This window comes from Aquibacillus kalidii, from assembly GCF_014280935.1.
Lineage (GTDB): Bacteria > Bacillota > Bacilli > Bacillales > Amphibacillaceae > Aquibacillus_D > Aquibacillus_D kalidii.
On record NZ_JACLZI010000036.1, the window covers coordinates 403,700 to 461,370 of the forward strand.

Genomic DNA, 57,671 nt, shown 5'->3' on the forward strand with positions numbered 1-57,671 from the left:
TCAATTTGTTTTTAGATTTAGTATAAGAGGTGTACGTATTATTATGTTATCACAAAATGAAACACCATTATTTTCGGGCTTAGTGAAACACGCCCAACAAAAACCTGTTCAGTTTCATATTCCAGGCCATAAAAAAGGAGTAGGAATGGATCCTACTTTTAGAGAGTTTATCGGAGAAAATGCCTTGTCCATAGACTTAATTAATATCCAACCCTTGGACGATCTTCATCACCCTCAGGGTATGATTAAACAGGCCCAAGAACTTGCTGCAAAAGCATTTGGATCAGATTATACCTTTTTCTCTGTACAAGGTACTAGTGGAGCTATTATGACAATGGTATTAAGTGTTTGTGGACCTGGAGACAAGATTATTGTTCCTAGGAATATTCATAAATCTGTTACTACAGCAATTATTTTTTCTGGAGCCACACCAATATTTATACACCCAGAAGTAGATGAAACACTAGGGATATCTCATGGTATTACACCGGGAGCAGTTGAGAAAGCCTTACAAGCACATCCTGATGCGAAAGGTGTGTTAGTGATTAATCCTACCTACTTCGGTATTGCTGCAGATTTGAAAAAAATTGTTGATATTTCCCATAATTATCATGTACCTGTATTAGTAGATGAAGCTCACGGTGTTCACATACATTTTCATGATAATTTACCCATATCCGCAATGGATGCAGGTGCAGATTTAGCAGCTACAAGTGTTCACAAACTTGGAGGCTCTATGACCCAAAGTTCGATTTTAAACCTAAGAGAAGGCCTTGTATCACATGAAAGAGTTCAAAGTGTTCTATCGATGCTCACAACTACTTCTACATCATACATTCTGTTGGCATCTTTAGATGTTGCCCGAAAACAGTTAGTACTGAAGGGTAAAGAACTCATTGATAAAACAATTTCCTTGGCCCAGGATACAAGAGCAGCAATTAATGAAATACCAAACCTTTACTGCCCAGGTGAGGAGTTATTAGGTAGTGAAGCAACTTTTCATTATGACCCTACAAAACTTATTATTTCGGTTAAGAACCTTGGTCTTACGGGATATGATGTGGAAGGTTGGTTGCGTGAACACTACAAAATAGAAGTTGAATTATCCGATATGTACAACATTCTCTGTATTGTTACACCCGGAGATACCAAAACTGAGACAGCTTTGCTTGTTAAAGCGTTAGAGGAATTGGCAAGTGATAAGCAGTTTACAGCTATAGAAAATAAAGTTCAGGTTAACATTCCAGAAATTCCTGTGTTAGCGATAAGTCCTAGAGACGCCTTTTATGCAGAGATTGAAGTTGTCCCTTTAAAAGATGCTGCTGGAAGAATTAGTGCAGAATCGATAATGATCTATCCTCCGGGAATACCCATCTTTATTCCCGGTGAAATTATTGCGGAAGATAATCTTGCGTACATTCAAGAAAATTTGGAAGCTGGATTACCTGTTCAAGGGTTGGAAGATGAAACGCTAAAAACGATTCATGTCATTAAAGAACATAAACCTTTCCAGTAAATGACATGTAATACAAAAACGGAGGTTATCCAACAATTGGACAACCTCCGTTTTTGTTATTCAGGTAACTTTATTAAGGCTGGGTCCACCATTTCATAACCTTTTTCTCGTAATCCCTTTACAATATCGTCCAGTGCTTCAGCAGTCCATGGTCGGTCATGCATTAGTAGATTTGCACCAGGCTTAAGCAACGAATATGGAACATCAACTTCGGGTCCTTCACCTGTTATCATTGCTTCTGCTAGCTTATCTGCATCCATATATGGTTCAAAATAATCATATCCGTATGTCCAATTCATTTGCAGCATACCTTGTTCTTTTACAAACTGCTCAGAAAACTCCGTATTATCGCCATTTGGAGCTCTAAAGAATTTAGGTCGCTCCCCAATAATCTCTTCTGCCAAATTACTTAGAGAAACAATTTCTTCTTTTTGCTTTTCCTCTGAAACCTGTGACAGCCGTTGATGGTTATATGTGTGATTACCGATTGCAAAACCCATATCATGAATTTGCTGTAGTATCTTCTTTTCTTCATCCGTGTCAAGAAAGTGACCATTTACGAAGAAGATTGCTGGTGCATCTAATTCCTTTAATGTTTGAGCCATCTGTAAGGCTTGCTTATCCGGAGCATCATCAATGGTAAGTAAGACGACTTTTTCATTTGCTTCTTCAGTAATGGGAACAATATTTGAATTTTTATCAAGCTCATACTGTGGTATTACTTCCTCTGGATTAGTCGTTGATTGCGTCTCCTCTTGATCTTGTTGAACTGTGGAATCATCCGGATCGAGCTCAGTATTTTCTTGTTCCCCTTCCTTTCCCTCTACTTCATTATCAGTCCCTTCCATATTTTTTTGCTCAGTCTCTTGTTTCTCTTGCGTTTCCTGATCCCCTGAATCACTACAGCCGACTACTATAAACCCTATTAAGGATAGTAGCAGTATACATATGTACTTTTTCATATTTCCCCTCCTGTTGTAATGAAGCTATCACCATTATATAACTTTTAGTTATGGTCTAATGATAAAATTATTAATTTGGTACTATTTTACTTCTGCTAACTGCTCTAACAGTTTAAAAGTAGTTGCTATTCCCCATGATTTAATCTTAGCAAAAGAGCTGTAGTTGCCTTAAATGGCAACTACAGCTCTTTTAGAATCCTATATTATTTAACGATATGAATTGGTGTACCCATTGCTACTTCAGCAGCTTCCATTGTGATCTCACCTAATGTTGGGTGTGCGTGAATAGTTAGAGCTAAATCCTCAGCTGTCATTCCAGCTTCAATAGCTAAACCTAGTTCAGCAACCATATCACTAGCATTTGGACCAGCAATTTGAGCACCAATTAGTAAACCGTCTTCTTTACGTGTAATTAATTTAACAAACCCTTCACTTTCATTAAGAGAAAGTGCACGTCCGTTAGCAGCAAACGGGAATTTAGATGCAACAACATCATACCCCTCATCTTTTGCTTCTTGCTCATTATAACCAACAGATGCCAATTCAGGATCAGAGAATACAACAGCAGGAATCGCATTGTAATCAATCTCTGCATTTTCTCCAGCAATAGCTTCTGCAGCAATTTTACCTTCATAAGATGCTTTGTGTGCAAGTGGTGGTCCTGCAACAATATCCCCAATTGCATAGATATTATCAACATTAGTACGACATTGCTTGTCAATTTTGATAAGTCCTCTATCGTCTAACTCAACACCTACTTGCTCAAGGCCGATTTCAGATGTGTTTGGACGACGACCAACGGTAACAAGTACATAGTCAGCTTCTACAGTTTCTTCTTTACCTTTTGCTTCGTATGTTACTTTAACACCGTCTTTCGTTTCTTCAACACCCTTAGCCATTGCTTCTGTTACAATTGTAGCATTTTTCTTCTTCAGTTTACGTGCAACAAGAGAAGACATTTGCTTTTCAAAACCGCCAAGAATATCTTTAGCACCTTCAAGTATCGTTACCTCTGTTCCAAAATTAGCATATGCAGTTCCTAGTTCTGTACCTACATATCCACCACCGATTACTACAAGTTTTTTAGGAATCTCTTTAAGATTTAAAGCACCAGTAGAATCTAGAACACGGTCAGAGTATTTAAATGTTGGAATCTCAATTGGTGTAGACCCTGTAGCAATAATCACATTTTTGAATGTATAAGTTTGTGAACTCTTATCATCCATTACTTTTACAGTGTTTTTATCTACAAAGTAAACTTCACCTTTAACGATCTCAACTTTATTACCTTTTAATAGTCCTTCAACACCGCTAGTAAGTTTGTTAACTACACTAGCTTTCCACTCTTGTACTTTGCTGAAATCAACAGAAACTTTTTCTGCTTTTATCCCCATAGCTTCCATTCCGTGTGCATATTCGACACGGTGTCCAGCTTGGATTAGTGCTTTAGAAGGAATACAACCAACGTTTAAACATACACCACCTAGTGTACCTTTATCGACGATCGTTACTTTTTGGCCTGTTTGGGCAGCACGAATGGCAGCAACATAGCCACCAGGTCCTGCTCCAACTACTAGCGTATCTAACTCAATTGGAAAATCTCCTACTACCATATTTTACGCCTCCATCATAATTAATTGTGGATCGTTCAACAATCTCTTAATTTGATTTAAAGCCATTTGCGCTGTAGCACCATCAACAATACGGTGGTCAAAGCTTAATGACAATGACAATACAGGTGCAACGACAATCTCTCCGTCACGAACAACAGGCTTTTCACCAATACGTCCAATTCCTAAGATTGCTGCTTCTGGGTAGTTTAACACTGGAGTAAACCATTGGCCACCTGCTGAACCGATATTTGAAATTGTGCTTGAAGCACCTTTCATCTCGTCAGGAGCAAGCTTACCGTCTCTTGCTTTCACTGCTAATTCGTTAATTTCTTGAGAAATTGCGAATACAGACTTAGCATCAGCATTCTTCACAACAGGTACTAATAGACCTTTATCTGTATCTGCTGCAATACCAATATTAAAGTAGTGTTTTTGAACAATTTCGTCAGTTGCATCATCAATAGATGCATTAAGAATTGGATACTTCCTAAGAGCTGACACTAGTGCTTTCACTACATATGGTAGATAAGTTAATTTAATATCTTGCTCTGCAGCAATTGGCTTAAATTTCTTTCTGTGTGCAACTAGTTCTGTAACGTCTATTTCATCATGTAAAGTTACATGAGGAGCTTTTGTTTTAGAATTAACCATTGCTTTAGCGATAGCTTTTCTGATGCCACTCATTTTCTCACGAGTCTCTGGATATTGACCAGCTGGTACAGTTTGAGCAGCTTCCTGCTTAGCTGCAGGTCCGTCTTGTTGAACTGCTTCTGTTTCTTCTGCAGCTACCGGTTGACCTCCGTTTAGGAAGCTATCAACGTCATCTTTAAGCACACGTCCGTTTTTACCAGAGCCTTGAACACTAGCAATATTAACGCCATTGTCACGTGCGTATTTACGTACAGATGGCATTGCAATCACGCGACTGTTTGAACTTCCTTCTGCAGTTGGTGCAGCAGGAGTGTCATTTGCTGGTTTTTCTTCTTGTTTTGGCTCTTCTGATGCTGGAGCCTCTTCGCTTGCACCTGCATCTTCATACCCTTCTGCATCAATAGTAATGATTGTTTGACCAACCGTAGCTACTGATCCTTCATCGAAATGAACTTCTTTTACTGTTCCTTCTACAGGAGAGGGAATTTCTACTACTGCTTTATCATTTTGTACTTCGCAAAGTACATCATCTTCTTTAATTTCATCGCCAGCTTTTACAAACCACTTAACGATTTCACCTTCATGAATACCTTCACCAATATCTGGTAGCTTAAATTCGAAAGCCATTCCTATTACCTCCAATCGTAGGCTCTATTGTTAAAAATTAATTACTTGTTTCGCTTTTTCTATAATGTCGTTATAGCCTGGTAACCATACTTCTTCTGCTTGAGTAAATGCATAAACAGTATCAGGTGCCGCAACACGAAGTACTGGTGCTTCTAAATGAAGAATCGCACGTTCTTGAATTTCTGTAACGATATAAGAAGCCATACCAGCTTGTTTCTGTGCTTCTTGGATTACCACAACACGTCCAGTTTTCTTAACTGATTCGACAATTGTATCAATATCAATTGGCATAACGGTACGTAAGTCAATTACTTCCGCTGAAATGCCTTCTTTTTCTAATTCTTCTGCTGCTTTTAGAGAAGAATGAACCATCGCTCCATAAGCAATTAATGTTACATCTGTACCCTCACGTCTTACCTCAGCTTTACCAATCTCTACTGTGTACTCTTCTTCTGGTACTTCTTCACGGAATGAACGATATAGTTTCATATGCTCAAGAAAAACGACTGGGTCGTTATCGCGAAGAGAAGAGATTAATAATCCTTTTGCATCATATGGTGTAGAAGGAATAACAACTTTTAGTCCAGGTTGTTGAGCTACAAGCCCTTCTAATGAATCCGCATGAAGCTCAGGTGTATGTACACCACCACCAAAAGGTGAACGAATTGTAATTGGAGCACTTTGCGTACCACCAGAACGGTAGCGGATACGAGCAATTTGGCCACTTATTGCATCCATTGCTTCATAAACGAAACCAAAGAATTGAATTTCAGGTACTGGACGGTAACCTTCCAATGCTAGACCTAGTGCCATTGCAGCAATTCCAGACTCTGCTAATGGTGTGTCAAATACTCGGTCTTCACCAAACTCTGCTTGAAGACCTTCAGTTGCACGGAATACCCCTCCGTTTTGACCAACATCTTCGCCGAAGACTAGCACGTTTTCATCATTTTTTAACTCTGTTCGTAGAGCATCAGTAATGGCTTGAATCATTGTCATTTGTGCCATGATTTACTTCGACTCCTTTTCTTTATATTCAGCGTATTGTTCTTCTAAATGAGCAGGCATTTTTTCATACATGTTCTCCATTAAATCTGTAACTTTTTGTTTAGGAGTATTGTCTGCTTCTTTTATAGCTGCTTTAACTTGTTCTTTAGCATCTTCAATAACTTTATTCTCTTCTTCCTCTGACCATAATCCTTTTGCTTCAAGGAATTTACGGAATCTAACAAGAGGATCTTTCTTTTCCCATTCGTTATCAAGGTCATCTGTACGGTAACGAGTTGGGTCGTCACCTGCAGTTGTATGCGGACCATAACGATAAGTAAGTGTTTCAATTAGAGTAGGACCTTCTCCATTAACAGCACGCTCACGAGCTTGTTTTGTTGCTGCATAAACAGCAAGAACGTCCATACCATCAACCTGAATACCTTCAATCCCTGCAGCAACTGCTTTTTGTGCTAATGTTCTAGCAGCAGTTTGTTTTTCAACTGGAACTGAAATAGCAAAACGGTTGTTTTGAACAACGAAGATCGCTGGAGCATTGTATGCACCCGCAAAGTTTATACCTTCATAGAAGTCACCTTGTGAAGTACCACCGTCTCCAGTGTATGTGATTGCAACGCTTTTCTTACCGCGTTTTTTCAAACCGATTGCAACACCCGCAGCTTGAGTATATTGAGCCCCAATAATAATTTGTGGGCTCAAAGCGTTCATACCCTCTGGCATTTGGTTACCCTCATAGTGACCACGTGAAAATAAGAAAGCTTTGTATAAAGGAAGTCCTTGCCAAATTAATTGAGGTACATCACGATATCCTGGTAAGATCCAATCTTCTTTTTCAAGTGCGTATTGTGTACCTAATTGAGAAGCCTCTTGACCAGCAGTTGGTGCATAGAAACCTAATCTTCCTTGTCTAGTTAATGCCATGTAACGTTGGTCTAAAATACGAGTAAATACCATGCGATGCATTAACTCTTTTAATTCATCATCTGAAAGTTCTGGCATAGCAGCTTCATTTACTACTTCGCCTTCTTCATTCAGAATTTGAAACGTTTCAAACTGATTTTCGATATTTTCAAGTGTACGTTTCAAAAAGACTCACCTCTTCCTTTCTTCTCCCAAAAAATTTATCAATATATAGCGTTCCCAAAAGATGAAAAAATCTGTACCAATTTAATTATTTATACAATACCCCGTAATTAAAAATATCAATCACTTTATCAATAGCATGAAACTGTTACATAAACTATTATAATAATCACTGGTACAATTTTAATTCATTTTATAGTTTAGCCTATTCGCTAGCGATGGTCAAACACTTTGATACATATAATTATTATTTTTTATACAAAACAGTATAATAATCTTGTTTTTTAGCGAATCTACGCTTATTATTCGCAATCTGTTTCACTCCAATTTTAAACCTGTACTACTACGATTACCATCCAGTACGTTCTATGCTAACTTCTTATAAATTTCAAGTAAACATTCACAAAAAAAGAACAAAAGCTTAAAATTAGCTTTTGTCCTAAAAACACTTCCCTACTCATCATATTCTACATTTATTTCAGCCAACTTATAAAACTCACCTTTTAAATCGTTATATAGATCTGTTTTATCATTAAATATTTCGTTAGTCTTAATGACTTTGTCGTACTGTTCATTTATAACTTTAATTTGATCCTTTAACTCTTGTTCTTCTAAATCCTCTTTTTGAAATAATTCATATAATTTTTTATCTTCTTTTAAAGAATTAGAGTAAGCTTTATTTAATTCTAAGTATGCAGCGTACCTATCGTCCATTGCTTGCTTTAACTCATTCGCTTTACTTGTAACTTTTTCATTCTCTAAATCCTCAATTAAAGGTTTAATCTTGTCAAATTCAGTCTTTGCCTCTTCGATACTTGCTTTCTCTTTATCTAAAATTTCTTTTCTCTTTTCAATTGTTGTTAATGCCTTTTGCGATAGTTCTTTAACTTTCTCAAATTCTTCCATACTAAGATCAATGATTTGATCGTATAGTTGCTTTTCTTCCTTTTCTAATTCTACTAACGGTTTCTGCTGTTCCGCAAATTTCTTTTCTAAAGAAACTGCTTCTTCCATATGCTCGTACATTTGTTCAGGGGCTGACGGGCCACTACACGCTCCTAAAAGGAGAACAACGAAAATCATAACGATTGCTAATTTATTAATGTGCTGCACGGCTATCCTTCCTCCTATATTTCTAGTTGCCTTTGTTATGTATCATCATATTCTATTATAACATAAGCATGGCGATATCTTATTATATACTGTATGATAACAAACTGTCCTTCATGCTACCTTATCATACCTATATATGATAAACTATAGAACAGCAATTTCGATGATACTATAGGAGTGAGTACATGATTACAATGGAAGATATAGTTCGCGAAGGTGATCCAATTCTTAACAAAGCTGCTGAAGAGGTTCCTTTACCCCCTAGCGACGAAGACTTGAATACATTAAGAGAAATGTTAATGTACCTTCAGAACAGTCAAGATGAAGAAATTTCAAAAAAATATAACCTTAGACCAGGCGTTGGACTTGCCGCACCACAAATCGGCCTTGCGAAACGTATGATCGCCGTTCATTTTACAGATTTTGATGATAACAAATATAGTTATGGACTATTCAATCCAAAAATAATTAGTCATTCTGTGGAAAAAGCATACTTGTCCACTGGTGAAGGATGTTTATCAGTGGATCGCGAAGTACCTGGATATGTTCCTAGATATGCACGTATTACTGTTAAGGCAATTGACATAGAAGGAAACCCGCTGAAGATTAGACTAAAAGGATACGCTGCTATTGTATTTCAACATGAAATAGATCATTTAAACGGCGTCATGTTTTATGATCACATTAATAAAGAAAATCCTTTTGCAGAACCAGAAAATGCAAAGGCCATTGAATAAGAGAATAATAAAAGCCTCAATGATAAAGATTGAGGCTTTTATTTGTTTTGTACACCTAACAAGTTAAATATAGATGTATTACTTACTAAACTCGTTTACAAACTGAATAAGAACCGAAATTCAGTAAAAAATACAGATAATGAAAGTCGCCTACAGCAAAAATTATAACAAGTATTCACACGTTTCTATTTCAAAATTTGGCAAATCATACTATACTAGTAATTAAGAGGGATTGGATCGGTTAAACGTTTTTTGCTTTTCTTTGGTATAAAGGAAGGAGCTGGCAGAAATAATGTTAAAACGTTTAAAAGAAAAATTGAAAAAACGATGGAAAGATATTGTCGGACGTAAAGGTGTTCCAAGCACTTGTAAAGATTAGATTTAGTTCTACATTTCTACTTAAACTATTTGATAATAAATAATGCTATAAACTAAACCGTAAAAAAAATAGAAGAAAGTTAGGAGAGATTAAATGATTTTTAAAGTATTATATCAGGATATTCCAAATGAAGTTCCTGTTCGAGAAAGAACTAAGAGTCTATATTATGAAGCAAAAACAGAAAGACAGGTACGTACAGCACTCTCCGATCGCAAACTAAATATTGAATTTGTCCAGCCACTAGATGAAGCACACTTAGCCTATGAAAAAGAATCAGAAAAATTTGTCGTGGAGAATGCCTAAAATATGAAATTTGTTAAAAATGACCAGACTGCGGTATTTGCATTAGGTGGTCTCGGTGAAATCGGTAAAAATACTTACGCTGTCCAGTTCCAAGATGAAATCATCCTCATTGATGCCGGGATAAAATTCCCTGAAGATGAATTACTCGGAATTGATTACGTTATACCTGATTACACTTATCTAGTGCAAAACCAAGATAAAATTAGAGGTTTATTCATCACTCACGGACATGAAGACCACATCGGAGGTATTCCTTACCTTCTACGTGAGATCAACATTCCAATCTACGCTGGAAAACTTGCGATCGGACTTATTAAAAATAAATTAGATGAACATGGTCTTTTACGAAACGCAGAACTTCATACTTATCAAGAGGACGACGTTATAAAGTTTCGCAAAACATCAGTTACATTTTTTAGAACGACACATAGCATCCCTGATTCATACGGTATTGTAGTAAAAACACCACCCGGGAATATTGTTCATACTGGAGATTTCAAGTTTGATTTTACTCCTGTTGGTGAACCTGCCAACTTAGCCAAAATGGCAGAGATAGGTAAAGAAGGCGTTCTTTGTTTATTATCAGATAGTACAAATAGTGAAGTTCCTGGCTTTACCATGTCAGAACGTGTTGTTGGTGAAAGTATTAACGACATCTTTAAAAAAGTAGACGGTAGAATTATATTCGCAACTTTTGCCTCTAATATCCATAGACTTCAACAGATGGTTGAAGGTGCTGTTAGAAACAATCGTAAAGTTGCAGTGTTTGGTAGAAGTATGGAAGCTGCAATCAATATTGGTTTAGAGCTAGGCTATATTCAAGCTCCAAAAGATACCTTTATCGATGCACAGCAAATAAATCGCCTCCCTGCTAACGAGGTAACTATTCTTTGTACAGGTTCTCAAGGTGAACCAATGGCCGCGTTATCTAGAGTGGCTAATGGAACTCATCGACAAATACAAATAATTCCTGGAGACACTGTTGTATTTTCATCTTCACCAATCCCTGGAAATACAGTAAGTGTTAGTAAAACAATCAATATGTTATATAGAGCTGGAGCAGATGTAATTCACGGGCCTCTTAATGATATTCATACATCAGGACACGGTGGTCAACAAGAACAAAAATTAATGTTACGCCTAATAAGACCAAAATTCTTCCTACCTATCCACGGGGAATACAGAATGCTGAAAGAACATACAAAATTAGCACAAGCTTGTGATATTGATCCCGGTAATTGCTTTATCATGGATAATGGTGATGTATTGGCCCTAGGAAAAGATAGTGCAGCTATAGCTGGTAAAATTCCTTCAGGTTCCGTTTATGTGGATGGAAGTGGAATTGGTGATATCGGTAACATCGTTTTAAGGGATAGAAGAATCCTTTCAGAAGAAGGTCTTGTTATAGTAGTTGTTAGTATTAACATGAAAGAATTCAAGATTGCTTCTGGTCCTGATATTATTTCTAGAGGTTTTGTTTATATGAGAGAGTCTGAAGACCTGATTAATGAAGCTCAGAAAATTGTCTCCTCTCATTTAGATAAAGTTATGGAAAGAAAAACAACACAATGGTCAGAAATCAAAAATGAAATTACTGATACCATTGCACCATTCTTATATGAGAAAACAAAAAGAAAGCCAATGATTTTGCCAATCATAATGGAAGTATAAATAACTTGCTCCTTCTTAAAAACTGAACCAACTAAGATTATCTATCGTTTATTTCAATAACTCTCATTTAACCCCCCCTTTCCTTAATCGGATAGGGGGGTTTTTCAAATAAAAAAGACAAGCCCTTTAGCCTGTCTTTTCCTAATCATCATCTACAACAAGATTTTTTTCAAAACGAGAAATATCTTTATCTGCTCCAATTACAATAAGAATATCCCCTTTATTTATCACTTCTGTTGCCATAGGAGATACGTTTATTTCCTTTATATTCTCTTGTTTAATTGCTACCACGTTACAACCAAACTGTGCACGTATATCAAGTTCTACTAAGGTTCTACCACTCATCTTAGAACCAGCTTTAACCTCAACAATACTGTGGTCATCTGATAACTCAAGATGGTCCAAAATATTATTAGATATGATACTGTGGGCAATTCGTTTACCCATATCGCGCTCAGGGTGAACAACTTGGTCTGCACCAATTTTATTTAATACTTTTTCATGGTAGTCATTTTGTGCTTTAACCGTAATCTTCTTTATTCCCAATTCTTTTAACATTAATGTAGTTAATATACTCGCTTGAATATTATCACCAATCGCCACAATGACATGGTCAATATTGCGAATCCCTAATTCCTTTAATACTTTTTCATCTGTTGCATCAGCAATAACAGCATGTGACGCAATATTTTTAAATTCATTTACTTTGTCCTCTTCTGTATCTATGGCTAGAACTTCCATCCCCTCTTGGCTTAGCTCTCTACAAATACTACCGCCAAAACGTCCTAGTCCAATAACAGCGAATTCTCTTTTCATCGCTATTCCTCCATATCAGTTGATGCTCCTATAGTCTATCATATTTTCATACATGAGTATAGCTACATAATAAAGTACATTTGTTATAATAATCCCTTTCTGGAATTAATATAGGACCGACAATTTCGAGAGAAAATCTCTAGCAACTATATTCTTTAATTAACTGAGTGTAAATGCGACGCTGTGGATTGTGAAGTGAAGGGAATTCTTACGTCGCGAAGTTAGATAAACCATAAGAATTCCCTTCGTTATATTGCCTATCCAATTACTAATTGGTGATTCTATGGATATTACGTTACAGTACCGATCTTCCAAATGAGCCATAGATAACAAACACCCATCAAGAAAATGATGGGTGTTTGTTTTTTACAATGCGTCTAACATTTGGAATTGTGACTTTACTAAATCAAAATACTCACCTTTTTGTTTCATCAACTCATCATGATTACCTTGCTCTAATATCTTTCCGTGCTCTAGGACAATTATGTTGTCAGCTTCTCGAATAGTAGATAGTCGGTGAGCGATCATAATTGCTGTTCTTCCCTTTAATAATTGCTTTAGTGCCTTTTGGATTTTCATTTCTGTTTCTGTATCAATACTTGCTGTTGCTTCATCTAAAATAATTATCCTTGGATCTGCTAGTAAAGCCCTAGCAAATGATAGTAATTGTCTTTCACCAGCAGAAAGTATGTTTCCGCGTTCCTCAACTTCTGTTTCATAACCGTTGGAAAGTCGAGAAATAAAATCATCAGCACCCACTACTTTTGCAGCGTCTTTTACCTCTTCATCTGTTGCATTCGGACGACCAAATCTTATATTTTCCATAATAGTTCCAGAGAAAATAAATGTATCTTGTAAAACGACACTGATATTATTCCGTAAACTAGCTAACTTCATATCACGGATATCATGCCCATCAATTTTTACTGCTCCTTTAGTTGGATCGTAAAACCTACTGATAAGATTGGCAATAGTTGATTTTCCAGATCCAGTATGCCCTACCAGCGCTACAGTTTGACCTTGTTTCATCTCAAGAGAGATTTCATGAAGTGCTATTCGATCTTCATTATAAGAAAACTGAACGTGATCAAATTCGATGTGACCTTTCATATCCTTAAATTCTTTTGCATCCTTCTTTTCTTCAACGTTTGGCTGTTCATCCAGAAATTCGAAAATACGTTCAGATGAGGCCATTGCTACTAATAATTGATTATAAATCTGACCTAAACGAGAGATCGGTTCCCAAAACATCCCAAGGAAGAATGCAAATGTTACGAAATCCCCCGCTGTAATTGTCCCATTTATAATCAAATGAGCTCCAAATGAAATCAGGATTACCGTACCGATAGCATTTGCCATCTCAACAAACGGCCCAAAATAAGCACTTTTTTTCATAGCCAATCGTTCAGTTTCAAAGTTATCCGTATTTACTCCAGAAAAGTATTCTGTGTTTTCTTTTTCTTGTGAGAATGATTGTGTAATTCGAATCCCTTGCATACTTTCATTCAAGTGAGAATTTAATCTAGATTTTTGAATTCGCACATCTTGCCATGATCTTCTAATATTTCTTCTCAGTTTTGTAGAAATATAAAACATAATTGGCAATATAACTAAAACAGCTAATGCGAGCTGTGGACTTAAAGCAATCAAAATTGCTACAATACCCACTAACATGACTACGTCCATTAGCAAATTGATAATTCCATTTGTAAATAGCTCTTGCAACGAGTTAACATCATTTAAAATTCGAACTAAAATAGAGCCTGCAGATCTCTTATCAAAAAAATTATGGGATAGTCTTTGAACATGAGAAAATAAATTTTCTCTTAAATCATAAATGACTCTTTGTCCTAATATATTTATCCACTTAATTCGAAACATATTTCCTAAATAGTTCAATAAATAAAGAATGGATATACCGATAACTAAATAGGTCAACATATCGACATCTTTGTTTTTTATAGCCACATCAATGGCTACTTGACCAATTAATATCGGTACAAGTAATCGAACTATTGTTGATATTAGCATCGCGATCAAGGAACCCGGAAGAAGTGTTTTCGAGTATGGTTTAATATAAGTAAGTAGCCTTAACATTTGTTTCCAGTTAAAAGGTTTCTCAACAGCCTGATCAAGCGGATAAAAAAACCTTTTCAAATGTGGACTTTCTTGTTTTGACTGATTCCCTTGTAATTTACTAGCCAATTAAAGTCCCCCCTCAATTTACAGCATCTAAAATTGCTTGTTTGTCTTGGTATTGAATGTCATAGATACGTTGATACGGTCCACCATTATCCAACAATGTATCATGTGTTCCTCTTTCAACAATCTCACCGTCTTCGAGTACTAAAATTTCATCAGCATGCTTTAATGAAGAAATTCGATGAGCAATAATAAAGGTGGTTCTATTTTTCATTACTTCCTTTAAAGCCTTTTGTATTTTAAACTCTGTTTCCATATCTACTGCAGATGTAGCATCATCCAACACTAAGATACTCGGATCAATTAGAATAGCGCGCGCAATGGCAATACGTTGTTTTTGACCACCCGATAACCCCATTCCTCTTTCACCCAACATGGTGTCATAGCCCTTAGGCATCTCCAAAATAAACTCATGGGCTTGCGCACGTTTAGCTGCAGCGATGATGTCATCCATACTGGCATTCGGGTTTCCATATGCAATATTTTCTTTTATTGTTGTAGAAAATAAAAATGATTCTTGTAAAACAAAACCGATATTTTTACGTAATGTTTTAAGATCGTACTCACTTGTTGGTTTTCCATCAACTAACACTTCACCTTTTTCCGGTTCATAAAAACGTGTGATAAGTTGTGTAATACTCGTTTTCCCTGCCCCTGTTGGACCAATCAGACCGATCACTTTACCAGGAGGTGCATCAAACGAAATATCTTTTAATGCAGAATCGTCATCCTCAATATATGTTAATGTGACATCATTAAATGTAATGTGCCCTTTGATTCGCTCTGGTACAATCGCATCTTCACTTTCAACGATATCTTCGTCTGCTTCTAATATTTCTAATAGTCTTTCTCCAGATGCTTTTGCTTGTGAGAACATGTTAACGATAAAGCCTAAGTGCATAAGTGGTCCTAAAATATACGTAACCAAACTGAAAAAGGCTACCAATTCCCCTAAGCTAAGCGATCCTTCTATTACTAAATGTCCACCATAAACTAACAGCGCAACCATACAAATATTCCCGATAAACTCCATAAACGGAAAATACTTAGCCCATATATTTGAAGTATTAATGTTTACTTCACGATAATTATCATTATTAGATGTAAAACGATCAATTTCAAAATCTTCCTTAGAAAGTGATTTAACCGTGTTCATTCCACTTACATTTTCTTGAATTCTAGTATTTAACCGACCAAGCGATTTACGAATGGTACGAAATGCCGGGTGTACTTTACGATCAAATCGATAAACCACAACGGCTAAAAATGGCATGGCAGCCATCGTAACAAGCGCTAAAGGAATGGAATAATAAAACATAACACTTAAACTAATTAAAATCAGCATTGATATTTTTAATAATTCCTTAAACCCAGCTGCAAGAAAAAACTTAAACCCTTCCACATCCATGGTAAGTCGGGACATTAAATCTCCTGTTCTTGCATTATCATAATAAGTGAACGATAGTTTTTGGAGTTTCTTGTATAGTCCGTCTCTTAAGTCGTATACAGATTTCACACCAAATAAGTCCCCTAAGTATTGTTGAGAAAAGTTTGCTACCCCTTTAACAATCATAATAAGAATAAACCCGACTGATAAATATGGAATTAAAGAGTAATCCTCCGCTAACACCACATCATCAATGGTTATTTTCAAAATTACTGGGTATAAGACAGTTATACCTGTTACTAATAAGACAAAAAACAATGATGCAAAGAAATATTTGCGAAAAGGCCAATAATATTGTGCTAACTTTTTAAAGGTTTCCAAACTGTCACCCTCCTCCTGTTGTTTTTTTCGTAATTATAAATATATCGGGTTACGAAATAAATATCTACCCTTTTGCATTAATTTTTAGAAAAAACTTTTAATTTCTTTCATTCATATTAATTTATAATTTCGCCTCGGATTATATGGTAATGATTCTCGCAAAACTTTTATTTTCCCAACTGTCAGTCTCTAAACTCAAAAAAAATATGCCATTTATGACCCTCTTAATAATTTATGAAACTAATTTGAATTAAATTAATAAAATGTCGTTTTATGTCCAATAAAAAAGGGAATGATTTGATTTAATGGACTAGTTTCTATTATTATTACTCAAGAGCAAGGAAAGGAGACAAACAACTAATGGATCTATTTAAAAACGGCTTAAACTTTGATATGTCAGAAATACTAGAAATTGTTATAAGTAAGGGGTTAAAAATCGCTTTATTAGTTATTGCTTTTCTTATCGTATCGCCGATAGGAAAGAAATTGATTACAGCGACGTTATCTAAAGCAAGCAGTAAAGAGAAAATAACGGAGGGAAGAGTTAAAACACTTGAAAAACTGTTATTGAATTTATACTCCTACACTCTAATCTTTATATTCGTCGTTATGTTATTCGGAATTTTCGGGTTACCATTAGGACCTTTACTAGCTGGTGCAGGTGTTCTTGGTTTAGCCATCGGGTTTGGTGCACAGGGATTAGTAAGTGATATTGTAACTGGATTCTTTATCCTATTAGAAAGACAAATTGAAGTGGAAGAGTACGTGACAATAGGCCAGTATAACGGCATTGTCGAAGAAGTGGGACTAAGAACAACCAAAATTCGAAGCTTTGACGGAACATTAAATTTCATTCCTAATCGCGATATTGCTGGCTTAAGTAACCATTCACGAGGAACGATGAGAGCTTTAGTTGATATAGGTATTAGTTATGATGATAATATTGATAAAGCATTAGCTGTTCTCCAAAAGGTATGTGACGAGTTCAAAAACGATGAGCGCTTTGTGGAAGGACCTGATGTACTAGGTGTGCAAGGGTTTGGGGCTTCCGAAGTAGTTTTAAGAGTACTAGGCCGAACTGAAAATATGCAACAATGGGCTGCTGAACGCGATATGCGTAAGCGAATTAAAGAGTCATTTGATGCTGAAGGAATAGAAATACCATTTCCACACCAAGTTAATATTACAAAGAATAGTTAAACCGATACCTTCTGGATAAATCCAGAAGGTATTTTTATATTATTCATGAGACTAAAAAAAGAAGAAAAGCAATAGCTTTCCTTCCTCTATCTAGTCTTATTTAAGTCGGCTCTCTACAGCGTTACATACTTCGTCAGCTGACAATCCATCTGCGTTTATGACAGATCCATCAAAGCTAGCTGTTTGAATTCCCATTACATTTTTATCTTGACCAGAAATGACACAGCAATCACAGCCATTAACATCACTTTCTTGTCTTAGATCAACTGTTTCATACCCTTTTGCTTCAAGTGCGCCTTTAACATCAGATAAAGTTCCTTCTACACCGATACGTGTCATCGTAAAACCTCCTCATATCAATTGGAATCTTCTTTAGAATTTGCAGAATGAAGAGGAGTTATTCATTTGAATTAATATATTTGTCTAATTGTTTTTTCAACGACCTTTACACCAATAGATAAAGCCTCTTCCTTAGGCATTAATTTGGAATGATGTAACCCATTCGGAGAATCAACACCAAGCCAGAACATGAATCCCGGTATATCTTTTAAAAAGTAGCCGAAATCTTCACCTGTCATGGCAGCTTTAGCAGTATGATAGGTAATTTCCTTCTCCTGCTTAACTATTTCTTCAAATTGCTTTACATATTTTTCTGAATTATAAACTTGGTAGTAGTTAGAACCATAGTCAACAGTTATTGAGCAGTCAAAACTAATCTCAAAGCCACGAATCATCTTTTCAAGCTGCTGCTTCAAATCGTCCATAACCAATGGATCTAATGTACGCATTGTACCCTCTAATCTTGCTGTTTCTGCAATTACATTTTGGACAAACCCACTTTCTAATTTACCTATTGTAATAACAGCACTTTCTAAAGGATCTATTCTCCTAGAGATAATTTGTTGTATTTGAGTTATAAAAGTACTTCCAGCCACTACCATATCCTTTGTAAGATGCGGGTATGCTGCGTGGCCTCCTTTACCCAGGAAGTCAATAAACAATTCACTAGTGTTAGCAAATAGTAATCCGGGCTTTGTTGAAACAGTACCCACAGGTAATTCAGGGGCAATATGTAGGGCTAAAATAACGTCCGGTTTCCATTCTAAAAATTCCTGAGATTGCATTAAGGGAAGTGCTCCCCCCGGTCCTTCTTCAGCAGGTTGGAAGATAAACAGAACATGATCATTAATAGGTGATTTAGCAAGTTGTTCTAATACACCAAGTGCGATTGTCATGTGAAAATCATGTCCACATGCATGCATTTGTCCTACATGGTTCGATTGAAATGGATATCCTGTATCTTCCTTGATTGGAAGGCCATCAATATCGGTACGATAACCAATTATTTTTGTTGGGCTTTTACCATGTACTTTTACTAGTATGCCTGTTCGCCATTGCTTAATAGTGATATTTTGTTGCTCAAATGAAGCAATCACATTCAATAAGTACTTTTGTGTTTCATATTCCTGAAAACCTAACTCTGGTATTTGATGAAGATCTCTTCTAATTTTAACAAGTTTATTTGAAGTCAATTTGTTCCCTCCTCCTGAATCTTAGTTTAGTTTAAAAAAAGCAGGAGAAAACTCCCCTGCTTTAACGATTACTCTTCATCTAATTTTCTGAGTGCTTGCATAATTTCTGTTTTTGATTTTGTTTTATCATCAATTTCCTTGATAACCTTTGCTGGTGTTCCTGCTACTACAGTATTAGGTGGAACATCTTTTGTTACAATGGCTCCAGCAGCTACAACAGCTCCTTCACCAACTCTTACTCCTTCAAGTACGACAGCGTTCGCTCCAATAACTACACCGTCCTCAATAACAACCGGGCTTGCAGATGGTGGCTCAATAACTCCAGCTAGAACTGCCCCAGCACCAACGTGACAGTTTTTACCTACAGTTGCTCGTCCACCTAAGGTAGCATTCATATCAATCATTGTTCCTTCTCCTATAACAGAACCAATGTTAATGGATGCCCCCATCATAATTACAGAACCTTCACCTATTTCGACCTGATCACGAATAATTGCACCAGGCTCAATACGAGCATTAATCCCTTTCAAATCTAATAATGGAATAGCAGAATTACGACGATCATTCTCGATCACATAATCACTTATTTGACTTTCGTATGTATTTAGGACTTCTTTAATTTCTTTCCATTCACCAAAGATAACTCCTGTCTCTGTATCTACAAAATCTTTAACGGTTTCAGGAAACTTTATTTCATTTAACTGGCTTCCTTTAATGTAAACCTTAACTGGTGTTGATTTTTTACTGTTTGAGATAAAAGAAATAATCTCGTTTGCATCCATCATTTTCACGTATATTTCCTCCAATAACATGTTTTCTCTACTTTACCAAAAATAAATACAAGGTGACAAGCATTATCAATTAGGTTTAAGCTCCTGGATGTAGATCAAGCACAGGAGCCCACTCGGTCTTATTCAGAAATACTTGTTTTATGCTTATTGATGTGAAGATTCTTATTTAATTGTTTTAAGATTGCTCTTCTTGTCAGTATTCCATCAAAAAAACCTTCATTATCCACAACACATACGAAAGGATAATTTATGACAGCTTTTAAACAAGTAAGAAAATCATCTTTTTTATTCAAACAAGGGATATCCTGGTTCATTACTTCTTCTACTTTTTTAGTGGATAATTTTTCCATTTCGAATCGCTCTAGCCCTAAAACACTTTGCAGTATTTTAGTCTTCCCTATTGTACCTTTGAATTTATAAGAAGAATCTAATACAGGAACAGCAGAATAACCTGATTGAACTAACACTAACAAGGCGTGCTCAAGCGGATTACCAATTTGAACATGAGCCACTTTTTCTGACGAAATCATTAATTCTTCAGCAAGAATATCGGTCATTACTTTCTCTTCTACATTATTCAATTAAAACACTCCTTTTTTAGAGACGTAGAAGGAGCTTATCACGCTTTAAAAGTCCCACACATATTTTATCATAAATAACCTAGTTTAACCATCTGATAGTGTGGTCAACATTCACTTTTATAGTAATTCTATCCATCTAAAAAAATTAAAAATGAATTCTAAAGTACAGGTCATAATAAACTTATCACTAAGAAAAGGGGATAAAAACATGACAACACACACCTATACAAAAAAAGAAGAATTCGTCCATGCGATTACACATGGCATAGGTGCTCTGTTTAGTCTAGTAGCTCTTGTATTGCTTATTTTTCATTCAAGCATAAACGGGAGTAAATGGGATGTACTATCAGTAACTGTATTTGGAGTAACTATGTTTCTTATGTATCTTTCCTCAACGGTTTCCCACGGTCTACCTGAAGGAAAGTGGAAGGATCTATTTCAAATTTTCGATCATTCTTGTATATACATTTTTATTGCAGGATCCTATACACCCTTACTTTTAGGCCCTTTAAGAACAGAATCCGGCTGGACTTTCTTTTGGATTGTGTGGGGAATCGCAATTGTTGGAGTAGCTTTTAAATTTTTTTACGTAAAAAAGTTCTTAGTTCTTTCAACTGTTTTCTATATATTAATGGGCTGGCTAATTGTCCTCGTATGGGAACCTTTATCAAGAGCATTTCCGCCAGATAGTTTAAACTATTTGATGATCGGTGGTATCTTTTATACAGTGGGATCGGTATTTTATGTTTGGCGAAAGTTTATCTATCATCATGCTGTTTGGCATTTATTCGTTATAGCTGGTTCTGTTTTTCACTTTTTTAGTTTTTTCTTCTACATTGGATAACTATATAAAGCTCATAATTTTTTCCCTACCTTATTAAAAGGTAGGATTTTTTTAGTTGTTTCATGTTTATTCTCTAACAAAAAATGTTATAATACAACCCATGAACAACGCTGAAAGGTATGTGCCTATGAACCGACGAACATTTTTAAAAAAGCTAATAACAAGTTCACTAGCATTATTCGGATTAGGTGGCGGTACATATTATTATGCTCGGGAAATAGAGCCAGGTATGCTTACAATTAAAGAAGCAGATATAACATCACATAGGATCCCGATTTCTTTTGATAATTTCAAAATTGTCCAATTCTCTGACACGCATATTGGATTCCATTATACGTTGGATCAGTTTGAAGAATTGGTAAACACCATTAATAAGCATAATCCAGATTGTGTAGTCTTTACAGGTGACCTTGTAGATCGGCCAGATCAGTTTAAATGGGACAACCGGATAATCAAATCTCTAAGCAATATAAATGCACCTTACGGGAAGTATTGGATTTATGGAAACCATGATCACGGTGGATATGGAACAGATATTATTAAAGAAGTAATGGACAAAAGTGATTTTGTCATGCTGAAAAACGCTAATACCAAAATTGATAATGGTCTAGACCGCTTCGTAATAGCTGGGTTAGATGACGTTATGCTAGGTGCTCCCAACCTTGATCATGCTTTAGAAGGTAGTAACCCGGAACTATTCACTTTGTTGCTCTGCCATGAACCAGACTATGCAGAGGTTGTGCAGCAATTTCCAGTTGATGTCCAATTATCGGGGCACAGTCATGGAGGACAAGTACAAATTCCTTTTTTCGGTTATATCTATACCCCTACTTTAGCAGAAAGTTATGTGGAAGGTAAATATTCGGTTGGACTACATCCCCTTCAATTGTACGTAAGTAGAGGGATAGGAACAACGCGACTACCTTATCGATTTCTATGCAAACCGGAACTAAATATTTATCGTCTAGCTCACGATGATTAATAATAAAAAGTAAACAAGGAGATATTCCCATGAATAAACGGCTAAATCTAATGTTATTTGCACTTATACTATTTCTAGTAGCTTGTGGAAATGAATACGAAGGAGACTTTTCTTTCGAAGTACAGGAATTTAACTATACAAACCAGGAGGGAGAAACGTTTAGTAGCTCTGAATTAGAAGGGAAGTTCTGGGTTGCAGATATGGTATTTACAAACTGTGATTCAGTTTGTCCACCTATGACTGCAAATATGGCTCGCCTACAAAAGAAACTGGCAGATGAAAATCTAGACGTAGAACTAGTATCTTTTTCTGTTGACCCCGACAATGACACACCAGAAAAATTAAAACAGTATAGCAAAGACCGTGGAGCAAGTTTTGATAATTGGAATTTGTTAACTGGTTATAAGCTAGAAGATATTAAAGAGTTTGCTATTAAATCCTTTAAAGCTCCAGTCGATAAAATAGCTGATTCAGATCAAATGGTGCACACTGTATACTTTTACCTAGTATCACCAGACGGGAATGCTATTAAGAGATATGATGGTACAAAGGCTGCAGAAATGGACGAAATTGTTAAAGATATAAAAGAAATGATGTAACATAAAGAAGGAATCCTTTCCTTCTTTTTTTGTTATCTTATTGCGATTTATGCTAAGATTGTGTAAGATGTACATCATAATCTAAGAAAGGAGGTTACTGACAAGTTGAGTAGCAAACCCATTGATAATTTGGAAGAGCTGGCAAAAGCTATTTTTGTTGTTAATAAGCATGCCAAGACTGCTCCAAATCCACGTTATCTATATAACATGAAAAAGACAGCCATTAACAAATTACTTAAGGAAAAACAGGCTTCAAAAGTTGGGCTTCACTTTTCAGACCACCCCAAGTTAAGCCATCAGCATTCTACACTTCTAGTGCAGGTAAGTAATTACTTTTTTCATATCCCACCTTCAAAAGAAGATTTTAAAATGATGAAACATTTAGGAAGTTTGGATAGTAGTTATCGAAATCCTAAAACGCATATGTCACTTTCACAGGCAAAAAAAACTCTTTGCCTTTATTTAGACTGGGAATATCCTGAACCAATCAATAAGCGTGAAAATAGAAAACCTTACTCCTCTTCTTATTTCACTCCTTCGTCTTTAGGACATTTAAATGGATCACCATTTAAAAAGAGAAACTGGTAAAAAAGTCGTATATACATACGACTTTTTTACTTAGTCATTTCGAATAATCAAATAGACAATTAAACCTAGAATCGGAAAAAATAGTGTACCAATTAATACAATAATGGCATATTCTTTACTATTCCCCTTCTCTATAGAATCTCTATAGGCCCATATACTTGTAATTATATTTAAAAAGAATAGTAAAAAAACGAATAACAAAATAGAAGATATTACAATCATATTGTCACACTCCTTTTCTGCTATGTATACGTTTATCCCCCCGTTTAGTTTCGAAAATTTCGGAATGAAAAATGCACAGGGTCTTATGAAAAATTTTCTATAACTCTGCAGTAAGTAATTCTCTATGAACCTATAATGGGTGCGATCACTCGCTTCGGCAGAATACTCCGCTTTTCGTGGGCACGGCCTCAGCCTCCTCATCAGCAAAGAACGCTTCTTCCGGGGTCTTCGGACGCGTGCTGTTCCCACAGAAGTCTCCATATTCTGCCTACGCTAGATCTAATTTCCAATCCAATTGCGAGTAATACATGAATTAAATTAATAAAGCAACTTCCTTTTATTCAATAGTTGTGCTAGTGGAGGAAATATACGGAGACTCCTCGAAAATACAACCCGATTTTCTTCGTGCGATGCATCGCTTCCGTAGCATCCTTTGTCCTGCGGGAACAGCGAAGACGATGAGACCCCACAGGGAGCGAGGGGTCTACTTGAGTAACCATCTTTGCTCCCTTGCACCGAGGAAGCCTGCTTCGAAGCGTTACTAGAAGACGCAGGTGTACGCACTTTTGCGACCGAGGAGGCTCAAGCTCCGCCCGCGGAAAGCGTAGTATATTTCCGGAACGGTTGTCCAGCATATACTTAATAAAATTGTAAGAAGTTAGTTACTGCAGATTTTCTCTCTAATATGTAAATGCAAAGTTTTAAAGATAACGAAAACGAGGAGCTAGGTTTAATTTCCTGCTCCTCGTTTTCTACATTGATTTAGTTCTTTGCTGTTTTAAAAAAGAAATAATATTGTGCGTTATTTGTAATACTATTAAGACCCCACCAAAAAACATAATTCCAAGTGCCGCATTTGCAAGATTGGATAGATCAAAAGAATCTAAGTAGCTAATTCTTTGACTAATTTGGTAAAGACCTAGTACTAGTATAAAGATTAGACTGCTTATTAAGTACGATAACGCTGCTTTCCATTGTAGTGCAACTAGTAGTCTAACTACTGGTGCAAAAACATAATAACTAACAATCATCCCTATTACTCCGACTAAAAAAAATAACTGTTCGTCAGTAATACCTAGTGATGTAAATTGAGAAAGTTTAATCCACGAACTAGCTCCCACACTGAAACTAGTAATCATTTGTTCATACATTCCCTTCCATTCCTAACTATTTTAATCTAGTAAAAGTATGTCCTTTCATCATCCACAATATACTCTCGTTTTTACATCTAATGAGAATTATCACACCATTAATGTGATGCAGATCACAAAAAACGTAGCTTGTTTAGGATAAAGTTAACCTATAAGTCAAGGAGGGAAAATAATGGGTACATTTACACAATTACATGCACCAGCAGATATTGTTAAGCTATTTCCAAAAGCAAGTGATATTTTTAAAAGGTATCGGATTGATTTTTGCTGTGGTGGTGAAAAACCTTTATCACAAATCTTCGAAATAAAGACAAAGCTTAATGGGGATGAAATTTTAGGTGAATTAAACACTGCTTACACTTCTTGGAAGGAAAATGGGAATGTTGAAATGGACTGGGATTCTATTACTCAATCAGATCTAATCGATCACATTCTTGAAAAGCATCACCGCTTTTTAGATGAAGAGTTAACAGCTTTAGGACAATTTGTAACTAAAATATATCGAGTACATGGTCAACATCATCCACATTTAATTGATTTGTACAAAGTATATAATCAGTTTAAATCAGATATGGAAGTTCATTTAGTTGAGGAAGAAAAAGAACTATTCCCATTAATTCGTCAATACGAGATAACAAACGATGAAGCACTGTTATCTAAAATAATCGACCTAAACAAAGATATGGTGTCAGAGCATCTAGCAACTGGAGAGTTGCTACAACAAATAAACGATCTTACTGACGGTTTCGTTCCACCTGCAGATGCATGTAATTCTTATAGAATTACCTATGCTAGGTTAGCTGAGTTAGAATCAAATACATTTCAACATATTCATTTAGAAAATAACATTCTATTTAAAAAATATGCATCATAAAAACTAAAAAAGTACGGCAGATTAGCTCTTGAGATCTGCCGTACTTTTTTCCGATATAAAATTATTGATTTGTGTCTTCATTTGCTTTGCTTCCTGATAGCCTTGTTCATATAATCCATGAAGTTTATCCTTATTCCTTTCAATCCTACCAACAGAAAGAGGTTCAAGCGGTCGTATGATGAGTATTTCGCCTCTTTTTTCCATATCTGATAGCATATGAAGTGTTTGATTATACCTCTCATGTCTAGTTTCTAATGCCTGAATTAGCCCTGGATATCGCTTATACATTTTCTTGACAATCCAACTAAATTTCATCGGCTTTTTTTCATATCCCCCGTGCCTAGTCAGAACAACTACATGCTTTTGGTTACCTATATCTATCGATGGTTTTATCGGAATAGGGTCAGCTATTCCGCCATCCATTAAATTCCTCCCCTTATATCGCACACTCGGAGCTATAAATGGAAGTGAGCTAGAAGCACGAACTACTTTTAGTAAATCTTCCTGTTCTGTAAACGTATCAAAATAAACAGCTTCACCAGTATCTATGTCTGTAGTACTAGCAACAAATTTTTTATTTGATTGCAGGAATGAGTTAAATTGAAATGGAACTAACTGATTAGGAAGTGTATCAAATATAAAGTCCATCCCAAACAACTCCCTTGTTTTCAGTGCTCGTTTATAGGAAATATACTCTGGGTGGCTACCATATTCAACAAGCACTTTATAGTTTCTGCCTCTTTGACCCGAAACATAAGATGTACCATTACAAGCACCCGCAGAAGCTCCCACAATAAATGGAAATTCAATAGATTCATCATGAAAAAAATCTAATACTCCTGCTGTGTATGCGCCTCTCATGCCTCCTCCTTCTAATACAAGCCCTATTTGATTCAAAAAGAACGCCTTCTTTCTAATAATTTCAGAACGAATGGATTTAAGACCATCCTACTATGTAGAATTATAAAGAAGATGATAGACAATATCGATCGATTTGCTTACAATAAAAAAATCCTATCTTCATAGATAAGGATTTTTTAAATTCTGTTATGATTGTTTTTCATATGGTATGATCAATTTGCATACTTGACTTTTGACTGATTTGCTTGCCTTTTTTCCATCTGTTCTTCGATTTGTTTCATGGCTTGTTTATCATTTAATAACTCTTGTTTATTTTTAGCAACTAATTCTTCAAAAGATAATTTTCGTTGTCTCAAAAGTGATTCACTCCCTGCGATTGATTAATCGCTTTCATTATAACTCATATTTTTGTAAAATAAATCAAAATTGTGTGAAATTTTCATTAAATTTATTTGGAGGGCTTACTTTGTACTTAAACATTAACGAACAAGTGAAAAGTTTAGAAATATCTGGAATACGAAAATTTTTCAATCTTGTATCAGATCAGAAAGATGTATTATCTTTAACTATTGGTCAACCTGACTTTTACACTCCAGACCACATTAAAACTGCAGCCATAGGAGCAATTAATAATAATTTTACTACATACACACATAATGCCGGTTTACTCGAACTAAGGTCAGCAATCTCTGACTATGTATATAAAAGATACAACTTATCTTATCAACCAGAGTCTGAAATCATTGTTACGGTTGGTGCCTCACAAGCAATTGATATCACGTTAAGAACAATATTAAACATAGGTGATGAAGTTATTTTACCTGGCCCTGTATATCCTGGTTATGAACCTCTTATTAAACTAGCAGGTGCAAAACCAGTGTATGCAGACACGACAGAAAGTGAATTTAAACTTACTAGTGAATTGCTAAGACAATATATTACAGAAAAAACAAAGTGTGTAATATTGCCGTATCCATCAAATCCTACAGGTGTAACGTTAACTGCAGAGGAATTGGACGCAATAGCAACAGAACTTGAAGATAAAAATATTTTCATATTAGCAGATGAGATATATAGTGAATTGGTTTTTGATCAGCAACATATTTCAATAGGAACATTTGATAAAGTTCGTGACAAAACTATCATCATAAATGGCTTATCAAAGTCTCATTCCATGACCGGTTGGCGTATAGGGTATCTTCTTGCACCGGAATGGTTAACAAACCATATCCTTAAAGTTCATCAGTACAACGTATCCTGTGCCTCCTCTATTAGCCAACATGCTGCACTAGAAGCTCTATCACATGGAGAAGAAGACCCTATAAATATGAAAAAGGAATATAAAAAAAGAAGAGACTATGTATTTAAACGTTTAACGAATATGGGGGTTGAAGTAGTAAAGCCTGACGGTGCCTTTTATTTTTTCCTAAAAGTTGAAACTAACCTAACTTCTCTAGAGTTAGCGTTAAAGATGGTGAGAGACGTAAAATTGGCTATGGTTCCTGGTGATGCTTTCTCAGTATTTGGAGAGGGATTCCTAAGACTCTCTTATGCCTATAGCATGGAAACACTTGAACTGGGGATGGATAGATTAGAATCCTTTTTAGATGAATTAAATAATTAATACCAACAGAGAGAAATAACTTGTTATTTCTCTCTGTTGGTATTTGGGGAAAACTTATCTTCTTTTTTCTTCTTAAACTCATGATACTGATTTAATAATCTATCTAGCTCTTGACTTATAAGTATCGATTCAGTACTAGTAAAACCTTTATTAAGGGCAACATCGGTCATTTTTTTTCTTAGGTATTCAATTCTTTCTAGAAGATTATTTGGATTATACATACTCACCGAGTCCCCCCCAATCCTTTTAAGTCTGCTTTATAAATTAATCTGTAAGAATTTCTAACAAGGATTTAACTTATTTTTAAATTTCCTGTAATAGAAACATTCTATTAAACGTAACTGATTATCCCAGAGGAATAGAACTTAGTAAAGAGATTCGCAATAATAGACAAACTAATTAATACGTTGAGCATAATTACCTATAATATCGAACTTTTATCAACGAAAACCAACAATATTCGAGTTGTTCTTTTCGCCTTTTTCTGAGCCTTTTCTACAGTTCCCTTGGAGCAATTAATAAAAAAAAGACAGTATCAACTGTCTTTTTAATTGTACCCTTTGTGTTAACCTCTATCAAATATACTAAATCCCATTAAAGCTACTAGCAAACAGATTGATACTATTGAGAAAACTGTTTCAAACATAATACAACCCCCCTATTGAGAAAATTATGTAACAAACCTTAATCAAATTAAGTTTGATCATTATTATTTCACTGAAGTGATTACCCACATTCATTATAACTCACTCTGCTTGTAAAATCACTTCTCATTATTTTAACAAAACACTTCATAATTATATAAAAATTCATTTGTTATGAAAAGGATATGTTAAAATAACAATATTACTCGTTTAGAGTTTTATATGTAATTTGAAAGTTGGTGTTTCCATGCTCCATTGTCCTTATTGTGGTGGGAAAATTCACGAAAAAGAAGTCTTCTGTACACAATGTGGTGAGAAAATTCCCGGTGATATATATGATCGAATGCCTCAAAAGAACCTTCATTCTAAATGGTGGATTTTACCTATTGCTTGCTTCTTTATTCTATTAGTTGCTGTAGGCAGCTTCTATATTTATCTTGAGAAAAAAGAAAATCAAGCAGAGATATACTTTAACCAGGGTGAAGAATTAGCACTAAACGGAGACTTTTATAAGGCACAGAACAAATTTGAACAAGCGATAAAGTTAAAAGATAATTTTCCTGTAGCAAAAGACGTATTCCAATTTATGCAAGTAGCAATAGACATTGACAATAACCTTACTCAAGCTGAAAAGCATGTGGAAAATAATGACTTTACCAAAGCAATTAAGTTAATCAACCAATCGGAAGACCATTTGAAAAATTATAATGGTGAAGTGGTAAATTTAATTGTAACTAACGTTGCTACAGCCAGGGAAAAAACGCTAATTTCACAACTAGATGAACAATTAGCTAAAGAACCATCTATAAGTGAACTTAAGAATTTACTTTGGGATGCAGAATCTATTCAAAATGAGAAAGCGAAAAAAATCGCAACGGATATAAGAGAACAAATTATTGCCTTTACTTTTTCAGAAGCAAATCAGTCCTTGAAGGAAAATCAGTTTACTAACGCCCGTGATACCGTTGAAGAAGGGCTTAAATATGCTCCGAATTCCGAAAAGCTGTTAAGTATGAAGACAACAATTGAAAAAGAAAAAACAGCTTTTGAAACAGCACTAGAACAACGAATTGAACAAGCGATGAATGCTGCCGAAGAAGAGAGAAATATGAACGAAAACGATGCTGTAGAAATAGTAGATATTAAAGTTTCACAAAACGATCAAAAAAAATTAGTCGTTTCTGGAAAACTTAAAAGCGTTGCTACAGTGCCAATTAATTCAATATCTGTAGAGTACCAATTATTAAATGAAAAAGATGAAAAACTGGCTTCCAATGAAGTATATATATACCCAGATACTTTGTATCCAGATGAAGAAGGAAGATTCGAATACACCCATTTCGATATAAAACCCGATAATGTGAATGTAAAAGTAAAAATAGTAAAAGTGAAATGGTTTCTTGATTAATATAGCTATGGAGTGAGATGATGACTAAAAAGCATAAATACCTATCAATCCTAATCACCTTTATAATTGTAGTGATTGGAATTGTCTCCCTACTTTTCATCCACAACCACTGGGCGCAAAAATCGATCTCTAAAAAAAATACATTAGTACAAAAAGTAACAGAACCAGAAGGCAAGGATTTGAAGTCGATTATTTTTGAAGCTCAAAAAAATGTTGTACAGATCGAAGCCGGGGATAATACGAGCCAAAAAATTGGATCTGGCTTTTTGTATAATAACAAAGGAGATATTATCACCAATGCTCACGTTGTAAAAGGGGCAGAATTTATATCTGTGAAGCTTTCAAATGCCCAGACTTTTCCCGCTGCAATTGTAGGGATCGGAGACAAACAAGACATTGCTGTAATTAGAGTGCCGCAGTTATCCAATCAGCAACCTGTTCAAGTAAGTAAAAAGTTTCAGGCTGAAATAGGTAATGAAGTAGTTGCGGTTGGAAGTCCTCTAGGATTTCAAAATTCCGTAACATTAGGCATAATATCTGGTATTAACCGAACCTTTTCTATTGGTGATTTTAATTACGAAAATGTATATCAAATCTCAGCAAATATTACCCATGGGAATAGTGGAGGGCCCTTAATTGACCGAACATCTGGTAAAGTAATTGCTATAAATTCGGCAGGCACCGAGGATGGTGCAATTGGCTTTAGTATTCCTATTTCGAATGCCATCGACTTAGTTACTTCTTGGTCGGATGAAATAGATGAAACTAAACTAGAATATAAAACTCCAAGTTCAGATACAATTAACCCAAGTCAGTTTAAAAAGGATGCTAACTACATCGTTAATTATTTTTTTGAAAGTTTAACGATACGTGACTATATTAATGCGTACGCATTATTAGGAAGTGAGCTACAAGCAAAGCTAACTTATCAAAATTTCCGTAAAGATTATATCCATGTAGTAGAACATAAGATAAGTGAACAAACGGTTAAATACAAAGAGGACTCTGAACAGGTCGAAGTATCCTTAGCTATAGATACTAGTATTAGAAAAAACAGTACCGAAACTACCAAAGAGCGTTGGAATTATACATTTATAATTGGCTATGAAAACGACCAACTTAAAGTCCTAGAAGTAAACAAAACTGCTAGTTAAGAAGGCACTCATGAAGTGTCTTCTTTTTTGGATTCAATTCCTAACTATTGTTGCCTTGTACACAGCAATCTATAGACTCTGCAGTAATTGTATAAAAGGTGATCGACCCCGACGAATTCCTACTTCTTCTCCAATTCCATAACGTAAGAATTACTCTTACTTCACATATTTAAGCGTAGCATTGTTTACACTCTTAATAAAAATTAAAAATGAAGATATCGTTACTACAGAGTTTATCTTAGCTGCGTCATTCTGTAAGGAACAAAGCTTAGAAAAGATTCCTTTTATTTACATAATAATATTTGACAAACAATTCCTTATGAACGAGCCTAAATTTAAATTTATCTAAAAAACTGGGTAATCGTCTATACACATATATCCCTATTTCCATATAGTAATTGTGTAATACTTCAGGAGGTGAGTTTGTTTATGGCACACTTTGGTTATGGATATGGTTACCCATACGGAGGCTATGGCAACGGAGCATATGGTGCATATTGCGGAGGATACACTGGCGGTTATAACAACGGAAATTCTTTCGCATTGATTGTAGTTTTATTCATCTTACTCATCATTGTAGGAACAGCATTCTACTGCTAATTAATCCTAGTCTTAAAAAGAAACAAACCCTTTTACATCAAAGGGTTTGTTTCTTTTCAGTTTTCTGCCTCTTTAAATTTAGCTAACAATCTTTCACCTTGGTATCCCTCTTCAATTAACCGCTTTAACGTTTCTTCAATATGGTCCTTCTTACGATCAATTAATTTTCCTGCAAACAGAACGTTAATAGTTCCTTCATTTATATCATTAATTTCAATAATTGAAGACATGAATGTTGCGGGCTGATTTGTTTCCTTAGTAATCTTAGCTTGCAACATAAGTTCTTCTTTACTTTCTTTTAAATCAGAAAAAAATAGCCAATATCTTCTATCGATTAAACACTCCAAAATCCATTGGCTTGTCTCTTCTTCCCTATTTAGAATTAATCCATCAAGTAAAGGAATATTATGTGAAATCAGTTGATCTTTATCATCTTCTAATATTTCAAGCGATATAAGTCTAAAAGTTTTCATAGACGGTCTCTCCTATACAAATTATTCCTTTTTATAGTTTACCATAGTTTGTTCTTCGAAAATCACCAGATAGATATATTATAACTAAATCGTGGTATTGACTATATGAATAACCTATTGAGAGTTGCTCTTAACGTGTTTCCAACTATCATCTACAAATCCAGTTTTGAAAAATACCATATTTTTTTAAAAATTTACTAAATCCTGTATAATATTAATGATTCCAAATTTTCACTTTGGTTTTGAATTGGTAGTATCCTATTTTCTTTCCTTACTTGGAAAACACAGCTAAAACGTTTTTTGTTATTGGTAAAATTCATTTTATTCAGGTGAAATAATCGCAAAATATTTATGATGAGATAAGATAAATATTAATTTGCTGTCTAGGAGAGGTTGACGTGAAAAAAAGTAAGTTTCTAATTGCGACCTGCTTTACCATACTTGTAGCTTGTTCAAATGATACACCAACGATTACTAAGAAAGACGTTCCAAATCAACCTACAGAAGAAAAAACTGTTTTAATTGAAAGTGATGGTGATGAAGAAAAAAAAGACAAAGAACAAGCAGAAATGTTATTAGAATTTAACTTACAAAATGAACAGGTAATTCTAAATTTAAATCATATTAGCATCTTAAAATCATACTTAGAAAGTTCTCAAAACAAAAGTGCAGAGATCGCAAAAATGAAATTAGATAAAATTGATGTATCATATAACAACACGATGTATCTACTACAATTTTCCTGTGTTAACAACGAATGCTCCTATATACTTTTAGATCAGACGGAGGATGGGAGATCAAAATTAATCGCAGATTTGTCTCATTTAGAACAAGTAATTTCTTCCCCTGATGGAAACAAATTACTATTCTTATTCAGTCGCGAGGATCAAACGATAAATGCTAAAGTGAACAGAATTACTGTTATTGATTTAAAGGATTGGGATACCTTATCTTTAGTTGAGGATGTGCCTATTACTAATTATGAGTGGCCGATCCAAAGTGTTGAATGGTTGAACAACAATGATATTTCCGTTTCCATACCAGATTTAAATGTTAATGATAACTTAAAAGAATGGGTTACAACTGACAAACAAACAAAGGAAAAAGTCGTTCACTTCGAATAATCACTAAAATTGAAAATAGATTATGTTAAAGAGGAGTTCTTTTTATGAATACTACAATAGAAACCATTTTAAACCATCGTTCCATCCGGAAATTTACAAATGATAAAGTTTCAGATGATCAATTAAATCTTATTGTGGAAGCAGCAAGCAAAGCATCCACTTCTAGCTATTTAATGGCTTATTCAATTATAAGCGTCACTGATGAGGAAAAGAAAAAAGAATTAGCTCAGATTACCAATCAACCTTACGTGCAGGACAATGGACATTTATTACTATTTTGTGCAGACCTGTATAGAAACTCTGTTAATGGATCGGAAAATGAATATGAGGAAATGACTCTTAACCTAGAAAATACGGAACACCTTCTTGTTTCAACCATTGATGCTGCACTAGCAGCTCAGAATGCAACAATAGCAGCAGAGTCTCTTGGTCTCGGGATTTGTTATATAGGGAGTATTCGAAATAATATGGAAAAGGTTGATCAACTTTTCCACTTACCAAAGCATGTTATCCCATTGTTCGGTCTTGCAATAGGAACACCGGATCACAATCCAGATCAAAAGCCACGTTTACCAAAAAAGGCCTATTTCTTTGAAAATGAGTATCCAAATCATGATCAGCTCACACAAGAAATTGAACAATTTGATTCGAAGATAGCTGCCTATTACAAAGAACGATCCTTTAACCAAAGGCAGGATTCGTGGTCAGCGCAAATGACACGAAAGCTAACAATACCTACAAGAATGGATGTAACGACATACGTACAGTCAAAGCAATTTAATAAGAGATAAACATCCTATAACAATTTCATCAAAAGAAAAGGCTACCTGTTGGTAGCCTTTTCTTATTCAAATACAATTGGTTTATTTGTTTTAATATCCACTGTTTCTCCATCTGTAACAAACTGCGTATGGATATATAACATGTGTTCTCCCCTATCAAGCGGCTCATCATTTTTAGGCTCTTGAGGATGGTAAATGTCACCTGGATTGAGTGTTTTCGTAACAGGGCTACCAGTAAAGTGGGCATTACTACGATTAACTGACACTGCAATTAAGGGTGTTCGGTGTTCAATCGTAATCGGTTCTTTCCCTTGATATTCTATAGAGCGCAATATCTGATATCCTTTATTTTCAACCTTTTCTACTCTCAAATGAACAATAAAGTCCCCTTGTTCTTCCCTTATTTTCACTGTATCTTTTAATTCCGCTGTTGTTGTTTCATTTAAAAAATAGACTGTCGCCATTCCAAAAACGATTAGAATTAATGTCAAAACCGATATACGTTTTATCAACCGGACAACCCTCCTTCTCCGTTTATTTCTTCTATAATTTAAGACGTTTGTATCATCTAAAATGTTTCACTTTTTTTATAATTTCTGGAAATTTTTTTAACCCTAATTTAAGCTGTACTTCATATTATGACATATTCAACGCACTTTTTGTTATAAAATGTAAGATTTTCTCAAGAATATTTACCATGGTTTTTTCTCACTCTACTAGTAAGCTTGTTTGATTTGACCACCTAAGTAAAAAGATTTTTGGAAATTAAATATTCTTTTTTAGGATGATGAAAATGATACTTACTAAACCTAAACATATCCTAAGTATTCTTCTACTTACGATACTAATCAGTGGTTGTAATACGGACGAAAACGATAACCGTATAACGATGAAAGATTCTGACGGTGACGTTACTAAAATAAGCAACACGTCTCCTATTGATCAATCGCTTACTAATAAAGCTAAAGAATATGTTCGAATTAATAATGAGATTGAATCCTTAAGAGGGATTAATACAGAGGAAGATTTACTCTTAGCAATTAATGTTGAACAAATACAGCAGTTTAAAGAGCAAAACCATGAATCGAGGATACAAAAAAAATTAGAAAAAATATTTCCTGAAACGAATATAGAAGTGTCCTCAGATCAGAAAATATATATTGAAGTTGAAAAACTCGAACAAGAAATACAAAATAATGCATTAGACAAAGAAGAACTAAAAAAAAGGTTTGATAAAATAAAAAAACTTATTAATGACGAAGCATAAGAAAGGGAGATTAAAATGTCAAAAAAACAGAATAAATTAACTCCCGAGCAACAAAAATATCAGCAATTTGCAAAAAAGCGGGAAGTGAAACGACCGGTAATTAAAAATTGTATAAAAGCCTTTTTAGTCGGTGGAACAATATGCACAATCGGACAAGCGATTTCTACTTTTTACATGTACTACTTCAATTTTACAGAACAAACAGTAGGAAACCCTACTGTAGCCACATTAATCTTTATTACAATGCTTCTAACAGGTTTCGGTGTTTATGACCACATCGCACAGTTTGCTGGTGCAGGAACAGCGGTTCCAGTAACAGGATTTGGCAACGCGGTTATTTCCGCATCTATTGAACACAGAACCGAAGGATTTGTACTAGGTGTAGGCGGAAATATGTTTAAGCTTGCCGGTTCAGTTATTTTGTTCGGTGTTTTTTCTGCTTTTATTATCGCTTTAGTTAAAACAATCCTAATACAATGGGGTGGATTATAATGTTATCTGGAAATAGAACATGGAATTTCGAAAATAAACCAGTAATTATCTCGACAGGAGCTGTAGGTGGCCCTTTTGAAGCTGATGGAAACATACCAAATGACTTTGACTTACTCCATTCTGATCTGTGGATGAACCAGGATTCCTTCGAAAAGGCTCATAAATTATTAATGGATGAAGCCTGTCAAAAGGCTTTAGAAAAAGCAGAAATACAAAAGGAACAAGTACAATTCTTTTTAGGCGGTGACTTAATTAACCAGATAACCCCTACTAGTTTCTCTGCAAAAACACTTGGAGCACCTTACCTAGGATTGTTCGGTGCTTGTTCTACTTCTATGGAAGGTTTAGCATTGAGCGCCTTTATCGTTAATGGAAAAGGTGCTAATTACATTCTTACTGGCGCCTCCAGTCATAATGCTGCTGTAGAAAAACAATTCCGGTATCCTACAGAATATGGAGGTCAAAAACCTCCAACTTCACAGTGGACTGTTACAGGTGCAGGCGCAGCATTAGTTAGTGATAAAGGTGAGGGACCTAGAGTTACTTCCGCAACAATTGGAAAAGTAGTTGACATGGGCATATCTGATCCTTTCAATATGGGAGGAGCAATGGCGCCAGCGGCCGTGGATACGATTGAAACTCATTTGAAGGAACGAGGAGTCGATGCCTCTTATTACGATTTAATTATTACGGGTGACCTTGCACATATTGGGAGAGAAGTTTCATTAGACTTATTCAAAAAAAACGGTACAAAAATTGATGAATCAAAATATGTTGATTGTGGATTAACTGTTTACCGCGAAGAACAACCCGTGTTCGCTGGTGCTAGTGGTGCTGGATGCTCAGCAGCAGTAGCTTATGGCCACTTTTTAAATCGGATGAAAAAAGGTGAGATAAACAAAATATTAGTAGTTGCTACCGGTGCTTTACTATCACCATTAACTACCAAACAAAAACAAAGTATCCCTTGTATTGCCCATGCTGTCTCAATCGAAAATGGAGGTGTTTAAGCAATGGTTTTTCTATGGGCTTTCCTAGTTGGTGGGTTAATTTGCGTTGTTGGCCAAATAATGTTTGATGTATTTAAATTAACTCCTGGCCATACATTGAGTACTTTAGTTGTAGTCGGTGCATTGTTAGATGGTTTCGGCTTGTACGAACCATTAATTGACTTTGCGGGGGCAGGCGCTACAGTTCCGATTACAAGCTTTGGTAACTCTCTCGTTCACGGCGCCATGGAAGAGGCTGAAAAACATGGTTTAATCGGAGTTATCACTGGAATGTTTAAAGTAACAAGTTCTGGTATTTCTGCAGCGATTATATTTGGTATGATAGGGGCTATTTTATTTAAACCGAAAGGATAACAGGAAAATGTCGGAATCTACTCAAGTTAAGCACTGTATAGCAAATATTAAATATATTCAAAGCACGTTATCAAGTTTATCGAATGGTTCCCAAACTGAGGATGCTTCACAAGTATTCAATGACACAATGTTATTATTAGATGAAGTAAAAAGCGACCTATCTTTTCGTATTATAGAACAGACGAAAGGCAATAAGGAAACAGGCAAAACTGAAGAGGAGAAGTAACTATGTCTGAATGGCTGAATGTTGTTTTAAGATCAGTAAGCTTGTTAATCATCTTATTTGTTATTACAACTATATTAGGAAAAAAACAGCTCTCTCAATTAAGTGTTTTTGAATATATTACAGGAATAACGATAGGAAGTATTGTGGCCGAAATAGCCATTAGTACAGAAAGAAAGTTTTCGCACGGCATTATTGGGGTTGCTGTTTGGTTCTTTATCCCTTTATTTGTCAGCTTTTTAGCAATAAGAAATAAAAAGTTTCGTGACATTGTAGAAGGTAAAGGTACTGTTTTCGTCAAAGATGGAAAGATACTTGAAAATAATTTAAAGAAAGAAAAATTTACGACAGATGAATTATTAGAAAAGTTACGTAATAAAAACATCTTTCAGATCACAGATGTAGAATTCGCAGTTCTTGAAACTGATGGTAGCCTAAGTGTTTTACAAAAAAAAGAAAACCAACCGTTAACACCAAAAGATTTAGGTGTAACGGTTGCTTCTATCAAAGAACCCCAAACAGTAATTATGGACGGTGAAATTTTACTAGAACCTTTAGCTTCCACAGGGATGAGTGTAAATTGGTTAAAGACAGAGCTGACCTTACTAGACGTTTCTTTAGATAATGTCTTTCTAGGACAGATAGATCAATCAGGAGAACTGACGGTTGATTTATATGACGATCAACTGAAGGCACCTACTTCCAAAGAAAAACCATTATTATTAGCTAGGTTAAAGAAATGCCAAGCAGAAATGGAATTATTGGCTTTAACGTCTGAAGACAAAAAAGGTAAACAAATGTACTATAATAATAGTAACAAGCTTAAAGAGGCAGTTGAAAAAATAACGCCCTATTTAAATTAAGAGACCTATTTTTCCAAATTGATTGCCATCTCTGAGATAATCAAACGCATCTCCCGTTGCACTTAGTGGGTATATTTTATCCACTATAGGCTTAATATTATGCTTTTCAATAAACTGAAGCATACTCTGTAATTCCTCCTTACTTCCCATTGTGGAACCTAATAATTGATATTGTCCATAGAAGAACTGTCTTATATTTATAGATAGCTCATCTTCAGTTGTTGCACCAAATGTCACCATTCTGCCACCTCGCTTCAAAATAGCAAGAGCACGATTAAATGTTGCTTTACCAACGCTATCAATAACTAAGTCAATCTGCTCATTTTTCAGGATCTCTTTCCAGTCACTATTCGTATCAATCGCAAGATCAGCACCAATATCGATTGCTTTCTCTCTTTTTTGAGGGTCTCTCGATGAGACAATTACTCTCGCGCCCACAGCTTTCGCAAATTGGATTATAAAAGTAGCTACACCACTTCCAGCCCCAGGTATAAAAATTGTTTCACCTGGCTTAATGACACCTTTAGTAAAAAGGGCTCGATAACCAGTCAAAGCAGCTAGTGCCAGTACCCCTGCTTCTTCCCAATTTAAGTGCGCAGGTTTATGTTCAATGTAATCTTCTGATATGATAAATTTCTCGGCAAATGTCCCATGATCAGGCAGCCCTACAATTTCAAATCCTTCCGGAGGTGCATCGCTGTTTTCTTTCCAACCTAACCCAGGATTAATTATTACCTCGTCTCCAACCTTAAATGCCTTTACCCCCTCACCCACTTGTTCAATAACACCAGCACCGTCAGAACCAAGAATTAAAGGTTCAGAATTGTTTCCTCTTCTATTTGGAATATTCAAATCACGATGATTTAGACCAGCAACCTTTAAAGCTACAATAACCTGCCCTTCTTTCACAACTGGTTCATTTATGTCCGTGTACACAACCTCATTCCCTCTATGTACAAAAGCCTTCATTTTAATAATTCCTCCTTCTACCTTACCTTTTGATAATATGGTATCACATCCCCATTTCCATTTACGAAGCATAAGTATCCGATTCACTTCAACTTTATCTTAGCAATGCCCCTAGATGAATGTACTCTCATGTGTGTACAGCTCTCCCATGAGCTAGCAAGGTAACAATTATCCATGGACATATCAATTAGTTCTTTTTCCCCTTCTATAATCTTCAAGTTAAACCTACCAGTACATTTAAAAAGAACATTAAAAGCCAGGTTAAAAATCACCTGGCTTTTTAATAGTTATTTATTAAAACAACAGCAGTGCACATGTTGTCGATACAATTAAACCTAAAATAACAGGAACGAAATTTTTACGTACTAAGTCCATTACAGGTACGCCACAAAAACCCGCTACTGCAACTAAAGAGGACCAAGCAATAATGGTACCCCCACCAGTCCAAATTGAGCCCATTTGACCTATTGCTGCTAAAGTAGATGGGTCAATTCCACTATTAGCAAGCGCTCCTGATAACGCGCCGGTAAGTGGTAGTCCTGAGAATCCAGATCCATCAAGGCCAGTAATAATTCCGATAATTAAGATACTAAAAGCTGCTAAGAATGCATTTTGTGGTAAATACTCCTGAGTAGACTTTACTAAATCAAAAAGTAAAGCTGGCTTGGCTTCATCTCCCAATGATAAGATACTACCTGCAAAATCTGAACTTCCTAAAAAGAAAAAGCCTGCAATTGGAATAACCGGACCCATTGCTTTAAAAGCAAACACAAACCCATTTATAATATGTTCACTCACATAATCTAAAGAACGATGTTTACCAAATGCAAAGGAAGAGAACAATAATAAGATTATGGCTACACCACCAATAAATGCCGCACCATCTCCCCCTTCAAATCCGCCCATTCTCCCTGAGGTCAGTTTTGTTGAAACCATAATAATCATGACAGCTAACATTGAAACAGGCACTACTACCGCAAACACCTTGCTCCAGAGTGATAAGTTTTTACTTTCCATAATTCTGGATGATTCCTCTTCTGAACCTTGCATGGATGCCAGTTCATTTGCAACCATCGGGTCATCTTTAGACCTTATTAATTTACGATTTAAGAGGTACGCTAAACCAATGGCAACTAAACCTGTAATCAGGGATAAAACCAACACTTGATTTAGTATTGTTCCCGCCTCTACACCAGCAGCCTTTGCAGACAATCCTGGTGCTACTTGTATAATATAATCAGAAGATAAAGCCATCCCCTGACCAGCTAAAGCTACAGCCATCGCCCCCATCATAGCAGGAAGCCCTGCACGAATAGCAGCTGGAACTAATAAAGCACAAATTAATGGAATAGCCGGAGTTGGCCAAAAGAATAATGATATTATATACGTTACCCCTACTAATACAAAGAAAGCAACATGACCGTTAATCATCACCTTTTGAATCGGCTTAATCATTCGTTTATCTGCACCTAAATCTCTTAAAGAGTGCAATAAAGCTACCATGAAGGTAATGATTAAAAATATATTAAAAAGCTCTTTGGCAGCGACCAAATTAGCATTAAATACTGCTGTAAACCCATCTATAATGCTCCCTTGATAAACCCAAGCCACAAGAAATGTACCCAATAATGTCGGGAGTACAACTCCTCTCCTAAACATCATTGTTACGATAATGGCTAATGTAAAGAGACCATATAATAAATGAGACACTGTCAATTCTGCCATACCTGTATCGCCTCCTATTCTCAGTTAAAAAAATAACTGTGCTATAACCTATGCTCATAGCTAAATCTAGGTGACGATATTCATTTCATACAGAATCTTCGGATAGTTGTATGAAATTAAAAAGAGTTGTCCCAAAAAAGGACAACTCCATTTAACGCATGTTATTTATTCTTTATAAAATCTAACACTTCTTTATCTAATTTGCCTTTTTCTAACTCACGTTCTTCAAAGTTTTCTGTATGTATGAATCTGGTAAATTGATCATACAGCTTGTTATCATCAACCTTTTGATCATGTAGATAACCAAATTTAATCAAACCGTTGATAAGTTCCTCTCTAACTTCACCACTAATCTCTAGAATATTTTCGGTTTTTGTTTCTCCGAAGTACAATTGCTGTAAATGATAAAGGCGAATTAATTCTTTGATTGGTTCAGGGTGATCATCAACTCGTAGATCAATTAATACATCATTTAATCCACCGTATCCTCCTTTTTCTTTCACAACATAAATTGCAGCTGATTGTTTACCACGGCTATCTCCGCCAGCCTCTTGCGCAGCATCTAGTGCAGCCAATAATTTTTCAGCTAAAGATCCTGTAGTTTTTTTAAATCCTTCTCCTAAAGCTGTAACTGTTTCCTCATTTACTAGTATATTCCCTTGCGCAGCAAAATTTTCTCCCGTTATTCCTCCAGCCCAATCGTAACAATTATTCCCAGTAAATGTTCCTACATTACCTTTGGCATCGACTATGCCAAATTGTCTATCTTCCTTATCTGGATCTTTTTCAGTTAATAATTGGATGACTTCTTCCACTGACTTACCACTTTCTAGCAAGGCTAATCCATCCGGTCCGTAAGCCGGGTTTGCAAAAGCTTGTGTAGCAATTGCACCAACTCCTGCCTTGGCCCATGGTACCACAGAACCTACTGCAATGAATTTCGATTGAACCGCTATCCCTAGTTCCTCTGTTTCCGGATCAAAACCTACAATTGAAAAGGTTGCAACAATATCTTTCTTTTTCATGATTACCTCCATCATTATAATATTTGTTATCGTATCGCAAGTGGGATATAAAGTATCACCGTATCATAGACCCATTTTTTATAATGGAAAGGCTTTTACCTCCTCTAACAGGAGTATCTATTAAACCTTTTTTTGAAAACAACACCCGCAAATACTTGTTAGATACTTTTATTATAGATAAAAAGAGCCCCCTAAGTATAGGAAAGGCTCTTAATAATCAAATTTTAATCAAACGCGGTTGTCTAGAAAATAACAACCAAACAGCCACGGTACAAATAATAAAGGATGGTAGCATATAGGTTCCGTTATATGTAATCGAATACCACCAGACGGGAATCCCCTCAGGCGCATATTCCTTAAAAAATACAACACCAGCTAGTATATGGGCAAGATAGCGAACACTACACCCCAATAAAACACCCATGATTACATTTCGTATAAATGCTCTACTATTTTCGGCACTAATTGCTTTTCTAGCTTGTTTTGCAAATAGACCCGCAAGCCCTAACCCAGCAAATGCTACACCATATTCCAATATTGCTTGGAGCCAATGTCTAATATGCGGTTCTATAATTAATTGTAAAAGGCCATATAATAAACCTGCTAATAAACCACCCTTTGTCCCCCAACGAAATGCAACTAAGAAAATCGGAATCATCGCAAGTGAAACAGAACCACCCTGTGGCCAGATTTTAAATGATAAAAATGGGATAAGGTCTAAAACAATCGCAAACGAGGCAAAGATAGCCACCTCAACTAAAAATAACGTTCTTTTTACATCCATCTAATTATACTCCCCTTCTATTTTTGGCAATAAAAAAACAATGCCATAGGGAAGCTTCCTGATGGAGAAACCCAAATACATTGATACTATACCATCAACAGCCACCATCCCTACGCTAGAATTAACTAACAGGTTCAAAGGGTCTGACAACAAGTCACTCTCAGCCAATAAAAAGGCTCCCCCTGAAGGCTTTGTTTATTTATGCTATTTTAACAGTCGTAATTATACACAAGTATGGTAAACCTAGCAACATTATTAATTTCATAAAAAATGCCTAGTAGTATAATTACTAGACATTTTCTATAGTAAAATTATTGCTTTGTTTCCGTTAACTCAAGAAATTCTTCTACATCCTTTATACAAAGTTGGATGCCTTTTTGCCAAAAATCTAGTTGATTGAGTTCTACATTCAGATGTTTCCTAGCTAACTCTTCCACTGTCATACGACCTGTGTCCTTAAGAAGTTCATTATAGGATTCTTCAAAAGTTTCGGGTGCTTCCACTGCATTAGCATATATGCCTAAACTAAATAAATAGCCAAATGTATAAGGGAAGTTGTAAAACGGTACATCTGTTATATGAAAATGCAGTTTTGATGCCCAGAACGTTGGATCATACTTCTCTAATTCCTGACAATACGCTTCTTTTTGAGCCTCTTCCATAATTTCATTCAATCTATCTGCAGACACTAGTCCTGTTTTTCGTTCCTCATAAAACCTTGTTTCAAATAGAAATCTAGCATGAATATTCATAAAAAAGGCAACACTTCTTTGAATTTTGTCTTCAAGTAAAGAAATTTTTTCTTCCATAGAATTAGCGTTCTTTACAGCTGCATCCGCCACGATCATTTCCGCAAAGGTAGAAGCTGTTTCAGCAACATTCATGGCATATCCTTGATTCAATGTTTCTAACTCATCCATAATATGTTGGTGGTATCCATGACCTAATTCATGTGCCAAAGTGGCTACGTTTGCTGCACTGCCTGAATAGGTCATAAATATTCTCGTTTGCTTACTATCTGGAAAACTAGTACAAAATCCACCTGGGCGTTTTCCAGGTCTGTCCTCTGCTTCAATCCAATTTTCGTCGAATGCTCTTTGTGCAAATGTCGCCATTTTTTTACTAAACTTCCCAAATTGCTCTACAATCATCTTAGCCGCTTCATCATATTCTACTTTCTCTGTGGATGAAACAATAGGAGCTTCCAAGTCATACCAACTAAGTTTTTCAAGACCAAGTAATTGTGCTTTTCTCTGTAAATAAGACACAAAAATTTGTTTATTTTCAGTAATGGCTTGCCACATCACCTCTAATGTTTTAGAGTCCATCCGGTTATATGTGAGTGGCTCCTTTAATACATCTTTCCAGTTTCTGTGTTTATATGTCTGTAATCTAAAACCAGCTAAGTGATTAAGTGTTTCGCTAAAGAGATCTGATTGTTCAGACCAAGCACCTTCTAATGCTGTAAATGCAGCTTTACGCTTCTGACGATCAGCATCGTTTAAAAAATTTGCTGCTTGACCAACTGAATAATTTTCTTCTTTCCCATCTTGATTAATATGCACCGTCATTTTACTCACAATAGCATCATACATTTCTCCCCATGCATGGTACCCATCAACAGATAGGTCATTAAGAAGCATCTCTTGAGCTGGTGGGAGTTTATCCTTAGCCAATCTTCTTCTTTCATCAAGAATAAAAGAAAAAGGTTTAAGTTCAACACTATTAACTAGTTTAGACCAGGAAGATTCTTCTATTTTAACTAAAAGATTATCTAGTTTAGTTAAACTACTTTGATAGATCGCGAACAACTCATTTCTTCTTCCTACTAGTAACCTAGCCTTTTTGTCATTTACATTTTGCGCTGATAAACATCCGATAAACGCCGAAGCTTCATTCAATTGTTTGGTAGTCAAATCTAACGTGTTAATCATTTTTTCTAAGCTACTAGAATCTTCACCTAAAATAGATAAATCTATATCTGCTAAATTAGACTCCAATCTATCCATGTTATCACTTAGATCTTTCAAATATGTATCAAACTTTACTGATTCACTTCCACCTGGAAACAGGACATCTAGATCCCAAACTTGACTGTATTGACTTCCCATCATCATTTCTCCTTTATATTAACTTTATCCATTTTATATTACTAAATAATATGCAAGAAAGGTATCATTTCACTGCGAGAACTTAGAAATAGTTACCACAGATTTCTTCTCAAATGAGTAAAACGGACAACAAATATGTTGTCCGTTTTCTATAGTCTGATTAGTACTTATCTGGATCCGGGTGAATATTAGATGTCCTTAAAACATTTAGTGGTGTGTCATGTAGCCATTTTGGTGCAGGACTTAACTTTGGCTTTTTCCCAAAAGGAACAGGATTTTCTACATAATTGAAGACACCTAGGCCATCCATGCTAGTTCCATACGCCCAGCGCCCAGTGGCACTCTCGTTTCCAGCAGAATAATTAAATAATGTATATGACACTTCTTGTTTTTCTAGTTCCCGAGGGAAAGTACTTGGTACTACGACGTTTTCTTTTGCTTCTAATTCAGCGATTGCTGCTAACCATTGGTTTTGATGCATCGTGTCACGAGCAATTAACCAAGAAAGCATATCCTTAACCCCACGGTCATCAGCTTCTTCGTATAATCTTACAGCTTGTAAGCGCCCCATGGACTCAGCTGTCAAGTTAGCTCTCATATCGGCTAACAGATTACCACTAGCTCCAATGTATTTTGCAGACCATCTATTCCCTACACTATCAGCCGGTAAAGCTCCTGCTCCGGATACGATTGCATGCTGAGGATTCGTTCCACCTAAAATAGCAGCCACAGTTGGATCCGTAACAGCTTGGTCAAGATCTACCTCCGGTGTACCGTCTAGTAATCTAGCGATCATAGTTGCAAGCATTTCTATATGAGCAAGCTCTTCCGCACCTGTATCCATCAGTAAGTCTTTATATTTACTATCGCCACCTCTCGTATTCCATCCTTGGAACAAATACTGCAGTGCGACAGACATTTCACCGTATTGCCCACCTAAAATTTCCTGTAATTTTTTTGCAAAAATAGGATCGGGTCTTTCCGGTTTAGCTCTATACTGAAGCTCTTTAACATGATAAAACATTCCTAAACACTCTCCCTTTAGATGCTTTCTGTATTGGTACCTTTTATCATTAATTCCCATTTAACCTGAAGATCTTCTCTTTTAAGTAAAAGAATTAATGTATCTCATGGCCCCTATACTTATCTATTCAGGAGAAGGCAATATGTGCATGGTCTAAATTGAAGCTTATTAATAAACTAAAACATTTGATGTATTGGTTTCTTATTTAACACACTTTCCTTTAATGTTCTTTGCATGTGTCCAATCCCTTTAGAACCTAAGAGCGGGAATTGAATGGTAACATCTTTATGAAAACTAGCTTCTACTATTGGACGGTATTTCTTTCCAGTTAGTACAACGATATTTTCATATTTATTTAAATTTTTATAAATAACTTGATTTTTCAACGTATTAATCGAAATAATTTCGTCACTTTTCATATTAAACGTTACATCATAGTTTCCTGACACTGTATCTACAGGTAACAAAAAACCATGTTTTGCCGATAAAATAATCCAGTTATCAAAATAAGTTGTGGCGTATTGCTCGCACAAGCGATGAAAAGTCCCAATATAGGCTTCTTTTGCAGAAACAGCACCCAAATGAGCATACTTATCCCAAATCTTTTTCCTGCCACAGGGAATAATACATAATTCTTTCTTCATGGTTTCCTCCTTAGAACGTATTATTACTATTTTAACATGAACGAGATCATTAACCGTCAGTCATACCTCTCACCCAAACCGTTATATTTTCTAACATAATAAGTAATGTTTTTTCACTTATATACCTTTAAATTCCAATAACCACCCTTTTAAAGAAAGCGTTTCAAAAACGTTCACAATTACATTGTTTTCTTACAGTATTAGTTATGGAATCGCTTACCGATATTGCTACTTTTCTTAAATGTCAGAAAATTTTCACTAAACCTGTTGACCTTCTATTAAAATGGTTGTATTATTGTCGTCAATCAAAAGATTTCGTAACTTAATAGAAACGTATTCCTTATAAAAATTTTAATCCTTAAAAATTTATAAGTTTAATAGTAGCCAAAGATATCCCAAATAAAATGACAGTGAATGAGGCGATACAACATGCGAAGCGATATGATTAAAAAAGGTATTGATCGTGCCCCCCACCGAAGCTTATTACATGCAACCGGGGTGAAGACGAGCGACATCGGAAAACCATTTATTGGGGTATGTAACTCTTATGTAGATATTATTCCAGGTCATAGACATTTAAACAAATTTGCTGAAGTTGTAAAGGATGCCATTCGTGAAGCCGGTGGTATTCCATTTGAATTCAATACCATTGGTGTCGATGACGGTATTGCAATGGGGCACATCGGAATGCGTTACTCGCTACCGAGCCGAGAAATTATTGCCGATAGTGCAGAAACTGTGATAAATGCGCACTGGTTTGACGGAGTTTTCTTCATACCTAACTGTGATAAAATTACACCCGGTATGTTAATGGCTGCAGCAAGAACCAATGTCCCATCTGTATTTGTTTCAGGTGGACCAATGGAGGCTGGTATGTCTCCTTCAGGAAAACCACTTTCTTTAGTTTCCATGTTCGAAGGTGTCGGCGCATATCATTCGGGTAACATGACCGAGGAAGAATTAACTGAATTAGAAACGCTAGCTTGCCCTACTTGTGGGTCTTGTTCCGGAATGTTTACTGCCAACTCCATGAATTCCCTTATGGAAATGCTCGGTCTTACTGTTCCAGGAAATGGTACTATTTTAGCAACTTCTGAGGAAAGACATGAGTTAATTTATCAAGCTGCCAAACATTTAATGAACTTAATTGAGAAAGACATTAAGCCTAGAGATATTTTAACTAAAGAAACAATAGACGATGCATTTGCTCTAGATATGGCAATGGGCGGTTCAACTAATACAGTACTACATACATTAGCTATCGCACATGAAGCTGGTATAGCGTATGATCTGAAAACCGTTAATGAAATTGCAGAGAAAGTACCTTATTTATCCAAAATAAGTCCGGCATCTGATTATTCCATGCACGATGTCCATCTTGCTGGAGGCGTAAGCGCCATAATAAACGAGCTTTGCAAGATAGATGGTTTAATTCATAAAGATCGGATCACCATAACAGGTAAATCCATTTATGAAAATGTGAAAGATGCAAAAATCCTTAATAAAAATGTTATCCGTACAAAAGATAACCCATATAGTCCAGTGGGCGGATTATCTATATTACATGGTAACCTTGCCCCAGATGGAGGAGTTATTAAAGTAGGTGCAGTTGATCCATCCATTAAGCAGTTCAAAGGTGAAGCAATCGTATTCGAATCTCAAGATGAAGCACAGGCTGGCATCGATGACGGAACTGTTCGCTCTGGACATGTTGTCGTAATTCGATATGAGGGACCTAAAGGTGGACCTGGTATGCCTGAAATGCTCGCCCCTACCTCTTCCATCGCAGGCCGAGGGCTCGGTAAAGAAGTAGCCTTAATTACAGACGGCCGGTTTTCTGGAGCTACTAGAGGGATTTCAATCGGTCATATCTCGCCCGAAGCTGCAGAAGGCGGACCAATTGCATATGTAAAAAACGGTGATGAAATTGTCATCGACTTAGAAAACAGGTCAATTGAACTATTGGTTGCTGATGAAGAATTAGCTAATAGGAAAGCAACTTGGAAGAAACCTGAACCAAAAATCACAACAGGTTACTTAGGCAAATACGCAAAATTAGTTACATCAGCCAATACCGGTGGAGTCATGAAATTTTAATTAAATAAAAATTTCCTATAGGCATGACCATTAATTTGTAGTAAGTTAGTATTAAGTATTAACTTTATTAGCATCCTAGTATAGAATAAGATAAACAAAAAATATAAATTAAATCGACGACGGGAATAAAGGAATAAGATTATGTATTTACAGAGAGCCGGGGTTGCTGGAAGCCCGGAAATACACCTTATTCTGACATCGTCCCTGAGTGTTAAGTTGAAAGGTTTTTACCTATTAGGCTTAACCAGGTGTATATAAAGCACCTGTTATCAAAAGAAGCTTTTGTATTTTTACTAGCTTCATGAGACAACATTTGTAAAAATGTTTGTGAATCAGGGTGGTACCGTGAAAAGAAAAGACCTTTTCTCCCTTGTTATTCTGCTTTTTTTGTTATTTGCAGTTAATTGGGTTAGAAATAGGTCTTTTTTCTGTATATAGAGAAAGAAATTATAGTTGGAATTTTCAAAATTATTATTCTTTTTAGGAGGGATTACAATGGTAAGAGTAGAAGCGAAGCCAGAGGCAAAAGTTAAAACAGAGCCAAAAACAGGTGCAGATCTATTTGTCGAATCTTTAATCAATGAAGGTGTTGATACCTTATTTGGTTATCCAGGAGGTGCTGTTTTACCTATCTTTGACGCGCTATATAAAGCTAAAGAATCATTTAATCAAGTTCTAGCTCGTCATGAACAAGGTTCCATTCACGCAGCTGAAGGCTATGCCCGTGTTTCCGGAAAACCTGGTGTTGTCATTGCAACATCTGGACCTGGGGCTACGAACCTAGTAACCGGTATAGCAGATGCCATGATGGATTCTCTTCCACTTGTTGTATTTACAGGGCAGGTAAACCGTAGCGTTATTGGAACAGACGCCTTTCAAGAGGCAGATGTAATAGGAATTACAACTCCTATTACGAAGCATAACTACCAAGTTCAAGACATCAAGGATTTGCCAAGAATCGTGAAGGAAGCATTTCATATCGCGACAACAGGCAGGCCAGGACCTGTCGTAGTAGATATCCCTAAAGATATTTCAGCAGCACCGTGTGAAGGAACTTTTGAAACAGATTTTCACTTACCAGGTTATCAACCTACATTGAAACCTAACCCATTACAAATTAAAAAATTAGCCGAAGCAATTAGTAAGGCAGAAAAACCATTAATTTTGGCTGGAGCTGGAGTTATTATAGGAAAAGCTTCCGATGAGTTAAAAAGCTTTGCTGAAGAACACCAAATACCCGTTACCTCTACCCTACTTGGGTTAGGAGCATTCCCGGGGGATAATAACCTTTTTCTAGGGATGGCAGGAATGCATGGGACATATTCAGCTAATACCGCTTTATATGAATGTGATTTGCTTATAAATATCGGGGCACGATTTGATGATAGATTAACAGGTAATTTAAAACATTTCGCCCCTTCAGCTACAGTTGCACACATTGATATTGATCCAGCTGAGATCGGCAAAAATGTACTGACCCACATTCCAATTGTTTCTGATTCTAAAGCAGCTTTAACCAAGCTTATAAAGTCAACTAAACAATCTCCAAATCACCAAAGTTGGCTAGCAAAATTGGAATCAAATAAACAGAACTACCCACTCTGGTTTAATAAACCTGAGTCAGACATGATAGCTCAATGGCTTGTAAAAGAGATTCATGAAGCTACTAATGGAGATGCGATTGTTACTACTGACGTAGGTCAACACCAAATGTGGGCAGCTCAATATTATTCATTTAATAAACCTAACCGCTGGGTGACTTCTGGTGGACTAGGAACAATGGGGTTTGGTTTCCCAGCAGCTATTGGTGCACAACTTGCAGCACCTGAAGAAACAGTTGTTGCGATAGTTGGAGATGGCGGCTTCCAGATGACACTACAAGAGCTATCCATTCTTCAGGAACGCAAATTACCAGTAAAAGTTATTATTGCTAACAATGGTGCACTCGGTATGGTTCGTCAATGGCAAGAAAAGTTTTATGACGAACGTTACTCTGAATCAATCTTTAGTATTCAACCAGACTTTGTAAAACTTGCTGAAGCTTATGATATTAAAGGTATGAAAATCACTACACAAGAAGACTTGAAAAAATCATTGCCTGAACTGCTAAGCTATGATGGTCCTGTAGTTGTTGATTGCCGCGTTCTTCAACAAGAAAATGTCTATCCGATGATTGCACCAGGTGCAGGAATTAATGAAATGATTGGGGTGAAACCATGAAACGTATTATAACAGCAACTGTTCAAAATCGAAGCGGTGTTCTAAATCGTGTTACAGGTTTACTACAAAAAAGACAATTCAACATTGATAGCATATCTGTTGGCCGTACAGAAGTTGACGGTATTTCCAAAATGACGTTTGTTGTTGACGTTGAAGATAATCAAAAGCTAGAACAAGTCACCAAACAATTAAATAAACAAATTGATGTGTTAAAAGTCTCTGATATAACAGATAAAGCAATTGTTGCTAGGGAACTAGCTTTAATTAAAGTTCTAACTAGCCCACAATTGCGAGGTGAAATTCAAGGAATTATCGAACCTTTTAGAGCATCTGTTATAGATGTAAGTAAAGATAGTCTGTCCATTCAAGTAACAGGAAAACCCGAAAAGATTGAGGCGTTGATTGATCTACTCCGCCCATACGGAATTAAAGAGTTAGCTAGAACCGGCTTAACAGCTTTCTTAAGAGGCCAACAACCTCAAGTTACAGAGCTACCGTCTTATTCCCTATTAAAATAGTAAGAACTATAAAACTCGGTACTATATAAATTTTATATATACAACTAAACAAAAATGGAGAGGTGTAATTATTATGACAAAAGTACTTTATAACAACAATATTCAAGACGAGGTTCTAAAATCTAAAAAAATCGCTATCATCGGCTATGGTTCTCAAGGCCATGCGCATGCATTGAATCTGAAAGAAAGTGGCTTTGACGTTGTTGTTGGATTAAGACCAGGAAAGTCTTGGGATAAAGCAGTTGAAGATGGTGTGGATGTTCAAACTGTTGCAGATGCAACTAGTCAAGCTGACGTTGTAATGGTACTTCTTCCAGATGAATATCAACCAAAAATTTATGAAGAAAGCATCAAACCAAATCTAGAAGCTGGAAATGTTTTAGCATTCGCTCATGGCTTTAACATTCATTTTAGCCAAATTGTTCCTCCAACTGATGTCGATGTATTCCTTGTAGCCCCTAAAGGTCCAGGACACTTGGTACGTAGAACATTTGAAGAAGGCGCTGGTGTACCAGCTCTTTATGGTATTTACCAAGATGCTACAGGAAATGCAACAGATATTGCACTTGCATATGCAAAAGGAATTGGCGCTGGTCGTGCTGGAATTCTTGAAACTTCATTCCAAGAAGAAACCGAAACTGATCTTTTCGGTGAGCAAGCAGTACTTTGTGGTGGTGTTACTAGCCTTGTAAAAGCTGGTTTTGAAACCCTAACAGAAGCTGGATACCAACCAGAAGTTGCTTACTTTGAATGCTTGCACGAATTAAAGCTAATCGTTGATCTAATGTATGAAGGTGGACTTGAAGGCATGCGTTATTCTATCTCTGATACTGCTCAGTGGGGAGATTTCGTATCTGGACCTCGTGTCGTTAATGAAGATACAAAAGCACGCATGAAAGACGTATTAACTGATATCCAAACAGGTGCATTTGCAAAAGGATGGATCTTGGAAAACCAAGCAAATCGTCCACAATTCAATGCCATTAATGCTAGTGAAAATAACCATTTAATTGAAAAGGTAGGAAGAGAACTTCGCGAGTTAATGCCATTTGTAAAGCAACGGGTAAACTCTAAGAAGGAAGTGGTCTCGAATGGTTCAAATTAAGATTTTTGATACTACACTTAGGGATGGCGAACAGTCTCCTGGAGTAAATCTTAATCAACTTGAAAAGCTAGAAATCGCTAAACAGTTAGAACGCTTTGGGATAGATGTTATGGAGGCAGGTTTTCCTGCTTCCTCCCAAGGTGATTTTGAAGCAGTTAGAAAAATTGCCCAAACGATTAAAAATGTTTCTGTTACTGCTTTAGCACGTGCAAAGGAATCTGATATTGATGTTGCATGGGAGGCCCTTAAGGATGCTACAGATCCAAGACTGCATGTATTTATAGCAACCTCCCCTATTCATATGGAACACAAGCTGAAAAAGACACCAGAAGAAGTCATTCAAATTGCTGTTGATATGGTTACCTATGGCAAACAAAAAGGTTTTAAAAAAATTGAGTGGTCTGCAGAAGACGCATCCCGTACCGATCTAGAATTTTTAGCACAGATAGTTGAAAAGGTAATTGATGCAGGAGCAACTGTAATTAATCTACCTGATACCGTTGGTTATACTACTCCAAAAGAATACGGTGAAATGTTCCGATATATGAAAGATAATGTACCAAATATTAATAAAGTTGACCTTTCCGCCCATTGCCATGATGATTTAGGAATGGCTCTAGCAAATTCCATTGCAGCCATTGAAAATGGAGCAACCCAAATTGAGGGTACCATAAACGGGATTGGTGAACGCGCAGGTAATGCTGCTCTAGAAGAATTAGCTGTTGCCTTAACAATTCGAAATGATTTTTATCCTTATACTACTAATATTGTATTAAATGAAACGAAACGTACAAGTGATTTGGTAAGTAAGTTAACAGGAATGGCTGTCCCAGGTAATAAAGCTGTTGTTGGAAGAAATGCATTTGCACATGAATCAGGTATTCACCAAGACGGTGTATTAAAAAATGCATCTACGTATGAAATAATTAGCCCTGAGATGGTAGGCATCCAGTCTAACAATTTAGTATTAGGAAAACACTCTGGTCGCCATGCTTTTAAAGATAAAATTAAACAACTAGGATACGACTTATCTGATGATAAATTATCAGAAGCGTTTAAAGCATTTAAATTATTAACTGATCGTAAAAAAGAAGTTACAGATGATGATTTGTTTGTAATTTTAACAGATATACAGACTGACGTCTCAAACGTAAAACGATATGTATTAGAATCTTTCCAGGTTCAATATGGCTCTTATAATTTACCGACAGCAACAGTTGCCCTCACTACTCCAGAAGGTTCCCGCGCTGAAACTGCATGCACAGGGCAAGGAAGTGTTGAGGCACTTTATAATACACTCGAAAAACTAGTTAAAGAGGAAACACATTTAACCGACTATCACCTCAGTTCAATTGGTAAAGGGCGCGATGCACTTGCAGAGGCACATGTCAGCATGTCAGTGGATGGTACTCAAGTTAACGGTCGTGGATCTGCACAAGATGTACTAGAAGCATCTGCACAGGCATTTTTAAATGCTGTGAACCGAGTATTTCTTATACAAAAAACAGAAAACAAAGAAAAAGCAAGTATTTGATGCAGTAGGAGGTCCATTTATGAATAAAAAAATTGTGTTACTTCCTGGTGACGGCATCGGTGCAGAAGTAATTCATTCTGCAAAAGATGTACTAGAAGCAATTAGTCAAAAGTTCAATCATACATTTACTTTTGAAACTCATGATATTGGAGGGGTAGCCGTTGATAACCATGGTACCCCCCTCCCCGATCAAACAATCCAAGCATGTAAGCTCGCTGATGCAGTATTATTAGGAGCAGTTGGTGGACCAAAATGGGATAACAACCCTTCCCACCTCCGCCCTGAGCGAGGATTATTAGGAATTAGGAAGGCATTGGACCTATATGCTAATTTACGTCCAGTTAAAGGTTTCCCAAAACTATTACACGCCTCCCCTCTTAAGGAAGAAATTATTAATGGTAGTGACTTACTCATTGTAAGGGAATTAACAGGTGGCCTTTATTTTGGTACTCCTAGCGAAAGACGCGATAATGGAAATGCAGTTGTCGATACACTTACCTATACAAGAAAAGAGATTGAACGAATTGTTGAAAAAGCCTTCCAGAGTGCAGAACTTCGCAGTAAAAAGTTGACATCAGTAGATAAAGCCAATGTCCTTGAATCTAGTAAATTGTGGCGCGAAATAGTTGAGGAAAAAAAGGCTGATTATCCAAACGTTTCGGTAGATCATGTTCTAGTAGATGCAGCTGCAATGAAGTTGATTACAAACCCTAGTCAATTTGATGTTATTGTTACGGAGAACATGTTTGGTGATATTTTAAGTGATGAGGCTTCTGTCTTAACTGGATCTCTCGGAATGCTACCTTCTGCTAGTTTAGCAGAAAACGGTGTTGGTCTTTATGAACCCGCTCATGGATCAGCACCAGATATTGCTGGTAAAGGTATCGCTAACCCTATCGCTATGATACTTTCATCAGCACTAATGCTTCGATATTCTTTTGATCTAGACGAAGAAGCTCGAGCAATTGAAACAGCTGTTGAGTCAATTATTAATGATAACTATCACACAGCTGATCTAAAAACTAGTGGCGGCAAACTAGTGAGTACAACTGAGATGACCCAGCTCGTTGTTAATGCGATTTAAGAATTATACATTAAGAGCCTTTACTTATATATGTAAGGAGTGAGAACAATGGAAATGCCAAAAACAATTATTGAAAAAATATGGGAGCAGCACGTTGTCCATCATGAAGAAGGAAAACCAGATCTTCTTTATATCGATTTACACCTAGTTCATGAAGTTACTTCGCCACAAGCATTCGAGGGGCTTCGCTTGAACGGTCGTAAGGTTCGTCGACCTGATCGTACCTTTGCTACAATGGATCACAATGTCCCTACCATTCACCGGCACGTTATAAAAGATCAAATTTCTAAAACACAAATGGATACCTTACAAAAAAACTGTGAAGAATTTAATGTTCCACTTGCTGATATTCACCATCCAGACCAAGGTATTGTACATGTAATAGGTCCAGAATTAGGTTTGACACAACCAGGAAAAACAATTGTTTGTGGTGATAGTCATACCTCTACACATGGCGCTTTTGGTGCTTTAGCTTTCGGAATTGGCACAAGTGAAGTTGAGCACGTCTTAGCGACACAAACTATCTGGCAAGCACGTCCAAAGACTCTAAACGTTAAAGTAAATGGTAAACTAGGTACTGGTGTAACAGCTAAAGATCTAATTCTTGCCATTATAGGAAAATTTGGTGTTAAGTTTGGAACTGGATATGTACTAGAATATACAGGTGAGGCAATCCAATCCCTTTCAATGGAAGGTAGAATGACTATCTGCAACATGTCTATTGAAGCTGGTGCACGCGCAGGGCTAATTAGCCCCGACGATACTACAGTAGAATTTTTAAGAGGGAAACGTCATGCTCCTCAAGGTGAAGACTTTGAAAAGGCTGCTCAAAAATGGAAATCACTTGCAACGGATGATGGTGCAACTTATGATGCAACTGTTGAGATTGATGCTGATGAGATTGAGCCACAAGTAACATGGGGTACAAATCCTGGTATGTGTATTCCTGTTAGCGGAAATGTTCCTGACCCTACTCAAGCCAAGTCTGACTCAGAAAAAAGTGAGATCCGCCGTGCACTAGAATATATGGGATTAGAAGCCGGTCAACCGATAGCAGCTGTCAAGATTGATCACGTCTTTATTGGATCTTGTACCAATTCTAGATTGGCCGATTTAAAAAAGGCAGCAACTATTATTAGCGGACAGAAAGTTAATCCTGCCGTTACAGCAATCGTTGTGCCTGGTTCTCATAGTGTAAAGGTTGCAGCAGAAAAAGAAGGACTTGACATCATTTTTAAAGAAGCTGGTTTTGAATGGCGTGATGCAGGATGTAGCGCATGTCTAGGCATGAACGACGACATCATTCCTGATGGAGAGCGATGCGCATCCACTTCTAACCGTAATTTCGAAGGACGTCAAGGTGCTGGAGCAAGAACACACTTAGTAAGCCCTGAAATGGCTGCTGCTGCTGCTATTGAAGGTAAGTTTGTTGATATAAGAAAGTTCTCTGTTCCCACTCCAAATTAATGGTAAAAGTTAGGATTGTTCGATGTTATGTATCATTCAGGCATCGAACATTTTTCCTTTAAAACGATAAAAAGAAACTTAAGGAGGATTTTTGTAATGGAACCAATACGTAAACACGAAGGATTAGTCTATCCACTTAATCGTTCAAACATTGATACCGATCAAATTATTCCTAAGCAATTCCTAAAGCGCATCTCTCGTCAAGGCTTTGGTGAATTTTTATTTTATAACTGGCGTTTTGATAGTAAAGGCGAACCACGCAGTGATTTTTCGCTTAATTTCCCTAAATACAACGGCACGTCTATTTTAGTTGCCGGAGATAATTTTGGTTGTGGGTCTTCTCGAGAACATGCTCCTTGGGCATTACAAGATTATGGATTCAGAGTTATTATTGCATCAAGCTTTGCTGATATATTTTATAATAACTGCACAAAAAATGGGATTCTTCCGGTACAGCTTACAGAGGATCAAATCAGTGAGTTAATTGACCAAGCGGAAGCAAAGTCCTATACTATTACTGTGGATTTAGAAAATAAGCGCGTATACGATAATCATAATTTTGATGCTAGCTTTGACTTACCAAACTATCAACGCGAGATGTTACTAAATGGTTGGGATGAAATAGCGGTAACTTTAACCCACAAAAATAAGATTGACAAATTTGAAGAAGAA

General features: G+C 36.2%; 57 protein-coding genes and 1 riboswitch (1 of these 58 cut by a window edge). Of the genes, 30 read left to right on the forward strand and 27 right to left on the reverse strand.

Translation table 11 applies throughout. The features are described from left to right. Nucleotides 1-43: 43 nt before the first annotated feature. On the forward strand, nucleotides 44-1,516 hold the full coding sequence (locus H7K77_RS09705; RefSeq protein ID WP_186577603.1) for an aminotransferase class I/II-fold pyridoxal phosphate-dependent enzyme: 1,473 nt from the start codon (nucleotides 44-46) through the stop codon (nucleotides 1,514-1,516). A 56-nt stretch (nucleotides 1,517-1,572) separates the two neighbouring features. Here the strand turns inward: H7K77_RS09705 and H7K77_RS09710 are convergent, their stop codons facing one another. The 6 genes from H7K77_RS09710 to H7K77_RS09735 all read right to left on the reverse strand — a co-directional run bounded on the left by H7K77_RS09710 (nucleotide 1,573) and on the right by H7K77_RS09735 (nucleotide 8,573). Next, nucleotides 1,573-2,478: a polysaccharide deacetylase family protein gene (locus H7K77_RS09710; protein ID WP_186577604.1), complete on the reverse strand. Its 906-nt coding sequence runs from the start codon at nucleotides 2,476-2,478 to the stop codon at nucleotides 1,573-1,575. Between the two features lie 203 nt (nucleotides 2,479-2,681). Beyond that, nucleotides 2,682-4,091, reverse strand: a complete 1,410-nt coding sequence (gene lpdA, locus H7K77_RS09715) for a dihydrolipoyl dehydrogenase (protein WP_186577605.1) — start codon at nucleotides 4,089-4,091, stop codon at nucleotides 2,682-2,684. A 3-nt stretch (nucleotides 4,092-4,094) separates the two neighbouring features. Beyond that, entirely contained in the window at nucleotides 4,095-5,369 is a 1,275-nt protein-coding gene (locus tag H7K77_RS09720) for a dihydrolipoamide acetyltransferase family protein (RefSeq protein WP_186577607.1), read from the reverse strand. 30 nt (nucleotides 5,370-5,399) lie between these two features. Continuing rightward, nucleotides 5,400-6,377 (reverse strand): alpha-ketoacid dehydrogenase subunit beta, encoded by a 978-nt coding sequence (locus H7K77_RS09725; protein ID WP_186577609.1) that lies wholly within the window; start codon nucleotides 6,375-6,377, stop codon nucleotides 5,400-5,402. Nucleotides 6,378-6,380: 3 nt separating this feature from the next. Next, on the reverse strand, nucleotides 6,381-7,463 hold the full coding sequence (gene pdhA / locus H7K77_RS09730; RefSeq protein ID WP_186577610.1) for a pyruvate dehydrogenase (acetyl-transferring) E1 component subunit alpha: 1,083 nt from the start codon (nucleotides 7,461-7,463) through the stop codon (nucleotides 6,381-6,383). A 450-nt stretch (nucleotides 7,464-7,913) separates the two neighbouring features. Continuing rightward, the gene (locus H7K77_RS09735) at nucleotides 7,914-8,573 is read right to left on the reverse strand and encodes a YkyA family protein (RefSeq protein ID WP_328701082.1); all 660 of its coding nucleotides are present in this window, start codon (nucleotides 8,571-8,573) and stop codon (nucleotides 7,914-7,916) included. A 185-nt stretch (nucleotides 8,574-8,758) separates the two neighbouring features. On the opposite strand from H7K77_RS09735, the gene def reads away from it, so the two are divergent. The 3 genes from def (at nucleotide 8,759) to rnjA (ending at nucleotide 11,663) form a co-directional block, all read left to right on the forward strand. Then, nucleotides 8,759-9,310 (forward strand): peptide deformylase, encoded by a 552-nt coding sequence (def, locus tag H7K77_RS09740; protein WP_186577612.1) that lies wholly within the window; start codon nucleotides 8,759-8,761, stop codon nucleotides 9,308-9,310. 472 nt (nucleotides 9,311-9,782) lie between these two features. Beyond that, nucleotides 9,783-9,992, forward strand: coding sequence for a DNA-dependent RNA polymerase subunit epsilon (locus tag H7K77_RS09745; RefSeq protein ID WP_186577613.1), 210 nt, complete (start codon nucleotides 9,783-9,785; stop codon nucleotides 9,990-9,992). Nucleotides 9,993-9,995: 3 nt separating this feature from the next. Further along, complete coding sequence (gene rnjA, locus H7K77_RS09750; protein ID WP_186577614.1) at nucleotides 9,996-11,663, forward strand: ribonuclease J1; 1,668 nt, start codon at nucleotides 9,996-9,998, stop codon at nucleotides 11,661-11,663. A gap of 141 nt (nucleotides 11,664-11,804) precedes the next feature. Here the strand turns inward: rnjA and H7K77_RS09755 are convergent, their stop codons facing one another. From H7K77_RS09755 to H7K77_RS09765, 3 genes are all read right to left on the reverse strand, one after another. Continuing rightward, complete coding sequence (locus tag H7K77_RS09755; RefSeq protein ID WP_186577616.1) at nucleotides 11,805-12,479, reverse strand: potassium channel family protein; 675 nt, start codon at nucleotides 12,477-12,479, stop codon at nucleotides 11,805-11,807. A gap of 366 nt (nucleotides 12,480-12,845) precedes the next feature. Then, on the reverse strand, nucleotides 12,846-14,576 hold the full coding sequence (locus tag H7K77_RS09760) for an ABC transporter ATP-binding protein (protein WP_235988900.1): 1,731 nt from the start codon (nucleotides 14,574-14,576) through the stop codon (nucleotides 12,846-12,848). 121 nt (nucleotides 14,577-14,697) lie between these two features. Beyond that, nucleotides 14,698-16,449 (reverse strand): ABC transporter ATP-binding protein, encoded by a 1,752-nt coding sequence (locus H7K77_RS09765; protein ID WP_186577617.1) that lies wholly within the window; start codon nucleotides 16,447-16,449, stop codon nucleotides 14,698-14,700. A gap of 360 nt (nucleotides 16,450-16,809) precedes the next feature. Between H7K77_RS09765 and H7K77_RS09770 the strand changes: the two genes are divergently transcribed. Further along, nucleotides 16,810-17,649: a mechanosensitive ion channel family protein gene (locus tag H7K77_RS09770; protein ID WP_186577618.1), complete on the forward strand. Its 840-nt coding sequence runs from the start codon at nucleotides 16,810-16,812 to the stop codon at nucleotides 17,647-17,649. 96 nt (nucleotides 17,650-17,745) lie between these two features. Here H7K77_RS09770 and H7K77_RS09775 read toward each other — a convergent pair whose 3' ends face one another. The 4 genes from H7K77_RS09775 to cbpB form a co-directional block, all read right to left on the reverse strand. Then, complete coding sequence (locus H7K77_RS09775) at nucleotides 17,746-17,988, reverse strand: YkuS family protein (protein WP_186577620.1); 243 nt, start codon at nucleotides 17,986-17,988, stop codon at nucleotides 17,746-17,748. A 71-nt stretch (nucleotides 17,989-18,059) separates the two neighbouring features. Then, nucleotides 18,060-19,181 (reverse strand): N-acetyldiaminopimelate deacetylase, encoded by a 1,122-nt coding sequence (locus H7K77_RS09780; protein ID WP_186577621.1) that lies wholly within the window; start codon nucleotides 19,179-19,181, stop codon nucleotides 18,060-18,062. Nucleotides 19,182-19,249: 68 nt separating this feature from the next. Beyond that, the gene (dapD, locus tag H7K77_RS09785; protein WP_186577623.1) at nucleotides 19,250-19,972 is read right to left on the reverse strand and encodes a 2,3,4,5-tetrahydropyridine-2,6-dicarboxylate N-acetyltransferase; all 723 of its coding nucleotides are present in this window, start codon (nucleotides 19,970-19,972) and stop codon (nucleotides 19,250-19,252) included. A gap of 119 nt (nucleotides 19,973-20,091) precedes the next feature. Next, nucleotides 20,092-20,529, reverse strand: a complete 438-nt coding sequence (cbpB, locus tag H7K77_RS09790; RefSeq protein WP_407926428.1) for a cyclic-di-AMP-binding protein CbpB — start codon at nucleotides 20,527-20,529, stop codon at nucleotides 20,092-20,094. A 232-nt stretch (nucleotides 20,530-20,761) separates the two neighbouring features. Between cbpB and trhA the strand changes: the two genes are divergently transcribed. From trhA to H7K77_RS09810, 4 genes are all read left to right on the forward strand, one after another. Next, a complete protein-coding gene (gene trhA / locus H7K77_RS09795; RefSeq protein WP_186577629.1) occupies nucleotides 20,762-21,397 on the forward strand; it encodes a PAQR family membrane homeostasis protein TrhA in 636 nt (211 codons plus the stop codon). A gap of 127 nt (nucleotides 21,398-21,524) precedes the next feature. Continuing rightward, the gene (locus tag H7K77_RS09800) at nucleotides 21,525-22,379 is read left to right on the forward strand and encodes a metallophosphoesterase (protein WP_186577631.1); all 855 of its coding nucleotides are present in this window, start codon (nucleotides 21,525-21,527) and stop codon (nucleotides 22,377-22,379) included. A 29-nt stretch (nucleotides 22,380-22,408) separates the two neighbouring features. Beyond that, nucleotides 22,409-22,978 carry an SCO family protein gene (locus H7K77_RS09805; RefSeq protein WP_186577632.1) on the forward strand — a complete coding sequence of 190 codons (570 nt, stop codon included), beginning with the start codon at nucleotides 22,409-22,411 and terminating at the stop codon, nucleotides 22,976-22,978. A 105-nt stretch (nucleotides 22,979-23,083) separates the two neighbouring features. Continuing rightward, complete coding sequence (locus tag H7K77_RS09810) at nucleotides 23,084-23,566, forward strand: YkyB family protein (RefSeq protein WP_222599288.1); 483 nt, start codon at nucleotides 23,084-23,086, stop codon at nucleotides 23,564-23,566. Between the two features lie 30 nt (nucleotides 23,567-23,596). Here the strand turns inward: H7K77_RS09810 and H7K77_RS09815 are convergent, their stop codons facing one another. Further along, complete coding sequence (locus tag H7K77_RS09815; RefSeq protein ID WP_186577633.1) at nucleotides 23,597-23,788, reverse strand: PLDc N-terminal domain-containing protein; 192 nt, start codon at nucleotides 23,786-23,788, stop codon at nucleotides 23,597-23,599. A gap of 752 nt (nucleotides 23,789-24,540) precedes the next feature. After that, complete coding sequence (locus tag H7K77_RS09820; protein WP_222599289.1) at nucleotides 24,541-24,927, reverse strand: hypothetical protein; 387 nt, start codon at nucleotides 24,925-24,927, stop codon at nucleotides 24,541-24,543. Between the two features lie 184 nt (nucleotides 24,928-25,111). On the opposite strand from H7K77_RS09820, the gene ric reads away from it, so the two are divergent. Further along, nucleotides 25,112-25,813: an iron-sulfur cluster repair di-iron protein gene (gene ric / locus H7K77_RS09825; protein WP_186577635.1), complete on the forward strand. Its 702-nt coding sequence runs from the start codon at nucleotides 25,112-25,114 to the stop codon at nucleotides 25,811-25,813. Nucleotides 25,814-25,834: 21 nt separating this feature from the next. Here the strand turns inward: ric and H7K77_RS09830 are convergent, their stop codons facing one another. Continuing rightward, nucleotides 25,835-26,710: a patatin-like phospholipase family protein gene (locus H7K77_RS09830; protein ID WP_186577636.1), complete on the reverse strand. Its 876-nt coding sequence runs from the start codon at nucleotides 26,708-26,710 to the stop codon at nucleotides 25,835-25,837. A gap of 176 nt (nucleotides 26,711-26,886) precedes the next feature. Further along, entirely contained in the window at nucleotides 26,887-27,030 is a 144-nt protein-coding gene (locus H7K77_RS09835) for an FbpB family small basic protein (protein WP_186577637.1), read from the reverse strand. Nucleotides 27,031-27,140: 110 nt separating this feature from the next. On the opposite strand from H7K77_RS09835, the gene H7K77_RS09840 reads away from it, so the two are divergent. Beyond that, nucleotides 27,141-28,298 carry an aminotransferase A gene (locus tag H7K77_RS09840; RefSeq protein WP_186577638.1) on the forward strand — a complete coding sequence of 386 codons (1,158 nt, stop codon included), beginning with the start codon at nucleotides 27,141-27,143 and terminating at the stop codon, nucleotides 28,296-28,298. A 23-nt stretch (nucleotides 28,299-28,321) separates the two neighbouring features. On the opposite strand, the gene H7K77_RS09845 is transcribed toward H7K77_RS09840, so the two are convergent. Next, a complete protein-coding gene (locus H7K77_RS09845; protein ID WP_186577706.1) occupies nucleotides 28,322-28,519 on the reverse strand; it encodes an aspartyl-phosphate phosphatase Spo0E family protein in 198 nt (65 codons plus the stop codon). 766 nt (nucleotides 28,520-29,285) lie between these two features. On the opposite strand from H7K77_RS09845, the gene H7K77_RS09850 reads away from it, so the two are divergent. From H7K77_RS09850 to H7K77_RS09860, 3 genes are all read left to right on the forward strand, one after another. Beyond that, entirely contained in the window at nucleotides 29,286-30,350 is a 1,065-nt protein-coding gene (locus H7K77_RS09850) for a zinc ribbon domain-containing protein (protein WP_222599290.1), read from the forward strand. A 20-nt stretch (nucleotides 30,351-30,370) separates the two neighbouring features. Then, nucleotides 30,371-31,504 carry a S1C family serine protease gene (locus H7K77_RS09855; protein WP_186577640.1) on the forward strand — a complete coding sequence of 378 codons (1,134 nt, stop codon included), beginning with the start codon at nucleotides 30,371-30,373 and terminating at the stop codon, nucleotides 31,502-31,504. A gap of 429 nt (nucleotides 31,505-31,933) precedes the next feature. Then, complete coding sequence (locus H7K77_RS09860) at nucleotides 31,934-32,104, forward strand: YjcZ family sporulation protein (RefSeq protein ID WP_186577641.1); 171 nt, start codon at nucleotides 31,934-31,936, stop codon at nucleotides 32,102-32,104. A 56-nt stretch (nucleotides 32,105-32,160) separates the two neighbouring features. On the opposite strand, the gene H7K77_RS09865 is transcribed toward H7K77_RS09860, so the two are convergent. Continuing rightward, a complete protein-coding gene (locus tag H7K77_RS09865) occupies nucleotides 32,161-32,577 on the reverse strand; it encodes a YwpF family protein (RefSeq protein ID WP_186577642.1) in 417 nt (138 codons plus the stop codon). A gap of 398 nt (nucleotides 32,578-32,975) precedes the next feature. Here H7K77_RS09865 and H7K77_RS09870 point away from each other — a divergent pair, with 398 nt between their 5' ends. Together H7K77_RS09870 and nfsA are read left to right on the forward strand one after the other, a co-directional pair. After that, on the forward strand, nucleotides 32,976-33,701 hold the full coding sequence (locus H7K77_RS09870; protein ID WP_186577643.1) for a hypothetical protein: 726 nt from the start codon (nucleotides 32,976-32,978) through the stop codon (nucleotides 33,699-33,701). A gap of 44 nt (nucleotides 33,702-33,745) precedes the next feature. Further along, nucleotides 33,746-34,492 (forward strand): oxygen-insensitive NADPH nitroreductase, encoded by a 747-nt coding sequence (gene nfsA / locus H7K77_RS09875; protein ID WP_186577644.1) that lies wholly within the window; start codon nucleotides 33,746-33,748, stop codon nucleotides 34,490-34,492. Between the two features lie 53 nt (nucleotides 34,493-34,545). On the opposite strand, the gene H7K77_RS09880 is transcribed toward nfsA, so the two are convergent. Continuing rightward, nucleotides 34,546-34,995 carry a hypothetical protein gene (locus H7K77_RS09880; RefSeq protein WP_186577645.1) on the reverse strand — a complete coding sequence of 150 codons (450 nt, stop codon included), beginning with the start codon at nucleotides 34,993-34,995 and terminating at the stop codon, nucleotides 34,546-34,548. 281 nt (nucleotides 34,996-35,276) lie between these two features. On the opposite strand from H7K77_RS09880, the gene H7K77_RS09885 reads away from it, so the two are divergent. The 6 genes from H7K77_RS09885 to H7K77_RS09910 are packed head-to-tail and all read left to right on the forward strand — an operon-like array spanning nucleotide 35,277 to nucleotide 38,692. Next, on the forward strand, nucleotides 35,277-35,750 hold the full coding sequence (locus H7K77_RS09885) for a YhcN/YlaJ family sporulation lipoprotein (protein ID WP_186577646.1): 474 nt from the start codon (nucleotides 35,277-35,279) through the stop codon (nucleotides 35,748-35,750). Between the two features lie 15 nt (nucleotides 35,751-35,765). Beyond that, nucleotides 35,766-36,242 (forward strand): stage V sporulation protein AC, encoded by a 477-nt coding sequence (gene spoVAC, locus H7K77_RS09890; RefSeq protein WP_186577647.1) that lies wholly within the window; start codon nucleotides 35,766-35,768, stop codon nucleotides 36,240-36,242. Beyond that, nucleotides 36,242-37,252, forward strand: a complete 1,011-nt coding sequence (gene spoVAD, locus H7K77_RS09895; protein ID WP_186577648.1) for a stage V sporulation protein AD — start codon at nucleotides 36,242-36,244, stop codon at nucleotides 37,250-37,252. Before spoVAC ends, spoVAD begins: the two co-directional genes overlap by 1 nt. A 3-nt stretch (nucleotides 37,253-37,255) precedes the next feature. Next, entirely contained in the window at nucleotides 37,256-37,606 is a 351-nt protein-coding gene (gene spoVAE, locus H7K77_RS09900) for a stage V sporulation protein AE (protein ID WP_186577649.1), read from the forward strand. 7 nt (nucleotides 37,607-37,613) lie between these two features. Next, nucleotides 37,614-37,832 carry a DUF1657 domain-containing protein gene (locus H7K77_RS09905; RefSeq protein WP_186577650.1) on the forward strand — a complete coding sequence of 73 codons (219 nt, stop codon included), beginning with the start codon at nucleotides 37,614-37,616 and terminating at the stop codon, nucleotides 37,830-37,832. A gap of 2 nt (nucleotides 37,833-37,834) precedes the next feature. Further along, nucleotides 37,835-38,692 (forward strand): DUF421 domain-containing protein, encoded by an 858-nt coding sequence (locus H7K77_RS09910; protein WP_186577651.1) that lies wholly within the window; start codon nucleotides 37,835-37,837, stop codon nucleotides 38,690-38,692. On the opposite strand, the gene H7K77_RS09915 is transcribed toward H7K77_RS09910, so the two are convergent. The 7 genes from H7K77_RS09915 to H7K77_RS09945 all read right to left on the reverse strand — a co-directional run bounded on the left by H7K77_RS09915 (nucleotide 38,684) and on the right by H7K77_RS09945 (nucleotide 46,974). Continuing rightward, a complete protein-coding gene (locus H7K77_RS09915; protein ID WP_186577652.1) occupies nucleotides 38,684-39,661 on the reverse strand; it encodes a zinc-binding dehydrogenase in 978 nt (325 codons plus the stop codon). The genes H7K77_RS09910 and H7K77_RS09915 overlap by 9 nt on opposite strands. A 294-nt stretch (nucleotides 39,662-39,955) precedes the next feature. Further along, the gene (locus tag H7K77_RS09920; RefSeq protein WP_186577653.1) at nucleotides 39,956-41,386 is read right to left on the reverse strand and encodes a hypothetical protein; all 1,431 of its coding nucleotides are present in this window, start codon (nucleotides 41,384-41,386) and stop codon (nucleotides 39,956-39,958) included. Nucleotides 41,387-41,547: 161 nt separating this feature from the next. Next, the gene (locus H7K77_RS09925; RefSeq protein WP_186577654.1) at nucleotides 41,548-42,411 is read right to left on the reverse strand and encodes a DUF1028 domain-containing protein; all 864 of its coding nucleotides are present in this window, start codon (nucleotides 42,409-42,411) and stop codon (nucleotides 41,548-41,550) included. A gap of 217 nt (nucleotides 42,412-42,628) precedes the next feature. Beyond that, on the reverse strand, nucleotides 42,629-43,195 hold the full coding sequence (gene thiT / locus H7K77_RS09930) for an energy-coupled thiamine transporter ThiT (RefSeq protein WP_186577655.1): 567 nt from the start codon (nucleotides 43,193-43,195) through the stop codon (nucleotides 42,629-42,631). A gap of 90 nt (nucleotides 43,196-43,285) precedes the next feature. After that, nucleotides 43,286-43,388, reverse strand: a riboswitch (TPP riboswitch). A 118-nt stretch (nucleotides 43,389-43,506) separates the two neighbouring features. Beyond that, nucleotides 43,507-45,306 carry a M3 family oligoendopeptidase gene (locus tag H7K77_RS09935; RefSeq protein ID WP_186577656.1) on the reverse strand — a complete coding sequence of 600 codons (1,800 nt, stop codon included), beginning with the start codon at nucleotides 45,304-45,306 and terminating at the stop codon, nucleotides 43,507-43,509. A 160-nt stretch (nucleotides 45,307-45,466) separates the two neighbouring features. Then, nucleotides 45,467-46,330 (reverse strand): manganese catalase family protein, encoded by an 864-nt coding sequence (locus H7K77_RS09940; RefSeq protein ID WP_186577657.1) that lies wholly within the window; start codon nucleotides 46,328-46,330, stop codon nucleotides 45,467-45,469. A gap of 176 nt (nucleotides 46,331-46,506) precedes the next feature. After that, complete coding sequence (locus tag H7K77_RS09945; protein ID WP_186577658.1) at nucleotides 46,507-46,974, reverse strand: DUF6884 domain-containing protein; 468 nt, start codon at nucleotides 46,972-46,974, stop codon at nucleotides 46,507-46,509. A 429-nt stretch (nucleotides 46,975-47,403) separates the two neighbouring features. Here H7K77_RS09945 and ilvD point away from each other — a divergent pair, with 429 nt between their 5' ends. From ilvD to leuD, 8 genes are all read left to right on the forward strand, one after another. Further along, on the forward strand, nucleotides 47,404-49,071 hold the full coding sequence (gene ilvD, locus H7K77_RS09950) for a dihydroxy-acid dehydratase (RefSeq protein WP_186577659.1): 1,668 nt from the start codon (nucleotides 47,404-47,406) through the stop codon (nucleotides 49,069-49,071). Nucleotides 49,072-49,566: 495 nt separating this feature from the next. After that, on the forward strand, nucleotides 49,567-51,291 hold the full coding sequence (gene ilvB / locus H7K77_RS09955; protein WP_186577660.1) for an acetolactate synthase large subunit: 1,725 nt from the start codon (nucleotides 49,567-49,569) through the stop codon (nucleotides 51,289-51,291). After that, on the forward strand, nucleotides 51,288-51,809 hold the full coding sequence (gene ilvN, locus H7K77_RS09960; RefSeq protein WP_186577661.1) for an acetolactate synthase small subunit: 522 nt from the start codon (nucleotides 51,288-51,290) through the stop codon (nucleotides 51,807-51,809). The genes ilvB and ilvN overlap by 4 nt, the downstream gene beginning before the upstream one ends. A 73-nt stretch (nucleotides 51,810-51,882) precedes the next feature. Next, the gene (gene ilvC / locus H7K77_RS09965; protein ID WP_186577662.1) at nucleotides 51,883-52,914 is read left to right on the forward strand and encodes a ketol-acid reductoisomerase; all 1,032 of its coding nucleotides are present in this window, start codon (nucleotides 51,883-51,885) and stop codon (nucleotides 52,912-52,914) included. After that, nucleotides 52,901-54,448, forward strand: coding sequence for a 2-isopropylmalate synthase (locus tag H7K77_RS09970; RefSeq protein ID WP_186577663.1), 1,548 nt, complete (start codon nucleotides 52,901-52,903; stop codon nucleotides 54,446-54,448). Before ilvC ends, H7K77_RS09970 begins: the two co-directional genes overlap by 14 nt. A gap of 19 nt (nucleotides 54,449-54,467) precedes the next feature. Next, entirely contained in the window at nucleotides 54,468-55,532 is a 1,065-nt protein-coding gene (gene leuB / locus H7K77_RS09975) for a 3-isopropylmalate dehydrogenase (protein ID WP_186577664.1), read from the forward strand. A 48-nt stretch (nucleotides 55,533-55,580) separates the two neighbouring features. Next, entirely contained in the window at nucleotides 55,581-56,999 is a 1,419-nt protein-coding gene (leuC, locus tag H7K77_RS09980) for a 3-isopropylmalate dehydratase large subunit (protein ID WP_186577665.1), read from the forward strand. Nucleotides 57,000-57,095: 96 nt separating this feature from the next. Next, nucleotides 57,096-57,671 carry the 5' portion of a 3-isopropylmalate dehydratase small subunit gene (gene leuD, locus H7K77_RS09985; protein ID WP_186577666.1) on the forward strand. The gene runs 15 nt beyond the window's last position, so the window shows 576 of its 591 coding nt (coding positions 1-576); it begins with the start codon at nucleotides 57,096-57,098; its stop codon lies off the right edge, out of view.

What these genes read in the sequence shown, in the direction of transcription:
- ilvB (WP_186577660.1), top strand. Translation starts at nt 49,567, where the DNA reads ATGGTAAGAGTAGAAGCGAAGCCAGAGGCAAAAGTTAAAACAGAGCCA.
- H7K77_RS09905 (WP_186577650.1), top strand. Translation starts at nt 37,614, where the DNA reads ATGTCGGAATCTACTCAAGTTAAGCACTGTATAGCAAATATTAAATAT.
- rnjA (WP_186577614.1), top strand. Translation starts at nt 9,996, where the DNA reads ATGAAATTTGTTAAAAATGACCAGACTGCGGTATTTGCATTAGGTGGT.
- H7K77_RS09820 (WP_222599289.1), bottom strand. Translation starts at nt 24,927, where the DNA reads ATGATTACTAGTTTCAGTGTGGGAGCTAGTTCGTGGATTAAACTTTCT.
- def (WP_186577612.1), top strand. Translation starts at nt 8,759, where the DNA reads ATGATTACAATGGAAGATATAGTTCGCGAAGGTGATCCAATTCTTAAC.
- H7K77_RS09755 (WP_186577616.1), bottom strand. Translation starts at nt 12,479, where the DNA reads ATGAAAAGAGAATTCGCTGTTATTGGACTAGGACGTTTTGGCGGTAGT.
- H7K77_RS09920 (WP_186577653.1), bottom strand. Translation starts at nt 41,386, where the DNA reads ATGGCAGAATTGACAGTGTCTCATTTATTATATGGTCTCTTTACATTA.
- H7K77_RS09710 (WP_186577604.1), bottom strand. Translation starts at nt 2,478, where the DNA reads ATGAAAAAGTACATATGTATACTGCTACTATCCTTAATAGGGTTTATA.
- H7K77_RS09915 (WP_186577652.1), bottom strand. Translation starts at nt 39,661, where the DNA reads ATGAAGGCTTTTGTACATAGAGGGAATGAGGTTGTGTACACGGACATA.
- H7K77_RS09940 (WP_186577657.1), bottom strand. Translation starts at nt 46,330, where the DNA reads ATGTTTTATCATGTTAAAGAGCTTCAGTATAGAGCTAAACCGGAAAGA.
- H7K77_RS09760 (WP_235988900.1), bottom strand. Translation starts at nt 14,576, where the DNA reads ATGTTAAGGCTACTTACTTATATTAAACCATACTCGAAAACACTTCTT.
- H7K77_RS09705 (WP_186577603.1), top strand. Translation starts at nt 44, where the DNA reads ATGTTATCACAAAATGAAACACCATTATTTTCGGGCTTAGTGAAACAC.
- H7K77_RS09800 (WP_186577631.1), top strand. Translation starts at nt 21,525, where the DNA reads ATGAACCGACGAACATTTTTAAAAAAGCTAATAACAAGTTCACTAGCA.
- H7K77_RS09860 (WP_186577641.1), top strand. Translation starts at nt 31,934, where the DNA reads ATGGCACACTTTGGTTATGGATATGGTTACCCATACGGAGGCTATGGC.
- ilvD (WP_186577659.1), top strand. Translation starts at nt 47,404, where the DNA reads ATGCGAAGCGATATGATTAAAAAAGGTATTGATCGTGCCCCCCACCGA.
- H7K77_RS09770 (WP_186577618.1), top strand. Translation starts at nt 16,810, where the DNA reads ATGGATCTATTTAAAAACGGCTTAAACTTTGATATGTCAGAAATACTA.
- H7K77_RS09815 (WP_186577633.1), bottom strand. Translation starts at nt 23,788, where the DNA reads ATGATTGTAATATCTTCTATTTTGTTATTCGTTTTTTTACTATTCTTT.
- H7K77_RS09970 (WP_186577663.1), top strand. Translation starts at nt 52,901, where the DNA reads ATGGTTCAAATTAAGATTTTTGATACTACACTTAGGGATGGCGAACAG.
- H7K77_RS09945 (WP_186577658.1), bottom strand. Translation starts at nt 46,974, where the DNA reads ATGAAGAAAGAATTATGTATTATTCCCTGTGGCAGGAAAAAGATTTGG.
- H7K77_RS09720 (WP_186577607.1), bottom strand. Translation starts at nt 5,369, where the DNA reads ATGGCTTTCGAATTTAAGCTACCAGATATTGGTGAAGGTATTCATGAA.
- H7K77_RS09910 (WP_186577651.1), top strand. Translation starts at nt 37,835, where the DNA reads ATGTCTGAATGGCTGAATGTTGTTTTAAGATCAGTAAGCTTGTTAATC.
- H7K77_RS09935 (WP_186577656.1), bottom strand. Translation starts at nt 45,306, where the DNA reads ATGGGAAGTCAATACAGTCAAGTTTGGGATCTAGATGTCCTGTTTCCA.
- H7K77_RS09855 (WP_186577640.1), top strand. Translation starts at nt 30,371, where the DNA reads ATGACTAAAAAGCATAAATACCTATCAATCCTAATCACCTTTATAATT.
- cbpB (WP_407926428.1), bottom strand. Translation starts at nt 20,529, where the DNA reads ATGACCGATATTCTTGCTGAAGAATTAATGATTTCGTCAGAAAAAGTG.
- lpdA (WP_186577605.1), bottom strand. Translation starts at nt 4,091, where the DNA reads ATGGTAGTAGGAGATTTTCCAATTGAGTTAGATACGCTAGTAGTTGGA.
- H7K77_RS09865 (WP_186577642.1), bottom strand. Translation starts at nt 32,577, where the DNA reads ATGAAAACTTTTAGACTTATATCGCTTGAAATATTAGAAGATGATAAA.
- H7K77_RS09725 (WP_186577609.1), bottom strand. Translation starts at nt 6,377, where the DNA reads ATGGCACAAATGACAATGATTCAAGCCATTACTGATGCTCTACGAACA.
- H7K77_RS09925 (WP_186577654.1), bottom strand. Translation starts at nt 42,411, where the DNA reads ATGAAAAAGAAAGATATTGTTGCAACCTTTTCAATTGTAGGTTTTGAT.
- ilvC (WP_186577662.1), top strand. Translation starts at nt 51,883, where the DNA reads ATGACAAAAGTACTTTATAACAACAATATTCAAGACGAGGTTCTAAAA.
- H7K77_RS09805 (WP_186577632.1), top strand. Translation starts at nt 22,409, where the DNA reads ATGAATAAACGGCTAAATCTAATGTTATTTGCACTTATACTATTTCTA.
- spoVAC (WP_186577647.1), top strand. Translation starts at nt 35,766, where the DNA reads ATGTCAAAAAAACAGAATAAATTAACTCCCGAGCAACAAAAATATCAG.
- H7K77_RS09850 (WP_222599290.1), top strand. Translation starts at nt 29,286, where the DNA reads ATGCCTCAAAAGAACCTTCATTCTAAATGGTGGATTTTACCTATTGCT.
- spoVAE (WP_186577649.1), top strand. Translation starts at nt 37,256, where the DNA reads ATGGTTTTTCTATGGGCTTTCCTAGTTGGTGGGTTAATTTGCGTTGTT.
- nfsA (WP_186577644.1), top strand. Translation starts at nt 33,746, where the DNA reads ATGAATACTACAATAGAAACCATTTTAAACCATCGTTCCATCCGGAAA.
- leuC (WP_186577665.1), top strand. Translation starts at nt 55,581, where the DNA reads ATGGAAATGCCAAAAACAATTATTGAAAAAATATGGGAGCAGCACGTT.
- ric (WP_186577635.1), top strand. Translation starts at nt 25,112, where the DNA reads ATGGGTACATTTACACAATTACATGCACCAGCAGATATTGTTAAGCTA.
- ilvN (WP_186577661.1), top strand. Translation starts at nt 51,288, where the DNA reads ATGAAACGTATTATAACAGCAACTGTTCAAAATCGAAGCGGTGTTCTA.
- leuB (WP_186577664.1), top strand. Translation starts at nt 54,468, where the DNA reads ATGAATAAAAAAATTGTGTTACTTCCTGGTGACGGCATCGGTGCAGAA.
- H7K77_RS09745 (WP_186577613.1), top strand. Translation starts at nt 9,783, where the DNA reads ATGATTTTTAAAGTATTATATCAGGATATTCCAAATGAAGTTCCTGTT.
- H7K77_RS09775 (WP_186577620.1), bottom strand. Translation starts at nt 17,988, where the DNA reads ATGACACGTATCGGTGTAGAAGGAACTTTATCTGATGTTAAAGGCGCA.
- H7K77_RS09885 (WP_186577646.1), top strand. Translation starts at nt 35,277, where the DNA reads ATGATACTTACTAAACCTAAACATATCCTAAGTATTCTTCTACTTACG.
- H7K77_RS09845 (WP_186577706.1), bottom strand. Translation starts at nt 28,519, where the DNA reads ATGTATAATCCAAATAATCTTCTAGAAAGAATTGAATACCTAAGAAAA.
- thiT (WP_186577655.1), bottom strand. Translation starts at nt 43,195, where the DNA reads ATGGATGTAAAAAGAACGTTATTTTTAGTTGAGGTGGCTATCTTTGCC.
- spoVAD (WP_186577648.1), top strand. Translation starts at nt 36,242, where the DNA reads ATGTTATCTGGAAATAGAACATGGAATTTCGAAAATAAACCAGTAATT.
- trhA (WP_186577629.1), top strand. Translation starts at nt 20,762, where the DNA reads ATGACAACACACACCTATACAAAAAAAGAAGAATTCGTCCATGCGATT.